The organism is Paraburkholderia sp. CNPSo 3274 (assembly GCF_024206475.1).
In the GTDB taxonomy this organism is placed as follows: domain Bacteria; phylum Pseudomonadota; class Gammaproteobacteria; order Burkholderiales; family Burkholderiaceae; genus Paraburkholderia.
Map to the genome: position 1 here is coordinate 1 of NZ_JAMBPR010000064.1, position 52,116 is coordinate 52,116.

At 66.0% G+C, this 52,116-nt stretch carries 55 protein-coding genes, 1 tRNA gene, 1 pseudogene and 1 riboswitch; of the genes and pseudogenes, 24 read left to right on the top strand and 33 right to left on the bottom strand.

The window, feature by feature from the left end:
• Positions 1-6 precede the first annotated feature (6 nt).
• Together miaA and mutL are read right to left on the bottom strand one after the other, a co-directional pair.
• Complete coding sequence (gene miaA / locus M3I54_RS32870; protein ID WP_254343329.1) at positions 7-996, bottom strand: tRNA (adenosine(37)-N6)-dimethylallyltransferase MiaA; 990 nt, start codon at positions 994-996, stop codon at positions 7-9.
• Entirely contained in the window at positions 993-3,143 is a 2,151-nt protein-coding gene (mutL, locus tag M3I54_RS32875) for a DNA mismatch repair endonuclease MutL (RefSeq protein WP_254343330.1), read from the bottom strand. The genes miaA and mutL overlap by 4 nt, the downstream gene beginning before the upstream one ends.
• Before the next feature lie 224 nt (positions 3,144-3,367).
• Here mutL and M3I54_RS32880 point away from each other — a divergent pair, with 224 nt between their 5' ends.
• Positions 3,368-4,054, top strand: a complete 687-nt coding sequence (locus tag M3I54_RS32880; protein WP_254343331.1) for a DedA family protein — start codon at positions 3,368-3,370, stop codon at positions 4,052-4,054.
• Between the two features lie 93 nt (positions 4,055-4,147).
• Here M3I54_RS32880 and M3I54_RS32885 read toward each other — a convergent pair whose 3' ends face one another.
• Positions 4,148-4,963, bottom strand: coding sequence for a mechanosensitive ion channel family protein (locus M3I54_RS32885; protein ID WP_254343333.1), 816 nt, complete (start codon positions 4,961-4,963; stop codon positions 4,148-4,150).
• Between the two features lie 264 nt (positions 4,964-5,227).
• On the opposite strand from M3I54_RS32885, the pseudogene M3I54_RS32890 reads away from it, so the two are divergent.
• A pseudogene (locus tag M3I54_RS32890) lies at positions 5,228-5,848 on the top strand (ParB-like protein); the annotation flags it as partial.
• A gap of 159 nt (positions 5,849-6,007) precedes the next feature.
• Here M3I54_RS32890 and M3I54_RS32895 read toward each other — a convergent pair.
• Positions 6,008-6,937, bottom strand: coding sequence for a LysR family transcriptional regulator (locus M3I54_RS32895; protein ID WP_254343336.1), 930 nt, complete (start codon positions 6,935-6,937; stop codon positions 6,008-6,010).
• Positions 6,938-7,055: 118 nt separating this feature from the next.
• Between M3I54_RS32895 and M3I54_RS32900 the strand changes: the two genes are divergently transcribed.
• The 3 genes from M3I54_RS32900 (at position 7,056) to M3I54_RS32910 (ending at position 8,913) form a co-directional block, all read left to right on the top strand.
• Positions 7,056-7,619, top strand: coding sequence for a cytochrome b (locus M3I54_RS32900; RefSeq protein ID WP_254343338.1), 564 nt, complete (start codon positions 7,056-7,058; stop codon positions 7,617-7,619).
• A 61-nt stretch (positions 7,620-7,680) separates the two neighbouring features.
• Positions 7,681-8,268, top strand: a complete 588-nt coding sequence (locus tag M3I54_RS32905; RefSeq protein ID WP_254343340.1) for a YceI family protein — start codon at positions 7,681-7,683, stop codon at positions 8,266-8,268.
• A gap of 54 nt (positions 8,269-8,322) precedes the next feature.
• A complete protein-coding gene (locus M3I54_RS32910) occupies positions 8,323-8,913 on the top strand; it encodes a YceI family protein (protein ID WP_254343342.1) in 591 nt (196 codons plus the stop codon).
• 104 nt (positions 8,914-9,017) lie between these two features.
• Here M3I54_RS32910 and M3I54_RS32915 read toward each other — a convergent pair whose 3' ends face one another.
• The 10 genes from M3I54_RS32915 to ydfG form a co-directional block, all read right to left on the bottom strand.
• Positions 9,018-9,464 (bottom strand): BspC domain-containing protein, encoded by a 447-nt coding sequence (locus tag M3I54_RS32915; protein WP_254343343.1) that lies wholly within the window; start codon positions 9,462-9,464, stop codon positions 9,018-9,020.
• 157 nt (positions 9,465-9,621) lie between these two features.
• Positions 9,622-9,697: transfer RNA gene (locus tag M3I54_RS32920), tRNA-Lys, on the bottom strand.
• A gap of 176 nt (positions 9,698-9,873) precedes the next feature.
• Complete coding sequence (ybgF, locus tag M3I54_RS32925; RefSeq protein WP_254343345.1) at positions 9,874-10,623, bottom strand: tol-pal system protein YbgF; 750 nt, start codon at positions 10,621-10,623, stop codon at positions 9,874-9,876.
• A 23-nt stretch (positions 10,624-10,646) separates the two neighbouring features.
• A complete protein-coding gene (gene pal, locus M3I54_RS32930) occupies positions 10,647-11,153 on the bottom strand; it encodes a peptidoglycan-associated lipoprotein Pal (RefSeq protein ID WP_254343347.1) in 507 nt (168 codons plus the stop codon).
• An 18-nt stretch (positions 11,154-11,171) separates the two neighbouring features.
• Positions 11,172-12,464, bottom strand: a complete 1,293-nt coding sequence (gene tolB / locus M3I54_RS32935) for a Tol-Pal system beta propeller repeat protein TolB (protein ID WP_028205327.1) — start codon at positions 12,462-12,464, stop codon at positions 11,172-11,174.
• 136 nt (positions 12,465-12,600) lie between these two features.
• On the bottom strand, positions 12,601-13,599 hold the full coding sequence (gene tolA, locus M3I54_RS32940) for a cell envelope integrity protein TolA (RefSeq protein WP_254343349.1): 999 nt from the start codon (positions 13,597-13,599) through the stop codon (positions 12,601-12,603).
• Entirely contained in the window at positions 13,596-14,042 is a 447-nt protein-coding gene (gene tolR / locus M3I54_RS32945) for a protein TolR (RefSeq protein WP_254343351.1), read from the bottom strand. The genes tolA and tolR overlap by 4 nt, the downstream gene beginning before the upstream one ends.
• A gap of 24 nt (positions 14,043-14,066) precedes the next feature.
• Positions 14,067-14,744 carry a protein TolQ gene (gene tolQ, locus M3I54_RS32950; protein WP_028205324.1) on the bottom strand — a complete coding sequence of 226 codons (678 nt, stop codon included), beginning with the start codon at positions 14,742-14,744 and terminating at the stop codon, positions 14,067-14,069.
• Positions 14,745-14,898: 154 nt separating this feature from the next.
• Positions 14,899-15,393 carry a tol-pal system-associated acyl-CoA thioesterase gene (gene ybgC, locus M3I54_RS32955; protein ID WP_254343353.1) on the bottom strand — a complete coding sequence of 165 codons (495 nt, stop codon included), beginning with the start codon at positions 15,391-15,393 and terminating at the stop codon, positions 14,899-14,901.
• A 68-nt stretch (positions 15,394-15,461) separates the two neighbouring features.
• Entirely contained in the window at positions 15,462-16,208 is a 747-nt protein-coding gene (ydfG, locus tag M3I54_RS32960) for a bifunctional NADP-dependent 3-hydroxy acid dehydrogenase/3-hydroxypropionate dehydrogenase YdfG (protein WP_254343355.1), read from the bottom strand.
• A 197-nt stretch (positions 16,209-16,405) separates the two neighbouring features.
• Positions 16,406-16,543, top strand: a riboswitch (ZMP/ZTP riboswitch).
• 175 nt (positions 16,544-16,718) lie between these two features.
• Here ydfG and glyA point away from each other — a divergent pair.
• The 7 genes from glyA to M3I54_RS32995 all read left to right on the top strand — a co-directional run bounded on the left by glyA (position 16,719) and on the right by M3I54_RS32995 (position 21,362).
• Entirely contained in the window at positions 16,719-17,966 is a 1,248-nt protein-coding gene (glyA, locus tag M3I54_RS32965; protein ID WP_254343357.1) for a serine hydroxymethyltransferase, read from the top strand.
• A gap of 15 nt (positions 17,967-17,981) precedes the next feature.
• Positions 17,982-18,464 (top strand): transcriptional regulator NrdR, encoded by a 483-nt coding sequence (gene nrdR, locus M3I54_RS32970; RefSeq protein WP_158758509.1) that lies wholly within the window; start codon positions 17,982-17,984, stop codon positions 18,462-18,464.
• 157 nt (positions 18,465-18,621) lie between these two features.
• Complete coding sequence (locus tag M3I54_RS32975; protein WP_254343359.1) at positions 18,622-19,158, top strand: GspH/FimT family pseudopilin; 537 nt, start codon at positions 18,622-18,624, stop codon at positions 19,156-19,158.
• A complete protein-coding gene (locus M3I54_RS32980; protein ID WP_254343360.1) occupies positions 19,155-19,583 on the top strand; it encodes a hypothetical protein in 429 nt (142 codons plus the stop codon). Before M3I54_RS32975 ends, M3I54_RS32980 begins: the two co-directional genes overlap by 4 nt.
• Positions 19,580-20,377 (top strand): PilW family protein, encoded by a 798-nt coding sequence (locus tag M3I54_RS32985; protein WP_254343362.1) that lies wholly within the window; start codon positions 19,580-19,582, stop codon positions 20,375-20,377. Before M3I54_RS32980 ends, M3I54_RS32985 begins: the two co-directional genes overlap by 4 nt.
• Complete coding sequence (locus M3I54_RS32990) at positions 20,374-20,910, top strand: hypothetical protein (protein WP_254343364.1); 537 nt, start codon at positions 20,374-20,376, stop codon at positions 20,908-20,910. The genes M3I54_RS32985 and M3I54_RS32990 overlap by 4 nt, the downstream gene beginning before the upstream one ends.
• A 20-nt stretch (positions 20,911-20,930) precedes the next feature.
• Positions 20,931-21,362 carry a type IV pilin protein gene (locus M3I54_RS32995; protein WP_254343366.1) on the top strand — a complete coding sequence of 144 codons (432 nt, stop codon included), beginning with the start codon at positions 20,931-20,933 and terminating at the stop codon, positions 21,360-21,362.
• A gap of 29 nt (positions 21,363-21,391) precedes the next feature.
• Here the strand turns inward: M3I54_RS32995 and M3I54_RS33000 are convergent, their stop codons facing one another.
• From M3I54_RS33000 to M3I54_RS33010, 3 genes are all read right to left on the bottom strand, one after another.
• Positions 21,392-21,865, bottom strand: a complete 474-nt coding sequence (locus M3I54_RS33000; RefSeq protein WP_254343368.1) for a DUF3318 domain-containing protein — start codon at positions 21,863-21,865, stop codon at positions 21,392-21,394.
• Between the two features lie 15 nt (positions 21,866-21,880).
• Entirely contained in the window at positions 21,881-22,267 is a 387-nt protein-coding gene (locus M3I54_RS33005) for a phage holin family protein (protein WP_254343370.1), read from the bottom strand.
• Positions 22,268-22,472: 205 nt separating this feature from the next.
• Positions 22,473-22,775, bottom strand: coding sequence for a YqjD family protein (locus tag M3I54_RS33010; protein ID WP_007584918.1), 303 nt, complete (start codon positions 22,773-22,775; stop codon positions 22,473-22,475).
• A 349-nt stretch (positions 22,776-23,124) separates the two neighbouring features.
• Here M3I54_RS33010 and M3I54_RS33015 point away from each other — a divergent pair, with 349 nt between their 5' ends.
• Complete coding sequence (locus tag M3I54_RS33015; protein ID WP_254343372.1) at positions 23,125-23,763, top strand: peroxiredoxin; 639 nt, start codon at positions 23,125-23,127, stop codon at positions 23,761-23,763.
• Positions 23,764-23,866: 103 nt separating this feature from the next.
• On the opposite strand, the gene M3I54_RS33020 is transcribed toward M3I54_RS33015, so the two are convergent.
• Positions 23,867-25,057, bottom strand: a complete 1,191-nt coding sequence (locus M3I54_RS33020) for an acyl-CoA dehydrogenase (protein WP_254343374.1) — start codon at positions 25,055-25,057, stop codon at positions 23,867-23,869.
• Positions 25,058-25,184: 127 nt separating this feature from the next.
• Between M3I54_RS33020 and M3I54_RS33025 the strand changes: the two genes are divergently transcribed.
• Positions 25,185-25,985: an IclR family transcriptional regulator gene (locus M3I54_RS33025; protein ID WP_254343376.1), complete on the top strand. Its 801-nt coding sequence runs from the start codon at positions 25,185-25,187 to the stop codon at positions 25,983-25,985.
• A 71-nt stretch (positions 25,986-26,056) separates the two neighbouring features.
• Here M3I54_RS33025 and argF read toward each other — a convergent pair whose 3' ends face one another.
• Positions 26,057-26,986: an ornithine carbamoyltransferase gene (gene argF, locus M3I54_RS33030; RefSeq protein WP_254343384.1), complete on the bottom strand. Its 930-nt coding sequence runs from the start codon at positions 26,984-26,986 to the stop codon at positions 26,057-26,059.
• Between the two features lie 636 nt (positions 26,987-27,622).
• On the opposite strand from argF, the gene M3I54_RS33035 reads away from it, so the two are divergent.
• Entirely contained in the window at positions 27,623-27,970 is a 348-nt protein-coding gene (locus M3I54_RS33035; protein ID WP_254343385.1) for a DUF3579 domain-containing protein, read from the top strand.
• A gap of 141 nt (positions 27,971-28,111) precedes the next feature.
• Here the strand turns inward: M3I54_RS33035 and rpsT are convergent, their stop codons facing one another.
• Positions 28,112-28,384: a 30S ribosomal protein S20 gene (gene rpsT / locus M3I54_RS33040; RefSeq protein WP_254343386.1), complete on the bottom strand. Its 273-nt coding sequence runs from the start codon at positions 28,382-28,384 to the stop codon at positions 28,112-28,114.
• A 434-nt stretch (positions 28,385-28,818) separates the two neighbouring features.
• Between rpsT and murJ the strand changes: the two genes are divergently transcribed.
• Complete coding sequence (gene murJ, locus M3I54_RS33045; RefSeq protein ID WP_254343387.1) at positions 28,819-30,369, top strand: murein biosynthesis integral membrane protein MurJ; 1,551 nt, start codon at positions 28,819-28,821, stop codon at positions 30,367-30,369.
• 5 nt (positions 30,370-30,374) lie between these two features.
• Positions 30,375-31,214, top strand: coding sequence for a SirB1 family protein (locus tag M3I54_RS33050; protein WP_254343424.1), 840 nt, complete (start codon positions 30,375-30,377; stop codon positions 31,212-31,214).
• 77 nt (positions 31,215-31,291) lie between these two features.
• On the opposite strand, the gene M3I54_RS33055 is transcribed toward M3I54_RS33050, so the two are convergent.
• From M3I54_RS33055 to lpxK, 5 genes are all read right to left on the bottom strand, one after another.
• A complete protein-coding gene (locus M3I54_RS33055; protein WP_254343388.1) occupies positions 31,292-32,050 on the bottom strand; it encodes a 3-hydroxyacyl-CoA dehydrogenase in 759 nt (252 codons plus the stop codon).
• Positions 32,051-32,247: 197 nt separating this feature from the next.
• Positions 32,248-32,910 (bottom strand): adenylate kinase, encoded by a 663-nt coding sequence (adk, locus tag M3I54_RS33060; protein WP_158758494.1) that lies wholly within the window; start codon positions 32,908-32,910, stop codon positions 32,248-32,250.
• A gap of 300 nt (positions 32,911-33,210) precedes the next feature.
• Entirely contained in the window at positions 33,211-34,014 is an 804-nt protein-coding gene (gene kdsB, locus M3I54_RS33065) for a 3-deoxy-manno-octulosonate cytidylyltransferase (protein ID WP_254343389.1), read from the bottom strand.
• A 199-nt stretch (positions 34,015-34,213) separates the two neighbouring features.
• The gene (locus M3I54_RS33070; protein WP_028205303.1) at positions 34,214-34,417 is read right to left on the bottom strand and encodes a Trm112 family protein; all 204 of its coding nucleotides are present in this window, start codon (positions 34,415-34,417) and stop codon (positions 34,214-34,216) included.
• Positions 34,398-35,477 carry a tetraacyldisaccharide 4'-kinase gene (gene lpxK, locus M3I54_RS33075; protein WP_254343391.1) on the bottom strand — a complete coding sequence of 360 codons (1,080 nt, stop codon included), beginning with the start codon at positions 35,475-35,477 and terminating at the stop codon, positions 34,398-34,400. The genes M3I54_RS33070 and lpxK overlap by 20 nt, the downstream gene beginning before the upstream one ends.
• Positions 35,478-36,031: 554 nt before the next feature.
• Here lpxK and xseA point away from each other — a divergent pair.
• Positions 36,032-37,408 (top strand): exodeoxyribonuclease VII large subunit, encoded by a 1,377-nt coding sequence (gene xseA / locus M3I54_RS33080; RefSeq protein WP_254343396.1) that lies wholly within the window; start codon positions 36,032-36,034, stop codon positions 37,406-37,408.
• A gap of 387 nt (positions 37,409-37,795) precedes the next feature.
• Entirely contained in the window at positions 37,796-38,374 is a 579-nt protein-coding gene (gene sodB, locus M3I54_RS33085; protein ID WP_042266176.1) for a superoxide dismutase [Fe], read from the top strand.
• 93 nt (positions 38,375-38,467) lie between these two features.
• Here sodB and M3I54_RS33090 read toward each other — a convergent pair whose 3' ends face one another.
• The gene (locus M3I54_RS33090; protein WP_254343398.1) at positions 38,468-39,043 is read right to left on the bottom strand and encodes an isochorismatase family protein; all 576 of its coding nucleotides are present in this window, start codon (positions 39,041-39,043) and stop codon (positions 38,468-38,470) included.
• A gap of 63 nt (positions 39,044-39,106) precedes the next feature.
• Between M3I54_RS33090 and M3I54_RS33095 the strand changes: the two genes are divergently transcribed.
• Positions 39,107-39,757, top strand: a complete 651-nt coding sequence (locus M3I54_RS33095) for a TetR/AcrR family transcriptional regulator (protein ID WP_254343400.1) — start codon at positions 39,107-39,109, stop codon at positions 39,755-39,757.
• Between the two features lie 25 nt (positions 39,758-39,782).
• On the opposite strand, the gene clpP is transcribed toward M3I54_RS33095, so the two are convergent.
• Complete coding sequence (clpP, locus tag M3I54_RS33100) at positions 39,783-40,427, bottom strand: ATP-dependent Clp endopeptidase proteolytic subunit ClpP (protein WP_254343402.1); 645 nt, start codon at positions 40,425-40,427, stop codon at positions 39,783-39,785.
• Positions 40,428-40,602: 175 nt separating this feature from the next.
• Here clpP and M3I54_RS33105 point away from each other — a divergent pair, with 175 nt between their 5' ends.
• The gene (locus M3I54_RS33105; protein ID WP_254343404.1) at positions 40,603-41,715 is read left to right on the top strand and encodes a sigma-70 family RNA polymerase sigma factor; all 1,113 of its coding nucleotides are present in this window, start codon (positions 40,603-40,605) and stop codon (positions 41,713-41,715) included.
• A gap of 19 nt (positions 41,716-41,734) precedes the next feature.
• Here the strand turns inward: M3I54_RS33105 and M3I54_RS33110 are convergent, their stop codons facing one another.
• The 3 genes from M3I54_RS33110 to M3I54_RS33120 all read right to left on the bottom strand — a co-directional run bounded on the left by M3I54_RS33110 (position 41,735) and on the right by M3I54_RS33120 (position 46,289).
• Positions 41,735-43,006, bottom strand: a complete 1,272-nt coding sequence (locus tag M3I54_RS33110; RefSeq protein ID WP_254343406.1) for an EAL domain-containing protein — start codon at positions 43,004-43,006, stop codon at positions 41,735-41,737.
• Between the two features lie 263 nt (positions 43,007-43,269).
• Positions 43,270-44,712, bottom strand: coding sequence for a multidrug transporter subunit MdtD (gene mdtD / locus M3I54_RS33115; protein WP_254343408.1), 1,443 nt, complete (start codon positions 44,710-44,712; stop codon positions 43,270-43,272).
• A 119-nt stretch (positions 44,713-44,831) separates the two neighbouring features.
• Complete coding sequence (locus M3I54_RS33120; protein ID WP_254343409.1) at positions 44,832-46,289, bottom strand: PLP-dependent aminotransferase family protein; 1,458 nt, start codon at positions 46,287-46,289, stop codon at positions 44,832-44,834.
• Positions 46,290-46,514: 225 nt separating this feature from the next.
• Between M3I54_RS33120 and M3I54_RS33125 the strand changes: the two genes are divergently transcribed.
• A complete protein-coding gene (locus M3I54_RS33125; RefSeq protein ID WP_254343412.1) occupies positions 46,515-46,895 on the top strand; it encodes a DUF2917 domain-containing protein in 381 nt (126 codons plus the stop codon).
• Positions 46,896-46,909: 14 nt separating this feature from the next.
• On the opposite strand, the gene M3I54_RS33130 is transcribed toward M3I54_RS33125, so the two are convergent.
• Complete coding sequence (locus M3I54_RS33130; RefSeq protein WP_254343414.1) at positions 46,910-48,160, bottom strand: citrate synthase family protein; 1,251 nt, start codon at positions 48,158-48,160, stop codon at positions 46,910-46,912.
• A gap of 144 nt (positions 48,161-48,304) precedes the next feature.
• Here M3I54_RS33130 and M3I54_RS33135 point away from each other — a divergent pair, with 144 nt between their 5' ends.
• Positions 48,305-49,732, top strand: coding sequence for a CoA transferase (locus tag M3I54_RS33135; RefSeq protein WP_254343416.1), 1,428 nt, complete (start codon positions 48,305-48,307; stop codon positions 49,730-49,732).
• Between the two features lie 21 nt (positions 49,733-49,753).
• On the opposite strand, the gene M3I54_RS33140 is transcribed toward M3I54_RS33135, so the two are convergent.
• Positions 49,754-50,500: a GntR family transcriptional regulator gene (locus tag M3I54_RS33140; RefSeq protein ID WP_254343418.1), complete on the bottom strand. Its 747-nt coding sequence runs from the start codon at positions 50,498-50,500 to the stop codon at positions 49,754-49,756.
• A gap of 155 nt (positions 50,501-50,655) precedes the next feature.
• On the opposite strand from M3I54_RS33140, the gene M3I54_RS33145 reads away from it, so the two are divergent.
• On the top strand, positions 50,656-51,501 hold the full coding sequence (locus M3I54_RS33145; protein WP_254343420.1) for an aldo/keto reductase: 846 nt from the start codon (positions 50,656-50,658) through the stop codon (positions 51,499-51,501).
• Between the two features lie 236 nt (positions 51,502-51,737).
• Here M3I54_RS33145 and M3I54_RS33150 read toward each other — a convergent pair.
• Positions 51,738-52,116: hypothetical protein (locus tag M3I54_RS33150; protein ID WP_254343422.1), on the bottom strand; the 379-nt coding region annotated here is incomplete at its 5' end.

Below are 52,116 nucleotides of genomic sequence, written 5' to 3' on the forward strand. Positions count from 1 at the left end.
GCGGGGTCAGCGCCCTCGGCCGCCAATCTGCGCTACCGCTGCGACGGCCTGTGCGGTTGCATCCTGCGCGCAGCAATCCACGACGATGCGCTCCGGCATGGCGCGCAGCCACGTGAGCTGGCGCTTGCAGAGCTGGCGTGTGGCGAACACGCCCTTGTCGCGCATGGTGTCGTAATCGACCTCGCCATCGAGGTATTCCCAAACCTGGCGATAACCCACGCAGCGCATGGATGGCAGGTTGGGGTTCAGGTCGCCGCGCGCGCGCAGCGCCTTCACCTCGTCGATGAGACCGCCCCCGAGCATCGCGTCGAAGCGCGCTTCGATGCGCGCGTGCAGCACGCTGCGATCGGACGGCTCGAGCGCGACGGCCACGAAGCGGTAGCGCGCGGCTTCATCCTCGCGCGTGGACGGCGTGGCGAGCAGCACGGACATCGGCTGCCCGCTCAGCATGAAGATTTCGAGCGCGCGCTGGATGCGCTGCGAGTCGTTCGGGGCCAGGCGTGCAGCCGTGGCCGGATCGACCTGCGCGAGGCGGGCATGCATGGCAGGCCAGCCATCGCGTGCGGCTTGCGCGTCGAGTTGCGCGCGTACGGCGGGATCGGCCGAGGGCAGGTCGTTCAGGCCTTGCGTGAGCGCCTTGTAGTAGAGCATCGTCCCGCCCACGAACAGCGGCACGTTCCCGCGCGCGACGATCTCGCCCGTCACGCGCAGTGCGTCGGCGCGAAAGTCCGCGGCGGAATAGGCATCCAAAGGATCGACGATATCGATCAGATGATGCGCGGCGGCCGCACGCTCTGCTGCGGTCGGTTTCGCCGTGCCGATGTCCATCTCGCGATACACGAGCGCCGAATCGACGCTCACGATCTCGACCGTGCGCCCGCGCGCCGCCGACTGCGCGGCGTACGCGAGCGCGGCCGCCGTCTTGCCCGAGGCCGTGGGGCCGAGCAGGCACGCGACGGGCAGCGCTTCGTCTTCCTGTTTCGTGGACTGCGTCATTGACCGCGCATGAAGAGCCGATCGAGATCGGCGAGCGTGAGCTGGTACCAGGTCGGCCGGCCGTGGTTGCACTGATCGGCGCGCTCGGTGGCTTCCATCTGGCGCAGGAGCGCGTTCATTTCGTCGAGCGTGAGACGCCGGTTCGCGCGCACCGCATGATGGCAGGCGAGCGTGCCGAGCATCTCGTGCTGGCGCTCTGTCAGCACGCGCGAGCCGCCATATTCGTGCAGATCGGCGAGCACGGCGCGCGCGAGCGCCTGGAGATCGGCGTCCTTGAGGAGCGCGGGCACCGCGCGGATCGCGATCGAGGTGGGCGAGAGGACGGCGAGATCGAAGCCCAGCGCTTCGAGCGTGGCCTTTTCTTCCTCGACGGTGCCGGTTTCGACGGGATCGGCCGTCATCGAGATCGGGATCAGCAAGGGCTGCACGGCGAGCGAGCGTTGGGCGAGGGCCTGCTTGAACTGCTCGTACAGGATGCGCTCGTGCGCGGCGTGCATGTCGACGATCACGAGGCCGCGCGCGTTCTGCGCGAGTACGTAGATGCCGTGGACCTGGCCGAGCGCGAAGCCGAGCGGATGGTCCTCGCCGGCTTCGAAGGCGGCGTGCGGCGCGCTGGCGGCGAATGCACCGGCTGCGCCGTCTTGCGCCTGCGGCACGGTCGAACCTTGCGCCGTGCCGGCGCCGACATCTTTGCGGCCGAACAACGCGTCATAAAGCGCGAGCGGCTGCGCCACAGGCAGACTGCCTTGCGTCATGCGCGACTGGCGCAGCCAGGTATTGCCGCTGTTCGCGCTTGCACCGCCGCCGCTTGCCTGGTCGAAACCCGACGCGCGCGAGAGCGCGCCACCTGCGCCGCCGCCGAAGCTGCTCGCCACGCTCGCGGTGCCGAACCTGCCGTCCGCGCCGAAGCCGCCTGCCGCGCCGGGAGCCGCACCTGCGCGCGGGTAGTCGGCTGCGCCGGAAGCCGGCCCGACCGAGGCGCCCAGCACCCCGGCGCCCGGCAAGGCCCGCGGCTCGATGAGCGCGGCGGCATGGCCGCCCGAGGTCGTCTCGGGCGAGGCGCCCGCGTGGCGCGCGAGCGCGCGCTGCACGGCGTGAAACACGAACTGGTGAATCGAGCGCGAATCGCGGAAACGCACTTCGATCTTCGAGGGATGCACGTTCACGTCGACGGCTTCGGGCGGCAGGTCGAGGAACAGCACGTACGACGGATAGCGGTCGCCGTGCAGCACGTCCTCATAAGCCGAGCGCACCGCGTGCGTGAGCAGCTTGTCGCGCACGAAGCGGCCATTCACGAAGAAGTACTGCTGGTCGGCGCGGTTGCGGCTCGCCGTAGGCAGGCCCGCACAACCGTACACGGCGAGCGGCCCGGCGCGCTCGTCGAGCGGCAGATGCGCCGTGGCGAACACTTCGCCGAGGATCTTGGAGACGCGCGTGGCCGGATCGCTCGCGTTCCAGTGCTCGACCGCGCGGCCGTTGTGCAGCACCGAGATCGCGACGTCCGGGCGCGCGAGCGCGCTGCGGCGGATCATCTCGAGGCAATGACCCAGTTCGGTCTGCTCGCTCTTCAGGAACTTGCGGCGCGCGGGCGTGTTGAAATACAGCTCGCGCACTTCGATCGTCGTACCCTGGCCGCCCGCGGCCGGCGAGATCGCACCTGTGTGCCCCTCGATCTTCACGGCGTGCGCCGCGTCGGCGCTGCGGCTCGTGATCGACATCTCGGCCACCGAGGCGATCGACGCCAGCGCTTCGCCCCGGAACCCGAGCGTCGCGACGCTCTCCAGTTCGGCGAGCGAGCGGATCTTGCTCGTGGCGTGGCGCATGAGCGCGAGCGGGAGTTCGGCTTCGGGAATGCCGCAGCCGTCGTCGGCGATGGAGATGCGCTTGACGCCGCCCTCGTCGAGCAGGATGCGCAGCGTGCTCGCGCCCGCGTCGAGTGCGTTTTCGAGCAGTTCCTTGACGACGGAGGCGGGCCGCTCGACCACTTCACCCGCGGCGATCTGGCTGATGAGCTGATCGGGCAGCGCCTGGATCGCGCGCGCGGGCTGCGCGGCGCGCGACGCGACTGCGGCGCTGGTCGTGCTGGCGGTGTCGGCGGCGTTGGCGGAATCCGGCACGGCGCCGGTGGGTTCGGAATTCGAAGACATGCGCGCAATTATAGCGAGTCGGCGCTACCCGACCCGACGCGCTTTAGCGCCCCGCGAAACCCTGATGTAGCAGCGCTTTGTGCGCAAATTCACCGAAATTGACGGGATTCTTTCGTGACGCCCGGGCACTTTCGGTATCATGGCGCGGTCAATTTGGCTTCTCGCGCAACACAGGGCAAACGCGCTTTTTCAGGCGCGCGGCCCACGATCAATAAGGGACACTTTTGGATACGCTCCTGCAGTTCGTCAATCTTGTCTTGCACATCGACAAGTTTCTCGGTGTCTTCATCCAGCAATACGGCGGCTGGGTCTACGCGGTGCTGTTCCTGATCGTGTTCTGCGAAACCGGACTCGTGGTGCTGCCGTTCCTGCCCGGCGACTCGCTGCTCTTCATCGGCGGCGCGTTTGCCGCTACGCATGAAATGAATCTCGGCCTGCTGATCGTTCTGCTGCTCGTGGCGGCGGTCCTCGGCAATACGGTCAATTATCTGATTGGGCGCGCCATCGGGCCGAAGGTGTTCAATACGCACATTCCCGTGCTCGAACGCTTCCTCGACCGCGCCGCGCTGCAGAAAACGCACGAATTCTACGAGCGCCACGGCGGCAAGACCATCGTGCTCGCGCGGTTCATTCCTGTCGTGCGCACGTTTGCACCGTTCGTGGCGGGCGTCTCGCAAATGAGTATGCGACGCTTTCAGCTCTTCACGATCACAGGCGCGCTGTTCTGGGTGTTGCTGCTCGTGCTGCTCGGCTACTTCTTCGGCAACATTCCGTTCATTCGCCAGTACCTCAACGTGATCGTGCTCGTCGGCATCGGCGCTGCGATCGTGCCGATCCTGCTTGGCGGCGTGTGGAAGATGCTGCGCAAGGACTCGCGCGGCGGCGCTGTGCGCAAGCCCAACGGCGGTTGAGCGCCCGGCACCGCCAGGCCGCAACGCAATGAAAAACGGCATCGCCTGCGAAGGCGATGCCGTTTTGTTTTGGCGAGCGCGTCGAACGCGGTGCTAGGAGCCCACGCGGCGAATGATCGAGGGCGTTTCGGGCGTCGGGTAGCCCGCGTCCTTGAAGGTCTCGACAATCGCGCGGTTGGTGTCAAAGTACACCTGCCAGTAGCTGTCGTTGTTGGTGTAGGGCCGCACGGCCAGTAGCGGGCCTTCGGGCGTGAACGAGAGAATTTCGACGTCGGGCGGCGGCTCCTGCGAAACGTTCGGAATTTTCGCGATGGCCGCGCGCAGGCGGTTGGCGGCATCGACGGGATCGACGCCGTTGGCGATCTTAGCGGTCAGCTCCACGCGGCGCACGGGCGTCGCGCTGTAGTTCGAGATGGTGTCCGAGAAGATCTTGTTGTTGCCGATGATGTTGACCACGTTGTCCGGCGAGATGATGGTCGTGCCGAAGATGCCGAGTTCCTTCACGGTGCCCGTCACGCCCCCGGCCGTCACGAAGTCGCCCACCTTGAACGGGCGCAGCACCTGCATGAACACGCCCGCCGCGAAATGCGCGAGCAGGCCGCCCCACGCCGTACCGATGGCGAGGCCAAGACCGGCGAGAAGCGCCGCGAACGAAGTGGTCTGCACGCCGAACACCTGCAGGATCGCGAGGACCAGCAGCAGGTTCAACACGGCGGCGAGGATCGAACTGAGGTAATGCGCGAGCGTGGGATCGACGCGCTCGTTGCGCGCGAGCACCTTGCGCAGCAAACCGGCGACGAGGCTGATGGCCCAGCGTCCGATGACCCACAGGACGATCGCCGCCAGGACCTTGGTCCCGAAGTCGATGCCCCGGGTCATGATGAATACGCGGATGGTTTCGAGATCCAAAATGCCCTCGCTTGTGTCGTTGGTTGAGCCTGGAAGACGTGCAACTGACATTGGCGGGAGCATGACGGGCGCCGTGGTTCGCGCCGTCTGTCCCTTAGCGCATTTATAGGCGAAGCGGCGAAAGCGTGCATCCAACGTGCCCGGCGGTCTCAGGGTTGACCCGGCGCACGCTTCGCCAGCGATCGATGCGGCATGCATGGCCGTTCGGCTGTATCGTTGCGCGATCGACCCTGACACTAACCGGCACTAAACAGGACGCCCGCCATGAATTTTCAGAACACCGATCTCCATCTCATCACCGTGAAGCTCGACGAGCTGCGCCCTACGCAGATCACGGTGGGCTTTCGGGAGGTGAACGCCAAGCGCGCGCACTGGCAATCGCTCGACAAGAAAGGGCGCGCGGCGGCCATCGACTCGCACTGGTTTCCCGCCGTGCTCGGGCCGAAGTCGCGCTACTACGTGGTCGATCATCACCACCTTGGCCGCGCGTGGCTGGAAGAATCGGTGGAGAGCGTGCGGGTGACCGTGCTCAAGGATCTCTCGTGGCTCGAGCCCACCATCTTCTGGCGCATGATGGAGCACAACCAGTGGGTGCATCCGTTCGATGCCGCAGGCGAGCGCTGCGAATTCGACCGGTTGCCGAAGCAGCTCCTCGGTCTTGCCGACGATCCGTATCGCAGCCTCGCGGGCGAGTTGCGCACCTCTGGAGGCTACGCGAAGGACACGACGCCGTTCAGCGAATTCCTGTGGGCCGACTATCTGCGTCGTAAGGTATCCGAAATGCGCTTGCGCAAGGACTTCGACACGGCGCTCGCCGACGCGCTATCGCACGCACACGATCCCGAGGCGCGTTATCTGCCGGGCTGGTCGGGCGTGGTGCCTGCCGCGGCGCCAGCGCCCGCGGCGGCGCCTGGCAAGGCCGACAAGCCTGCCAAGGCCAGCAAGGGCTGAAGAGGGCGGCGCGCCTTACATCGGTAGGGCGAGAGTCAGGTGTGCGCGGGGTTGCGTCCGTACAACGCGCAGGCACATCGCTCACGCGCTATGTCAGCGGGCGTCGGGCAACGGCGCTTGCGGCGGCGTGCCTTGCGTGAGGTAGTGGCAGAGCCACTCGCTGGCGGGGCCGCGTGCCGCGTCGGTGCGATGGATCAGCGAGATGTTGTAGCTCACCGAGCGCCGGTCCGCGAGCGCGACGCGCACGAGCCGTCCGGCTTCGAGATCGGCATCCACGAGGTGCTTCGGCATCGACCCCCAGCCGAGGCCCGCGAGCAGCAGCCGGTGCTTGGCGCCGAGGTCGCCGAGCTTCCACGCGCGATTGCTGTACACGCCGAAGTTCTGGCCTTCGGTGAGGCGGCTGCGGTCGGTGAGCACCAACTGCGTGTGCTCGCGCGCATCCGAAATGCGCACAGGGTGCTCCGCCTTGGCGAGCGGATGGCAGGGGGCGGCCACGAGCACGAGTTCCACGGTGCCGATGGACTGGGCCTCGATCACGTGCGGCCAGTTGTGGTTCGGCCCGCTGATACCCACCGCGCAGTCGCCGTCGAGCACGAGCTTGAGCACGCCGCCGAGCGCTTCCATGGTGAGATTCAGGGCCACGGTGGGAAACGTGAACGCGAACGCCTGCAGGGCCTCGACGAGCCGCTGCGATGGAAACATCACGTCCACGGCCAGCGAAACTTCGCCCTCCAGCCCCCTCTGCAGGCCGGCCGCCTTGGCGTTAAGCTGACCCATGAGCAGATCGAGGCGGCGCGCGTCGGCGAGGATCGCGCGGCCCGCGGCCGTGAGTTCCGGCTTGCGCTTGCCGCGCTCGAACAGCGCGACGCCCAGCAGCGCCTCGAGATTGGCGATCGTATAGCTGACCACCGACTGCGCGCGGTCAAGCTGGCGCGCCGCCGCCGAGAAGCTGCCGGTCTCGGCGACGGCGATCAGTGCGCGCAGCTGTTCGAGGCTAGGGGAGCGGTCCGAGGTGCGGTCCACGACGTACGGTCCTTTTCGATCTATCGAAAAAGTGGATGATAACCATCCATTCTAGACGATTGTTTGAATAGGTTTGGCCGGGTAAAGTGCACACCTCGAATATTGGAGTCGTATGCCGATGAACCCTACCGTCAAGCCCGCCGGCCGCTATAACGGCGTTGCCATGCTGCTGCACTGGCTGATCGCCGCGCTGATCGTCTGGGGCTTTGCGCTCGGCTGGGTCATGACCGACATTCCCGGCATCACGCCCACCAAACTGCGCTACTTCTCGTGGCACAAGTGGATTGGCGTGACCGTGCTCGCGCTCGTGCTCGTGCGTATTCTCTGGCGCGTCACGCACACCGCGCCCGCGCTGCCTGGCTCCATGCATGGCTGCGAGCGGCTCGCCGCGCACCTGGGCCACACCGCGCTTTACGTGCTGATGGTCGCGATTCCGGTGACAGGCTATCTCTATAGCTCGGCGGCCGGCATTCAGGTCGTGTACCTCGGCATCTGGCCGCTGCCCGTGCTGATCGGCCCGGACACCGCACTCAAGGGCATGCTGCGCATCGTGCATATCTCGCTGAACTACACCCTGCTCACCGTGGTCGTGCTGCACGTGCTCGCCGTCCTCAAGCACCAGTTGATCGACCGCCAGAACATCCTCTCGCGCATGCTGCCGTTCGGCACGCCGCGCGACTGACTTTGCGGCGCGCATACGCCTTATCCATTTCCCGATGCCTCCCACCTTGGACCGACTGCCCATGATCCAGCGTCTTGCCCATACCGCTTCCGTCGTCGCGCTCGGCGCGGCGCTCGCCGCCGGCGCGGCTGTTGCCACGACCTTCGCCACGAACGCCAACGCCGCGGCCGAAGCCGCGAAGAACTCCGTGAGCGCCGTGTTCAAGCAGATGAACGTGCCAGTCGAAGGCCGCTTCAATCACTTCACCGCCGACGTGCGCTTCGATCCGGCGAACGTCGCGGCATCGAGCGCGAAGCTCGACGTCGAGGTGGCGAGCTTCGACCTCGGCGCGCCGGAATACAACAAGGAAGTCGCCGGCGACGAGTGGTTCGACGCCACGCATTTCCCGCACGCGACCTTCGTCTCCACGCAAATCAAGCCCGGCGCGAACGGCGCGTTCAGCGTGGCCGGCAAGCTGACCATCAAGGGCAAGACGACCGACGTCGTCGTGCCGGTGCAGTACCGCAAGGACGGCGCCAACCAGGTGTTCGACGGCACGCTGCCCATCAAGCGCCTCGCGTACGGCATCGGCTCGGGCGAGTGGAAGGACACCTCGATCGTCGCCGACGATGTGCAGATCAAGTTTCACATCGTGTCCGCCGCGCACTGACGCGCGTACGGCATCGCTTTTTCACCCAGTTTCTCTCGCACCAGGAATCGATTCATGAAGACCACGATTTTCGCCGCGGCCGTTGCCGCCTCACTCGCAGCTTTCGTCGCCACGCCCGCGCTCGCAGCCGCCACGACCTACAACCTCGACCCGATGCACACGTATCCGAGCTTCGAAGCCGATCACTTCGGTGGCGTCTCGGTGTGGCGCGGCAAGTTCACGAAGAGCTCGGGCACGGTCACGCTCGACCGCGCGGCGAAGACGGGCACGGTGGACGTGACGATCGACGCATCGTCGATCGATACGGGCAACTCGCAGCTCGACAAACATGTGAGCTCGACCGAATTCCTCGACACCGCGAAGTACCCGACGGCCACTTACAAGGGCACGTCGATTCGCTTCGACGGCGACAAGCCCGTGGAAGTGATCGGCTCGTTCACGCTGCATGGCGTGACGAAGCCGCTGAACCTGAAGATCGACTCGTTCAAGTGCTTCCAGAACCCGATGCTCAAGCGTGAAGTGTGCGGCGCGGAAGCATCGGCGCAATTCGACCGCGCGGACTACGGCGTGAACTGGGGCCAGTCGTATGGCTTCAAGACGGCTACGACGCTGCAGATCCAGGTGGAAGGCGTCAAGGCAGACTGAGTTTGCGCGCGGCATGGGCCGCGTGCCGCTCGATACGAAGCCCGTGCGCTGTGTGGCGCACGGGTTTTTTTGTTGCTGGCATCGATAAGGATGACGAAGTGTCGTCAGTGGATTGGCGACGTTGCGTGCGTGCCGCGCGGCGACAGCGCGACATCGACGACGTGCGAATGCCAGACACCGCAGGTGGCCTTCACGGGAACCCAGGCGTACTTGCCGCGGACCTTGGCGAAAGCGTGCAAGTGGATCAACGTGTCGATGGACGTGACAGGCGTGAGCGCATCGCTTGCGGCGGGCATGGGCGTGGCATTGACTGGCGCGGGCTGCTCGATCTTGGCCGAGAGTGCGCGCCGATCGGGCACGAGCAGAGAATCGTAGCGCTGCGCCTTGTGCACCCACTGATCGAGCGCGGCAACGCAATTGACGACGGCGTCCGGCACGCGAATGCGGCGCAGGTATTCGTAGTCTTCGGGTTGCGGTTGGATTTGCGCCTGAACGCGCAGACTGAACCAGAAAAGCGCGAGCAACGCGCAGGCAAGGGTCGTGAACTTCATGATGACGTGGCCTGTGCAGCGGGGATGAGACGGCGGGGGAGGAGTATACATGCTGGGCGCATGCTCGCGTGCCGAGCCTCTCAAGCCGCTTGAGCCCGCGCCTTACGCTACAAAGCAAAAAGCCCAGTCAGAAGACTGGGCTTTTCGTTTGATGCTTTGGTAGGCCGTACGGGATTCGAACCTGTGACCAACGGATTAAAAGTCCGCTGCTCTACCAGCTGAGCTAACGACCCAAAAGAGAAGCGGGATTATAGCGGCGTCTGGCCAGAGCGTCAACCTTTGCCGTCATAAAGCCGATGGAAGAGCCCGGAGCACGCCGTGCCCCGGGCCTTCCCTGTATGCGAGAGGCGCATTTCGCGGCATTGGCAATACGCCAGCGCCACGTCACGCCAAAACCAGCCAGCAGCGCTTATTTGAGCTGTGAAAGCTTGCTCTGCGCCGTCTGGGCGACATCCGAGTTGCCGTATTGCGAAACAACCTGCTCGAGCGTGCGCTTGGCCGCAGCCTTTTGCCCCTGCTCGATCTGATTGTTTGCAATGGCCAGCAGCGCCTCGGGGGCGCGCGGATGTTGCGGGTATTTGTTGACGACGTTCTGCCACGTCGCGGTCGACCCCTTGTAGTCCTTCAGCGCATAGAGCGCGTTGCCGAGCCAGTACTGCGCGGTCGGCTGGTAAGGACTCTGCGGGAACTTCGCGATGAAGCTACGGAACGATGTAGCCGCGTTCTTGAAGTCGCCGTTGCGGAACTGCTGCGAAGCGGCGTTGAACGCGTCCATCTCACCCGGCTGAACCGTGCCTTGCATGCCGTCCACGGTCTCCTGCTGCGGCTCGAACTTCTTGAGTCGCGTGTCGAGATCCGTGTAGTAGTCCTTCTGTTGCTTCTGCAGGGTCGCCAACTGGTTCGCCATGTCCTCGTTCTGTCCGCGCAACGTGGCGACCTGCTGGTTGAGCTGGTCGAGGTGGTTGGACTGGTCGAGGATCGTGCGTTGAGCGGCGGACAGCTGGCTAGACAGGCTGTCCGTTTTCGCGCGCAGGTCGAGAATCGCCTGGCGCGCCTGATCGTCATCGAACATACCCGCGTGGGCCGGCAGCGCCGCAAAGGCGACGCTAGCCACGCAGGCGGCTGCGGCTGCGCGCAGCGGGGAGAAACGGTGCGACATACGCCCCTTCATCCAATACTCAATTACTGTTGATACACGAGGTCAGCACGGCGGTTCTGCGCCCACGATGCTTCGTCGTGGCCCGTTGCGACCGGCTTTTCCTTACCGAGGCTGACGGCTTCCATTTGCGAATCAGGCACGCCCATCAGCGAGAGAGCGCGACGGACCGCTTCAGCACGCTTTTGGCCCAGCGCCAGGTTGTATTCGCTCGTGCCGCGCTCGTCGGTGTTGCCCTGGATCAGGACGTGACGTTCCGGGTGCGTCTTGAGGTACTGTGCGTGAGCTTGCAGCAGCGACTGGTAGTCGTCCTTGACGGCGTAGCTGTCGAAATCGAAGTACACGCTGCGCTTGGCGAGCGGGCTGTTCGGGTTGTTCAGCTCATCGACGTTCACCTGAGCGACCGCGTTCGGGTTCGGCTGGGTGTTCATCGCGCCTTCGTTCGGGGTCGTTTCCTTGACACCCGACTTACACGCTGCCAGTGCACCGATCATCAAAACGGCCAAGGCCAGGCGTACTTTCTTCGACATCATTTTTACTCTCCTGAAGTGTTATTGCATGAAAGGGCCCCAGGACGGCTCGCGTACGCTGCCGCCCTGAACGGACAGGATTTGCCGCGTACGACCGTCGGTCGATACAGCAGCCAGCACGCCACGGCCGTTCACCTGTGTGGCGTAAAGAATGTACTGACCGTTCGCCGCGAAGCTGGGCGATTCGTCATGTGTCGTGTCAGTGAGCGCCGTGGCGACACCGGACTGCAGATCTTGAATGTACAGCTTAAATCCGCCGCCCGTGCGTGAGATGTACGCCAGTTGCTTGCCGTCCGGGCTGACCTTCGGGCTCGTATTGTAGTTGCCGGTGAACGTCACACGCTGTGCCGCTCCGGCGCTTTCGCCCTGGGCCGACATCTTGTAAATCTGAGGCTGGCCGCCGCGGTCGCTCGTGAAATAAATCGTGCGTCCGTCAGGAGAGTAGTTGGGTTCGGTGTCGATCGTCGTGCCTTGCGTGAGGCGATGCAGGCCGGAGCCGTCGGCATTGACGGCGAAGATCTGCGTGTTGCCCGTGCGCGACAGTGCTACCGCGAGCGTGCGGCCATCGGGAGACCAGGCCGGCGCCGAATTGTTGCCCTTCTGGTCCGAAATGACCACGCGACGACCCGTAGGCAGGTCGTGCACGTAGACGATCGGCTTCTTCTTTTCGAAAGATACGTAAGCGACCTTGGTGCCGTCGGGCGACCAGGCCGGCGAGATGATCGGCTCGGGACTCGAGAGCGCGATGTGCGCGTCTTGTCCATCGGAGTCCGAAACCTGCAACTGGAAGCGGCCGCCCGTCTTGATCACGTACGACAGGCGCGTGGCGAACACGCCGCGATCGCCGAGCAGCTTCTGATAGATGTAGTCCGCAACCTTGTGCGCGCTCATGCGCAGGCCGCTTGCCGGGCTCGTGAGCACGAGGCCGCCGAGGCTTTCGCCCTTCACGGTGTCGTAGAGCTTGAAGCGCACTTCGTACTGGCCGTTGGCGAGCTTGTTCACGCTGCCCGCAACGAACGCATTAGCGCCCTTGGCCTTCCAGCTGCCGAGGTCGACGGAGTCGTTTTCCGAGATCGGTGCGCTGCCGGCGTCGATATTGGTGAATTTCCCGCTGCGTTGCAGATCGGCGCGCACGATGGCCGCGACCTGCTCGGGCGAATTCGCTTCACCGGCAAAGTTAGCCGTGGCGATGGGGAACTGGGTGGAGCCCACGCCGGTGACGAGGACGTTGAGTTGTGCGTTCGCCGCGCCGCCCGCCGTGATCAGGCAGGACGCGACGAGGGTTCGCAGGCCAAGCTTCGTCATCAATGTCATGCTGTGATATTTCCTGAAAAAAGCAATTTTGTCATAACGCGCAACAGCAGACTGACCCGAAATTGTTCGAATCGTTCCTTGTCGGCCACTGTCGCGCGCCGGCTTTCCTCAACCTTTCTGCGCCTTGCGCGCGCCATTAACCCGCCGGACGCAAGGTGATCTTGAAGCTCGGAGGCGTCTTGCCGTCGGTATCGACCGGCATCGGATCCGAGCGCTGGACCGCCCGCAACGCAGCGTCGTCCCACGACGCGTTGCCGCTGGGCCGCGAGATCGTCGCCGAAAGCAGCGTGCCTGTCGGCGAGCAGCGCACCGCGATCTCCGTTTCGAGACCTGACGTTTCGCCCGACCACACGATGTTCGGACGCACGCGGCGGCGCACCTTGTCCGCATAGCCCGGCGACGTTGCGTTGCCGCCCGAGCCGCTGCCCGTGCCGCTCTTCGCAAGACCGTTGCCGCTCGTGCCTTCGCCGCCGCCCATCGAGCCTTGCATCTGTGCGATGCGGGCGCGGCGTTCCGCGTCGAGCTTCTTCGCCTGGGCGTCGGTTTGAGCTTTCGCCTTGGCGGCCTTCTCGGCGTCGGCCTTCTTCTGCGCGTCGAGCTTCGCCTGCTTCTGCTGCTCTTCTTCCTGCTGCTGCTTTTTGAGCACGTCCTGCTGCTGCTGCTGCTTTTGCTTCTCTGCCGCGGCTTGCTGCTGTTCCTGCTGCTGCTTGAGCTTTGCTGCCTTCTGCTGAGCGGCGAGCTGCGCAGCCTGCTGGGCCGCGAGCTGCTGCTGACGTTTCGCGTCGGCTTCCTGCTGTGCTTTCAGACGCTGCTGCTCGGCCAGTTGCGCCTCGCGCTGCGCTTCCTGCTGCTTACGCTTTTGCTGTTGCAGCGCGATGTCGGCGTCCTCGGTTTGCGGCGGCGGCGGGGCAGGGGCGACCGGCGCGGGCGGCGGCAGCGGCTTCGGCGTCGACAGGTCCGGAACTTCGGTCCACAGTTCCGCCTCTTCACCCGCCGGCGTGCTGTTCTGCCAGTGGATGCCGTGATAGAGGAACAGACCGAGCAGCACGTGCATGAGCACCGCGAGGGTGATAGCACGTCCCGTGCCACGCTCTCGCGGAGGCTGCAGTGGATACGAATCGTTCTTCCGGGTCATTGCGATTTGACGAGCAGTCCGACACGTTTGACGCCATGCGACTTCAGGTCGGACATCACGTTCATCACCGTCTCGTATTTGACGGACTTGTCGGCGGCGATCACGACGGGCTGGTCGGGATGGCTCTGCTCGCGATCCGCGACGAAGCCGTTGAGATCGGCGCGCGTCATGGTTTCCTGCTGCGTGGCGCCGGAGTCATCCTTGTAGCGTACGCTCAGATTGCCGTCGGGGCGAATATTGACCACGACGGGCGGCACCTGCTGCTGCTGCGACGCGCCGCCGACGGTCGGCAGATTGACGATGGACGGCGCCACGAGCGGCGCGGTCACCATGAAGATTACGAGCAACACCAGCATCACGTCGATGTACGGCACGACGTTGATGTCGGCCATCGCACGGCGCGAGCGGCTGCCTCGCATGCTCGAACGGTTTGAGCCTCCCATCTTCGACTCCTTGCTTCGTGAAGATTAGTGGGCCTGACGCTGCAGGATGTTCGAAAACTCTTCGATGAAGGTTTCGAAGCGGATCGCCAGACGGTCGATGTCGTGCGCGTAGCTGTTGTACGCGACCACCGCCGGAATGGCGGCGAACAGACCGATAGCGGTTGCCGTCAGCGCTTCGGCGATGCCGGGCGCGACGTTCGCGAGCGTGGCCTGTTGCACGTTCGCGAGACCGCGGAACGCGTTCATGATCCCCCAGACCGTGCCGAAAAGACCGATGTACGGACTCACCGAGCCGACCGAAGCGAGGAACGAGAGGTTTGCCTCGAGCGCATCCATTTCGCGCTGGAAGGCGGCGCGCATCGCGCGGCGGGCGCCGTCGAGCACGAGGCTCGGATCGTTCAGGCGCTTCTCTTTCGCCTTCAGGAATTCGCGCATGCCCGACTCAAAGATACGCTCGAGCGCGCCGATCGTGTGACGGTTGTTGGCTGCGCTCTGGTAGAGCGCCTGCAGGTCGCCGCCTGACCAGAAGTCGCGCTCGAAGCGCTCTGTCTGGGACCGCGCCCGGCGGATCGCAAACCACTTGCGGAAGATGAAAGTCCAGGAAATCAGCGACATGAGCAGAAGAAGCCCCATCACCGCCTGTGCCAGTATGCTCGCATTAAGTACGAGAGAAATGATCGACAGATCTTGTGTAGTGTTCATATAGGTTCGTTGTGACGTCCCGATAGGGGCGAGCGGCTGCAAGACAACGCAAGGCTTCCCGTAGGCGGTTGGGAAGCTTTCGCGCCGTCGCGGCCGAACCCTGCTTGGTCCTGCATTGACCGGCGCGAGTTCACTGGCGTCGTATCAACGGTAATTACTGCAGTGCCGTTGACACGGCGTACAGGTCTTTCTGTGGTCCACGCTGCAAGGCTTCATGAACGGGGGCCGGAATGGGTGCGGGGCGCATGGCTGTGCTGTCGACGCAGGCGACACGAATGGTGCCCGTGGCGAGCAGCGTGTTCTCGCGCCACGCTTCCTGCATGAAGTCGACCGAGGCGCGGCCAAGCTTCTCGACGCGGCTTACGGTGGTGACGACGTCGTCGAGGCGCGCGGGCGAACGGTAGTCGAGCGCAGTGCTGCGCACGACGAAGAGGACGCCCGTTTCCTCGGCGAGCCGACGCTGATCGACGCCGCATGCGCGCAGCCATTCGGTGCGCGCGCGTTCGAAGAACTTCAGGTAATTCGCGTAAAACACGATGCCACCGGCGTCGGTGTCCTCGTAGTAGACGCGTACCGGCCACGTAAAACCGCGCCCGGCCGGTGACGACGCCGCGTCCGGCTTGCTGGTGGAATTTTCCATGCCGCGCATTCTACCGGAACGCGCGGCCCCAACGTCTTTCGTACGACTGACGTAAGTATAAAATTTGTAAGGCAATTTTAGCCGCGATGGATGCTGGTGCCGGCGAATGTCTGGGCAACGGGCATCAGTTCGATCGTGTTGATGTTGACGTGCGCGGGGCGCGTGGCGATCCAGTAGATCGAATCGGCGACATCCTCGGCTGTGAGCGGCTGCACGTCCTTGTAGACGTTGGCCGCCTTGGTGTCGTCGCCGCGAAAGCGCACGTTCGAGAACTCGGTGCCCCCGCACAGGCCCGGCTCGATGTCGGTCACGCGCAGTGCCGTGCCCGCGAGGTCTGCGCGCAGGTTCAGGCTGAACTGACGCACGAACGCCTTGGTCGCGCCATAGACGTTGCCGCCCGCATACGGCCAGCGGCCCGCCACCGAACCGAGGTTGAAAACGTGGCCGCGGTTGCGCGCGACCATGCCGGGCAGAAACGCGTGAGTCACCTGCACGAGGCCCGTGCAGTTGGTCTCTATCATGGTTTCCCACTCGTCGAGGTCGGCCTTCTGTGCCGGCTCCACGCCGAGCGCGAGGCCGGCGTTGTTGACCAGCACGTCGACGCCGGCGAACTCGGGCGGCAGCGCGCCGGGCGCAGCTTCGACCGCCGCGCGGTCGCGCACGTCGAGCTCGATGGGCAGGAGGGCGTCGCCGAGTTCGGCGGCGAGGGTGTCGAGGCGGTCCTTGCGGCGGGCCGTGGCGACGACGCGATGTCCGCCCTTCACGAAGGCCCGGGCGATGGCGGCGCCGAATCCTGCGGACGCGCCGGTGACGAAAACGATCATGGTGGCTCTCTGGTCGGTAGAAGGCGAGGAAAGGCGAGAGCCTACTTCCAATGCCGCATTGCGGCAAGAAAGGGACGGAACGCGCGCGGCCCGCATGGCCGGGGTGGCCGCCCTCCGCGCCGCAGTCCGCGGGGCGCCCGTGCGCACTGGGAGCGGGCGGTTGCCTATTCCCTGCCGTTCCAATAAACTAACGCGCTCAATCCCTGCGTGACTGGCGATAGGGTTCCGAAATAGCGGCATTAGGGGTAGCAATGCGTTCGTTATTGGGGACTCAAGGTGGAACGACCCACCGTGAAGCGCGGGGTGCCGTTTTGCCGTTCGCCTGGGCAGCCTGATTTCGCGCGCTTTCGTTAGTGCTGCGGGGCCTATCCCGGCCGTGGCTGTCCTGCCTCGCGTGTGCGGCACCTCCTTCCGCCACGTCAAGGCTGGCCTCTTCGCCAGCAGCGCCGCGTACCCGCTACGCGTTCCGCGCGAGACCCGGTCAACCTGAACACACTTAACGGAATCCGTATGTTTGACAGAGCCGAAAGCACCATCGCCAACGTCGATCCCGAACTCTTCAAGGCGATCGAACTCGAGAACCGCCGCCAGGAAGAGCACATCGAGCTCATCGCGTCGGAAAACTACACCTCGCCCGCGGTCATGGCCGCGCAAGGTTCGCAGCTCACCAACAAGTACGCCGAAGGCTACCCCGGTAAGCGCTATTACGGCGGCTGCGAAAACGTGGATATCGTCGAGCAGCTCGCGATCGACCGCGTGAAGCAGCTGTTCGGCGCCGAAGCCGCGAACGTTCAGCCGAACTCGGGCTCGCAGGCCAACCAGGGTGTGTTCTTCGCCGTGCTCAAGCCGGGCGACACCATCATGGGCATGAGCCTCGCCGAAGGCGGTCACCTCACGCACGGCATGGCGCTGAACATGAGCGGCAAGTGGTTCAACGTCGTGAGCTACGGCCTGGACGCGAAGGAAGACATCGACTACGACGCGCTCGAAAAGCGCGCGCACGAAACGAAGCCGAAGCTGATCATCGCGGGCGCGTCGGCGTTCGCGCTGCGTATCGACTTCGAGCGTATCGCCAAGGTTGCCAAGGCGGTTGGCGCGTACTTCATGGTCGACATGGCGCACTACGCGGGTCTGATCGCCGCGGGCGTCTACCCGAACCCGGTTCCGCATGCCGACTTCGTCACCACGACCACGCACAAGAGCCTGCGCGGCCCGCGCGGCGGCGTGATCCTGATGAAGGCGGAGTTCGAGAAGCAGATCAACTCGGCCATCTTCCCGGGCATTCAGGGCGGTCCGCTCATGCACGTCATTGCCGGTAAGGCCGTGGCGTTCAAGGAAGCGCTCTCGCCGGAATTCAAGACCTACCAGCAGCACGTGGTCGAGAACGCGCGCGTGCTGGCGGAAACGCTGGTCAAGCGCGGTCTGCGTATCGTTTCGGGCCGCACGGAAAGCCACGTGATGCTGGTGGACTTGCGCGCGAAGAACATCACCGGCAAGGCGGCTGAAGCCGTGCTTGGCGCCGCGCACATCACGGTCAACAAGAACGCGATCCCGAACGACCCGGAAAAGCCGTTCGTGACGAGCGGTATCCGTCTCGGTTCGCCGGCCATGACGACGCGCGGCTTTGGCGTGAAGGAAGCCGAGCAGGTGGGCAACCTGATTGCCGACGTGCTCGACAATCCGGAAGACGCCGCGACGATCGAGCGCGTCAAGGCGCAAGTCGCCGAGCTGACGAAGCGTTTCCCGGTTTACCGCTAAGCCACGCGAAAACCCATGCGCTGCCCCTTTTGCCGGCACGAAGACACGCAGGTCGTCGACTCGCGCGTGTCCGAAGACGGCGCCGCGATCCGGCGCCGCCGCCGCTGCCCGGCCTGCGACAAGCGTTTCACGACGTACGAGCGGGTCGAGCTGGCGATGCCGGCGATCGTCAAGAAGGATGGCAGCCGCACGGAATTCGACCGCCGCAAGATCGTGGCGAGCATGCAACTGGCGCTGCGCAAGCGCCCGGTTGCGGCCGATGCAATCGACGCGGCGGTTGCCCGTATCGAGTATCAATTGCTCGGCAGCGGCGAGCGCGAAGTGCGCAGCGAGCGCCTTGGCGAGCTCGTAATGGGCGAATTGCGCGAACTCGACAAGGTCGCGTTCGTACGGTTTGCTTCGGTGTACCGACGCTTCGAGGACGTCTCCGAATTCGAAGACGTGATCGAGGAATTCCGCCGCGCGGGTGCTGCCAACAACCCCACGAAAAAGCGCTGAGCGCATTCGCATTTTCCTTCCCTCCTGCCAGGCCGTTGTCGTAACGCTCGCATTCTCGCGAGCCGACGCTGCGCGCGCCAGCTAGCCGTTCGGCTAATTGTTTCGTTTCGCTTTCGTCCGTAGATTGATGGCAATCCGCACAAACTAAGGATTGCTGATGAAGTACGGAGGATTCACGCTCATTGAGACGATGGTCGTCATCGTCTTGCTGGCGATCTGCGCAACGATTTCCACGCCCGTATTCACCGCGTGGCGCGTGCGCGATCAGGTCGACGCCCGCGCCAACGCAATGCTCGTCACACTCGCCTACGCACGCAACGAGGCAATACGGCGCAAGTCGCGCATTGCCGTTTGCCGCGTCGACGCCGCGCACAATTGCCTTGCGGCGGCCAAAGCGTGTCCGTCCGGTATTGCCGACTGGTCCTGCGGCTGGGCCGTCATGATCGAGCGTGCCGGAGCGTCGATCCCGTTGCGCATCCAGCCGGCGCTCGACGCGATTTCCGTGGCGTCGGGGCTCACTGCCATCACGTTTTCGCCACCGGCGGGGCAGACCATCGGCAGCTTGCGCAACTTCGAGATTGCCCCGCGGGCCACCTCGGCTGCACCACGCGGCGCGGGCTGGCGTCGCTGCATACGCATCGCGGCGGGGGGCCGCGCACGCATCAGCGACGGCGCATGCACGGGGGCGTCATGAGCCGGGTGAGCGAGCGCGGCCTGCGCGGGTCGACGCTGCTTGAAGTCGCCATTGCGCTTGGCGTCATGGCGATGTGCGGGCTCGGCCTGTTGAGCACGCAGCTCGGGCTGGCCCGGCACGCGCAACTGGCAGCGGCGCGCGAGCGCGCGGCGTTTGCCGCTGACGCCATTGCCGAAGCTGCACGCGTGACAGGTGCAACGTTCGCCACGTCTGATCGATGGAAGGCGCTGACGGCGAGCGTCGTGCCCGAAGGGCGGCTGACCACCTCGAGCGCGGGAGGCGACGCATCGATCGCGTCCGTGAGTTGGGCGGCTACACCGTTGCGCGCAGCGTCGGGATCGACGGCGGTTTCGCAGGTTGCGCCGTGTATCGATGCCACGGGGTCCGCTGGGCGCGCCTGCGTCGCCCTGGCGTTTCTGCGATGACCAGGCGTTTCGCCCACGTGCGCCAGCAGGCCGGCCACACCCTGCTCGAACTGACGATCGCCGTGGCGCTGGGCCTCGTGGTGACGCTTGGCGCGCTCTCGGCTTATCGTACGCAGCGCCAGGCCTATGCGCAGGCGAGCGACGCCGCGCGCGTCCACGAGGCCGGCATGAATGCGTTGATGCTGATCGGCGAGCAGATCCAGATGGCCGGCTTTGTTGCCGCGGACGCACGCTCGCCGCTCGCCGGCCCCGCGATCTTCGGCTGCGCGGCCGGGCGCCCGACCGGTGCCAACGCGGCGCTTGCCTGCGAGTCGCTGTCGAGCCGCTCCGATGGGTTGGCCGTGCGCTATCAAGGCGACAGTGCATCGACGTGGCCCGCTGCAAACGGCCAGGTTACCGACTGCCTTGGACAGGCGGTTGGCGTGGCCGGCGTGGAGATCGTGAACCGCTATCACGCCAGGGTGAGCGGGTCGACCGGCGAGAGCGAGCTTTACTGCGAGGGCTCCGGCAAGGTCGGCACGGCGCAGCCGCTCGTCGAGGGCGTCGAGCGTTTGCGCCTGCGCTACTGGACGGCGGGCGCGGCGCAGGCGGCCGAGGCTTCGGCGCTCGCGCGCGATCGGTGGGCGTCGGTCGTGGCGGTCGATCTGTGTGTGCTGGTGCGCGGCGCGGCCTTCGCACGGCGTACGCGCTACACCGATTGCGATGGTGTGCAGGCGGTCGGCGCGGATGGGCGCGCGCGACAAGCGTTCTGGCGGCACATCGTGCTGCGTAACGTTCTGCCGGCAGCGTCATGAGAACGAGCCTTCGCGGGAAGCGTCGCACACGCGCCGCGCGTCACGGCGTGGCGCTCCCAGTCGTGCTGCTTGTCGTCGCGATGATGCTCGTGACGTCGGCGGCGTGGTTCGAGGCAGCGCTGCTGACGCGGCGCAACGCAGATGCCGTCACCGATCATTTGCAGTCCTTCCATGCCGCCGACGCCGCGCTCGTGTTGTGCTCGCGTGCGCTGACGAATGGCTCGATGGCCGAGTCTGCGGTTGCCACGCAATCAGGCGAGCCGCAAGCCTGGCGTAGGCAGGACAGCTTCGAGCGGCAGGCGGTCGCGCCCGTTGCCGCGTGGCGGGGGTCCGGGCGCGCGCCGCAATGCTTCGTCGAGGCCTGGCGCATGGAGAGCCGTCCGCTGGCTCGCGCGTATCTCGTGACGGCGCGAGGCTTCGGCGCATCGGAAGACACGCAAAGCTGGCTTCAGGACCAGTTGGTCATCGAAGCCGCGGGTGACGCGACACGCGTCGAGCATCACTGGCGTCACGTCGTCGCGAGGCCGTTTTGACGCGGCGAACGGGAGGAAAGATGAAGCGCAACCGGTACAACGCGTTCACACTGCTCGAACTGGTCATCGCGCTGGCGGTGGCCGCAATCGTCGCGGCCTTCGCGTTGCCGGGGTGGAGCGCGCAGATCGCGCGGGGACATCGCGTCGACGCCGTGGCCGCGCTCCATCGCGCAGCGCAACTCGTCGATATGCAGAGCGCGTCGATGGCGTCTTTGCCCACGGGATTCGACCAGGCTCCGCCGACGGGAACGCCCATCTACCGCTTGCGCCTGATGCCCGCCGACGCGTCCAACGGCGGCTACGCCATCGTGGCCGAGCCTGTGGAAGCCGGCCCGATGCGTGGCGATGCGTGCGGCGCCTTCGTACTCGACGCAACCGGCGCGCGTAGCAATCACGTTGCAGGCGGTGGCGTTGTCGCGGCGGGTACGCAGATGTGCTGGAGGGACCGGTGAGCGCGTTGGAGCCGCGCAGCGGGCGGCGATCAGCCGGTGAGGTCGTCTTCGTCCGAACTGGCGCGGGCAGGCGGGTTCGCAGTGGCGCCGCGCTGGCGCCGCACCTGCTGCCACACGCGATACGCCTCCCACGCCGTAAAGGCGAGGCCGCCCCACTTGATGATGGGGCGCGCAGCCGAAACGATGCTCGCACGCAGCGGCTTCGCCACGATGAGCGAGACGAGCGAACTGATTAGCGGATATTCCTTGAGCAGGCTGCCGAGGCCGGAAGCCACGCCGCCGCCAGCGCCGGGGCGTCCGAATCCGGGCACCACGAAGCGCAGCCAGCTGAAGTTCGTGACCGTCGCTCGGATGTCCACGAGCGCTTCAGCCATTTCGGCGCGCTCGACGCTCGCTCGCACCAGCAGCAGTTCCTTGCGCAGCGCGCGCAGCTGAGGCGTCGACAGGTCGTGCGAGCGGCCGCGGCGGGGGCGAAAAGCGGTGTCCGGTCGTGATTGGTTCATGGCGTCGGCTGGCGGCTAGGGGTTGCGCAGGACATCTCGGTCTTTCTCGAATTCCTCGAGCGTCGCCTGGAATACGAGTGGCGCAGTGTGCAGCCCGCGGCGCGCCTTCAGGCCGCAGAAAATCGCCGCGATCGCATAAACGATCGTGAGACCGGCGAGCGCCTCCCAGCGGTACGTGTCCCAGAAGGCGATGGCAATGAGCGCCGTGAGCGCGATCAGGGCAAGCATCGCGAACATCATCCCCGCGAGGCCAAGGAACAGCACGCCGATGAGGCGGTCCTTCTCCTCGGCGAGTTCGATGCCGATCAGTTCTAGCCGCGTCTGTAGCATCGCGGACGCGGAGCCGAGCAGTCGGCGCAACGGCCCGTGTTCGTGTCGCTGCGAGTGGGTGTCTGTCGTCATGGCGATGGCGGGTGGCGCAGGCAGATGCCCGAGCAATGCGCAAGAAAGAACGCAAGAAAAAACAGCGAACTGGATCGCCCGACGAAACCAGGCGATGCGGCGGGCCACGCCGGCGAAGAGCCGTCAGGCAAGCGCTGCCAGCGACTGGTCGAGCGCACCGCGCGAGCGGCCCTGAGACCGCCCGCGTGGCGCGGCGAGCGCCGATTTATTTGCGGTTGATCAGCAAACCGACCAGCACGCCCACACCGGCGGCGATCCCGATCGACGCCCACGGATGCTCGTGGACATAGTCGTCGGTCGCGCGTGCCGCTTTCTTGCCTTTCTCGACCACGACCACCTGGACGTCGGCGGCCTTCTCTTTTGCCTGCTTCAGACGCGAGAGTGCCGTTTCTCGCAACTCCGAAGCGCGCTCGCCCGTAGCGCTCGCAGCCTGCTTGAGCAGGTCCTCTGCATCTGCGAGGACGGTTTTGATATCGGACATCAGCCTCTCCTTGTTGACCTCTGACATTGACTGGCTCCCATCGTGTCACATCACGCGTGAATCGTAACAAAGATACGGGCGCTGGCAAGCGTGACGCGCCGCCACGACCTGCGAATTCGCACGATCCGTTCCCGCGAACGTGCGTGGACGGGGTTTTGGATCCCGCTCACCAAAGAAGCGCGGTGAGAGTCATAGATTTGGTCCGGCACCTAAAGTTTCCTCCAACCGGTTCAAAATTACAAAAACTCATACCGGTGTGAGGCGATGTTCGTTCGCGGGGCGCAACCAGGGCCTGTATGCTTGAGCGTTGTAAACGTCCGCTGGATCAACGGATTTTTCGATCAAACCCGTTCACCTCGTTCAAAGGAACCGCACCATGAGTCTACGTCTTGGCGATATCGCACCCGACTTCGAGCAGGATTCGAGCATTGGCCACATCAAGTTTCACGAGTGGCTCGGCAATAGCTGGGGCGTGCTGTTTTCACACCCGGCCGACTTCACACCGGTCTGCACGACCGAGCTTGGCCTGACCGCCAAGCTCAAGAACGAATTCGAGAAGCGTAACGTGAAGACGATTGCGCTTTCGGTGGATACCGCACAGTCGCACAACGAGTGGATCAAGGACATCAACGAGACGCAGGCAGCGAGCGTCGGCTTCCCGATTCTCGCGGACGGCGACCGCAAGGTGTCCGCGCTGTACGACATGATCCATCCGAACGCGAACGAGACGCTCACCGTGCGCTCGCTGTTCGTGATCGACCCGAACAAGAAGGTGCGCCTCATCATCACCTATCCGGCGAGTACAGGCCGCAACTTCGACGAAGTGCTGCGCGTGATCGACTCGCTGCAGCTCACCGACAACTACCAGGTCGCGACGCCCGGCAACTGGAAGCAGGGCGACGACGTCGTGATCGTTCCGTCGCTGAAGGACGAAGAAGTCCTCAAGCAGAAGTTCCCGAAGGGCTACAAGGCCCTGCGTCCGTATCTGCGCATGACGCCGCAGCCGAACAAGTAAGCCGTTCGGGCAACGTCCGCGCTGCACGGGCGCCAAAAAAACGCCGCACGAGACAAGTCGTGCGGCGTTTTTTATGAGCCGGCGACGCCGGACAGGGCGGCGATCAGAAGAACGCCTGAATGCCCGTTTGTGCGCGGCCGAGGATCAGCGCGTGGATGTCGTGCGTGCCCTCGTACGTGTTCACCACTTCGAGGTTCACGAGGTGACGGGCCACGCCGAACTCGTCGGAAATACCGTTGCCGCCCAACATGTCGCGGGCGAGACGCGCGATGTCGAGTGACTTGCCGCACGAGTTGCGCTTCATGATCGACGTGATCTCGACGGCCGCCGTGCCTTCGTCCTTCATGCGGCCAAGACGCAGGCAACCCTGCAGGCCGAGCGTGATTTCCGTTTGCATGTCGGCGAGCTTCTTCTGGATCAGCTGGTTCGCGGCAAGCGGGCGGCCAAACTGCTTGCGGTCGAGCACGTACTGGCGCGCGGTGTGCCAGCACGATTCCGCGGCGCCGAGCGCGCCCCAGGCGATGCCGTAGCGCGCCGAGTTCAGGCAGGTGAACGGGCCGCGCAGGCCCTTTACGTCCGGCATGAGGTTCTCTTCCGGCACGAACACTTCGTCGAGCACGATTTCGCCCGTGATCGAGGCGCGCAGGCCCACCTTGCCGTGGATCGCGGGCGCCGAGAGACCCTTCCACCCTTTCTCGAGAATGAAGCCGCGAATGTCGTCCTTGCCGTCTTCCTCGAGCTTCGCCCAGACGACGAAGACGTCGGCGATCGGCGAGTTCGTGATCCACATCTTCGCGCCCGAGAGCGAGTAGCCGCCGTTCACCTTCTTCGCACGCGTGACCATGCTGCCCGGGTCCGAGCCGTGGTTCGGCTCCGTGAGGCCGAAGCAGCCGATCCACTCGCCGCTGGCGAGCTTGGGCAGGTACTTCTGCTTTTGCGCTTCCGAGCCGAATTCGAAGATCGGCACCATCACGAGCGACGACTGCACCGACATCATCGAGCGATAGCCCGAGTCGACGCGCTCCACTTCGCGCGCGATCAGGCCGTAGGCCACGTAATTGAGACCGGGGCCGCCGTATTGCTCAGGAATCGTCGGGCCGAGCAGGCCGACTTCGCCCATCTCGCGGAAGATCGAGGCGTCCGTCTTCTCGTGGCGGAACGCTTCCAGCACGCGCGGCGCGAGCTTGCCCTGGGCGTACGCGGCGGCGGCGTCGCGCACCATGCGCTCCTCTTCGGTGAGCTGCTGGTCGAGCAGAAGCGGGTCTTCCCAATGGAACTGGGCGTGTGCGGCCATGGTGTCTCTCCTTTCCTCAAATCCTTGAAATGGGCGAATTTGCGCTTGACGCGAGTTCCGCTATGCGGAACAATGTTTTGCATATCGACTTTAGTGTAGCACCAGGGCGCCCATGTCTGCATCCGGAATGACTACGACTTCATCTTTTTCTGCTTCGCTGGCCGAGGGGCCGATCGACGAGCGCAAGTTCGTCGTGGCGCTCGCCCGCGGGCTCGACCTGCTGCGAGCGTTCCGTCCCGGCGAGACGCTGCTGGGCAACCGCGATTTCGTGGCGCGCACGGGCTTGCCGAAGGCGACCGTGAACCGGCTCGCGTACACGCTCACCGTGCTTGGCTATCTGCGCTTTGACGAATCGCTCGGCAAATATGCGCTCGACGCCGGGGTGCTGTCACTCGGCTTTGCGCTGCTCTCGGGCACCGACACGCTCGAACTCGCGCGCCCGCACATGCGCGTCTTCGCACGCGAGGTGGGTGCGGCTGTGTCGCTCGGGTGCCGCGACGGTCTCGACGTGATCTATCTGGACACGATTCGCAGCGAAACGGCGCTTACGCTCGGCCTCGCCTCGGGTTCGCGCCTCTCCATGCTGACGAGTTCGATGGGCCGCGCTTACCTGGCGGTGCAGCCCATCGACGTGCGCATGGCGTTGTTTGCGGAGCTGGAGAAGGCGGCGGGAACCGAAGGGCCGGCGTTGGTGGAGGCCGCGAAACGCGAGATCGAGGTGTTCGGCAAGGAAGGGTGCTGCTATTCGTTTCGCGACTGGCATGAAGACGTCAACGCCGTGGCGGTGCCGTTTCGCGAGCCGCGCGAGCGTCGCTGGCTCGTGCTCAGCTGCAGTGGGCCGGCTTCGTCAATGGGCCCCGAGGTGTTTCGCGAGCGCGTGGCGCCGCTCTTGAAGTCGCTGGCGCGTCGTCTTGGCGAAACGGTCTGACTTGCGAGCCGCAGCGGGCACAAAAAAGCCGACCTTCGAGTCGGCTTTTTTCATGATGGCGTACGCCAGGTTCAGTGGTTCAAGCGGCCGAGCAGCAGGAACTCCATGAGCGCCTTCTGCACATGCAGGCGGTTTTCCGCCTCGTCCCAAACCACGCTCTGCGGGCCGTCGATCACCTCGGCGCTCACTTCCTCGCCGCGGTGCGCGGGCAGGCAATGCATGAAAAGCACATCGGCGTTGGCGCGGGCCATCATCGGCGCGTCCACGCACCAGTCTTCGAAGGCTTGCTTGCGTGCTTCGTTTTCGGCCTCGAAGCCCATGCTGGTCCAGACGTCGGTCGTTACGAGGTCAGCGCCGTCGCAGGCATCGTGCGGGTCCTCGAACACTTCGTAGAACGGCTTGCTTTCCGGCGCGACCAACGCCGGATCGAGCGGATAACCGGGCGGCGTGGAGATGCGCAGCTTGAAGCCGAGGATCTGCGCGGCTTCGATCCACGTGTAGAGCATGTTGTTGGCGTCGCCGACCCACGCCACGGTCTTGCCGCGGATCGGGCCGCGGTGCTCGTAGTACGTGAAGATGTCGGCCAGCACCTGGCAGGGGTGGTACTCGTTCGTGAGACCGTTGATGACCGGCACGCGCGAGCTTTCGGCAAAGCGCTGCAGGATGTCCTGGCCGAACGTGCGGATCATGATGATGTCGACCATGCGCGAGATGACCTGCGCCGAATCTTCGATCGGTTCGCCGCGACCGAGCTGCGTGTCGCGCGTGTTCATGAACACGGCGTGGCCGCCCAGCTGGAAAATACCCGCTTCGAACGAGAGGCGCGTGCGCGTGGAGCTCTTCTCGAAGATCATCGCCAGCGTGCGGTCGTGCAGCGGGTGATAGGTCTCGTAGTTTTTGAACTTGCGCTTCAGGATGCGTGCGCGCTCCAGCACATATTCATATTCGTCAAGGGAGAAATCCTTGAACTGCAGGTAATGGCGTATGGTCCGGGAGGTCATGAAACAAAAACGGCGCCCGATCCGGCCTCGAACTGCAGGATTGGGCCGGCGACGCCGCTGCGGTTGGTGGTAAGTCAAAGCAGCATAAAGGATTTTGCGCATTTTGACGAGTTGCCCAACATTTAGGCAGGGTGCTTTGGCGCACGGTGGACGGCGTTTTCGTGACGGCTTTCGTGACTATTTCGCGGGCATCGTGAAGGCCCGGATCCAGCCTTTCAAGTGCCTTGTGTGCACTGCGTCAAAGCGGTCAGTGCGCTATAATCCCAGAGATTTCTTAGGCACGACAAACGGGCCCTGGACGTGTGTAATGGCAGGGTGGCGACACCTCGCGGCCACGCCAGGCAAGCCCGCGGGAGCGGCCTGTGCGCTGACTGGCAGTGCGCCGCGAAATCGTCCTGTCGATCCCGTTGCGAGACCTGCTTGTGACATGCGGCGGCGGCGATTTTCGAGACTTCACGCCAGGCGGGGTGCGCGGCAGCCGTTCCCTATCCATCGGACTGTCCATGCGCGTGGCGGCGGGCGATCCCCGCGGCCGGCGTTCCGCGGTACCAGCGCGGAACGCGCGCGGGCGCAGCGCTCGTGTCGCCGTTACATGCTGCAAACGCACCCAGCAGCTACACACACAGGTACTCCTGCATGGCCGACGAAGCTCCAACCGAATACTTCATTCAAGGCATCACCAGCGCGGGGAAGAAGTTTCGTCCGAGCGACTGGTCGGAGCGCCTCGCAGGGGTGATGTCGAGCTTCGGTCCTAAAGCGTCGGCCAATGCTCGCGGCCCGAACGCGTATCTGCGCTACTCGCTCTATGTGCGCCCGACGATGATCGGCGACCTCAAGGTCGTGGTGCTGGACTCGCGCCTGAAGGACGTCGAGCCGATGGCGTTCAATTTCGTGATGAGCTTCGCGAAGGACAACGACCTCCTCGTGACCGAGGCGTGCGAACTGCCTCACGATCACGCCACGCAGCAAGCCACCGTGCGCTAGCGGCGCGGCCACGGCAACGGACGGACCCGCTTCGGCGGGTTTTTTTGTGCCCGGCAGAAACAAAAAAACCCGCCGAAGCGGGTTTCTTGTGGTGCAGCGCAAAGAGGGGGTTGCCAGCCGTGGCTGGCAGTCCGAGTCTCTTTACTGCGCGGCTTGCATTGCCTTGACGGCAGCAGCCAGGCGGCTCTTATGGCGAGCGGCCTTGTTCTTGTGAACCATCTTTTTGTCGGCGATGATGTCGAGCGTCTTGCCCGATGCCTTCAGAACTTCAGCAGCCTTTGCCTGGTCGCCGGCGTCGATTGCCTTGCGAACAGCCTTGATGGCGGTGCGGAACTTCGAGCGCAGTGCCGAGTTGTGCGAGTTTGCCTTCGCGGCCTGACGGGCGCGCTTGCGTGCTTGTGCGGAGTTTGCCATTGCGATTCCTTGTGATTGCGGAGCGTGGTCCTACCGACGCTCTTTGCCTGGATTTGAACGACCGGCAGCGATGCCAGAGAAGTTCAAAACGGTATTTGCCGGTTGATTTTGCTTAACCAGCCGCGCCTTTTGTGCCAGAGCGGGTTTCTGCCTCGGGTTGCTGCCCCTTCCTGCCCCCTTTCCAAGACGCGTTTCGAGCCCCATTGAGAGAACTCGAATCGACGATTATAGCAACAGAATCATAAGGGTGGCAATCGCGGCGCTTCAGCGAAAACAAGCGCCGCCGGACGTGAACGCCTTTCACGCGACACGGTCACAATCAGCGCGTTTTGTCTTTGGCTCCCGTCCGCCTGCGCCGTCGCGTGGGGTTTTGCGCCGGCCTTTGCGCTGCGCATCCGCGATGGAGCGGACGACGCCCGTATAATTACCGCCCCATGAATCTATTCCGAGCCCTGCTGACGGTCAGCGGCTTCACGCTGCTCTCTCGCGTGACCGGTCTGGCCCGAGAAACGCTGATTGCGCGCGCATTTGGCGCGAGCCAGTACACCGACGCTTTCTACGTCGCGTTTCGCATTCCCAACCTGCTGCGCCGCATCTCGGCGGAGGGCGCCTTTTCGCAGGCGTTCGTGCCGATTCTCGCGGAGTTCAAGAACCAGAAGGGACACGACGCCACGCGCGCCCTCGTCGACGCCACGTCGACCGTGCTCGCCTGGGTGCTCGCGATCCTCTCGCTGCTCGGCATTTTCGGCGCGTCCTTCGTCGTGATCGTGGTCGCTTCGGGCTTGAAGAGCGACGGGCAAGCGTTTCCGCTCGCCGTCACGATGACGCGCATCATGTTCCCCTATATCGTGTTCATCTCGCTGACGTCGCTCGCGTCCGGCGTGCTCAACACGTACAAGCAGTTCTCGCTGCCCGCGTTCGCGCCGGTGCTGCTCAACGTCTCGTTCATCACGGCGGCCGTGGCCTTCGCGCCGCACATGAAGCAGCCCGTCTACGCGCTCGCGTGGGCCGTGATCGTGGGTGGCGTGCTGCAGTTCATCGTGCAATTGCCGGGCTTGAAGCGCATCGACATGATGCCGCGCATCGGCCTGAACCCGCTCAAGGCGCTCGCGCACCGAGGCGTGAAACGCGTGCTCGCGAAGATGGTGCCTGCCATGTTCGCCGTCTCGGTCGCGCAGATCAGCCTCATCATCAACACCAATATCGCCTCGCGCCTCGGGCCCGGTGCGGTGTCGTGGATCAACTACGCCGACCGCCTGATGGAGTTCCCGACGGCGCTGCTCGGCGTCGCGCTCGGCACGATCCTGCTGCCCAGCCTCTCGAAGGCGCACGTCGATGCCGATCCGCACGAGTACTCGGCGTTGCTTGACTGGGGTCTGCGCGTGACGTTCCTGCTTGCCGCGCCTTCGGCCGTCGCGCTCTTTTTCTTCGCCGAGCCGCTCACGGCCACGCTCTTTCACTACGGCAAGTTCGACGCCACGTCCGTCATCATGACGGCCCGCGCGCTCGCGGCGTACGGAGTGGGGCTCGTCGGCCTCATCCTCATCAAGATCCTCGCGCCCGGCTTCTACGCGCGCCAGGACATCAAAACGCCGGTCAAGATCGGAGTGGGCGTGCTCATCGCCACGCAGATCAGCAACTATATCTTCGTGCCGATCTTCTCGCACGCGGGCTTGACGCTCTCGGTCGGCCTGGGCGCCTGCATGAACGCGCTACTGCTGTTCATCGGGCTGCGCCGCCGCGGCATCTATATGCCGTCCTCCGGTTGGACGACGTTCTTCGTGCAGTTGCTCGGGGCATGTCTCGTGCTGGCCGGGACGATGCACTGGTGCGCCATCAGCTACGACTGGATCGCGCTGCGTCATGAACCGCTCGCGCGCATCGCCTTGCTCGGTGCGTGCCTCGTCCTGTTCGCGGCGCTATATTTCGGTATGCTTTGGCTGATGGGCTTCAAATACGCGTACTTCAAGAGGCGGGCGAAGTGACCACGATGACTACGCGGGTTCTGGATTATTTCAGCGCGCTCGTCGCCGACGACGAGAGCCTGCCGCTCACCGAGGCGGCGCTGGCGATCGCGCAGGACGCGTATCCCGATCTCGATCTGCAAGGCACGCTTGCCGAGATCGACGAACTCGCGCTGCGCGTGCGCCGCCGTATGCCCGAAGGGGCGAACGTGCGCCAGCAGGTTGCCGTGCTCAACCGCTGTTTCTTTCGCGAGATGGGGTTCGCTGCCAACCTCAACGACTTTCTCGACCCCGAAAACAGCCACCTGAACGTCGTGCTCAAGCGCCGGCGCGGCATCCCCATTTCGCTCGCGGTGCTGTATCTGGAAATGGCGACCCAGCTCGGTTTGCCGGTGAAAGGCGTGTCGTTTCCGGGACATTTCCTGCTGCGCGTTGCGTTGCCCGAAGGCGACGAGATGCTCGATCCCACCACGGGCCGCACGCTCACCGAGTCCGACATGGTGGAGATGCTCGAACCGTTCGTGGCCAACGCCGGCGACTCCGTGGCGCGTGCGCTGCGCATGCTGCTCGAGCCGGCCACACGCCGCGAGATCGTCGCGCGCATGCTGCGCAACCTGAAGTCGGTCTATCTGCAGACCGAGCGTTGGCAGCGCCTGCTGGCCATCCAGCAGCGGCTCGTGATCCTGCTGCCGGAGAACATCGAGGAAGTGCGCGACCGCGGGTTCGCTTATGCGCGGCTCGACTATCTGCGCCCGGCGCTCGAAGACCTCGAACACTATCTCGAGGAGCGCCCCGACTCGGAAGACGCGACCGTCGTCGAGTCGCAGTTGCATGAGCTGCGCCAGCGCGCGCTCGATAACGACTGAAGCCCGCGGCGAGGCCGCAGATAAAGGCCCGCGATTTTCGTCGCGGGCTTTTTTATCGCGCGGGAGAGGGCGCGCCGTTACTTCGGCTGCATGCGGATCGCGCCGTCCAGACGGATCACCTCGCCGTTGAGCATCGGATTCTCGACGATCTGCTTGACCAGCATCGCGTACTCATCCGGCTTGCCGAGGCGCGGCGGGAACGGGACCATCGCGCCGAGCGCATCCTGCACCTCTTTGGGCATGCCGAGCAGCATCGGCGTTTCGAAGATGCCGGGCGCGATCGTCATCACGCGGATGCCGCTGCGCGAAAGGTCGCGCGCGATAGGCAGCGTCATCGCGACGACGCCGCCCTTCGACGCGGCGTAGGCCGCCTGGCCGATCTGGCCGTCGTACGCGGCCACCGACGCCGTGTTGACGATCACGCCGCGCTCGCCGCCCTCGCCGGGTGCGGTCTGGGCGATGGCGGCCGCCGTGAGGCGGATCATGTTGAAGGTGCCGATCAGATTGACCGAAATGGTCTTCGAGAACGTATCGAGCGGGTGCGGGCCGTCCTTGCCCACGGTCTTCACGGCGGGCGCGATGCCCGCGCAGTTCACGAGGCCGCGCAGCGTGCCGAGCGCGGTTGCCGCGGCCACGGCGCGTGTGCCGTCGTCCTCGTTCGCCACGTTGCACTTCACGAACGCGCCGCCCAGTTCCTTCGCGAGCGCGTTGCCCGCGTCCTCGTTGAGGTCGGCGATGACGACCTTGCCGCCTTCGGCCGCGATCAGACGCGCGCAGGCCGCGCCGAGCCCCGACGCGCCGCCGGTAATGAGAAATACGTTGCCGCGGATCTGCATCTTTCGTCTCCTGTCGTTGTGGCTATGCTGTCTCGCGCAGAGGGGAAATCCGGGCGAGACTCACCAAAAACAAAACGGGCCGGCTGGCGTCGCGTCCCGAAACATCTCGGGAGTGCGGCGCCAGCCGGCCCGCAGGCAAACCAGCATGGAAGCCGAAGCCGGCTTCGAATCGTGTTTTTTACCGGGCTTCGAATCGCTTACTTGAGCGCTTCGAACGCGCGCTCGCGAATTTCGTCGACGCTGCCGAGGCCCGAGATCGCGCGATACTGCGGCGCCTTCAGGCCGTTTTCCTCACCGCGCTTCGCCCAGTCGCTGTAGTAGGCGATGAGCGGCTTGGTCTGGGCGACGTACACATCCAGACGCTTGCGCACCGTCTCTTCCTTGTCGTCGTCGCGCTGGACCAGCGGTTCGCCCGTCACGTCGTCCGTCATTGCCACTTTCGGCGGATTGAACTTGACGTGATACGTGCGGCCCGAAGCCGGGTGCATGCGGCGCCCGCTCATGCGCGTGATGATCTCGTCGAACGGCACGTCGATCTCGAGCACGTAATCGATCGCGACGCCCGCCTGCTTCATCGCTTCGGCTTGCGGCAGCGTGCGCGGGAAGCCGTCGAACAGGTAGCCGTTCTTGCAGTCGGGCTCCTGAAGGCGCTCCTTCACCAGATTGATGATCAGCTCGTCGGTCACGAGCTCGCCGGCGTCCATGAATCGCTTCGCTTCGAGGCCAAGCGGCGTACCGGCCTTGACGGCCGCGCGCAGCATGTCGCCCGTCGAGATTTGCGGAATGCCGAACTTTTCCTTGATGAAGCTTGCCTGGGTTCCCTTGCCCGCGCCCGGGGCGCCCAACAGGATCAAACGCATGTGAACAATCTCCGATCTGTGTGAATTCTTGCGGCGCGGCGGCTGCCCCGCACGCGCGGTGGGGCGGCATCGGCAGCGTCGTGCGTCTCCTCGCCCGTTCGCCCACGGCCGTCGAGGCAGTGCTGGCGGGGGCGGCGGCCCGTCCCACGCAGCTTGCGCCCGGTGTCAATGACTTGCACAAGACACGGGACGGCGCTGCAAGACGGTGCCGAAAAGCGGGGAAACCCCGACGCACAAAGGCTTTAGACGGCTCGCGCAAACAATTGATTATGCCATGGGATTTTTGCCCCACGGACGGAATTAAGGCCGGTATAAGGCCTGCACACGGGCGAGGTCGGCGGGGGTGTCGACGCCCGGGGCGGGTGCCTGCGCCGTGACGAGCACCGCGATGCGCTGCCCGTGCCACATCGCGCGAAGCTGCTCCAGCGCCTCGACCTGCTCGATCGGCGAATGCTGGAGCGAGGGGTAGCTGCGCAGGAATTTCGCGCGGTACGCGTACAGGCCGATGTGGCGATAAACGGTCGCGGGAGCCGGCGGGGCGGCCATTGCGCCGAGATCGAGGCGCGCTGGCGACCAGTGCGGCTGCCATGCGTCGCGGGCCCAGGGAATGGGCGCGCGCGAGAAGTAGAGCGCCACGCCGCTTGCGTCGAGCACGACCTTCACGACGTTCGGGCTGAAGATTTCCTCGGGCGCCGTGATGGGGTGCGCGGCGGTCGCGATCGCGCATTCGGGGTGCGCGGCGAGGTGCGACGCAACGTCGCACACGAGCGCGGGATCGATCAGCGGTTCGTCGCCCTGCACATTGACCACGATCGTCTCGTCGCTCCAGCCGTAGTGCTCAGCGACCTCGGCGAGGCGGTCGGTGCCCGACGGGTGATCGGCGCGCGTGAGCACGGCCTCGAAACCGTGGGCGCGGGCGGCGTCGAGCACGCTCTGGGCGTCCGAAGCGATCAGCACCTTCTGCGCGCCCGAATCGCGTGCGCGCTCGGCCACGCGCACCACCATGGGCTTGCCACCGATGTCGGCGAGCGGTTTGTTGGGCAGCCGCGTGGACGCGAGACGCGCCGGGACGACGGCGATGAAAGGTTGCACGGGAGCGGTCATGGCCAGTTGGAGCAAGGACAGGTAAGGGGATTGGGGAAACCGGTTCGGGAGACCGCCTTTGGAGACGACAGCGCGCCAGGGGCGGCGCGCGTGACCCGGCTTCCAGCCGCGAGGCCGAGATGCGCGGGGAGCGCCGTGAGCGGGGCGAGTGAGCGCGATCGCGGCCACCAGGCGGCGCGCGATGCGCCGCCCGCGCGCCTTACGCGGCGCCCGGTCCGTGCGGATCGACCGGCGTGCCTTCCACGGTTTGACGCGCTTCGTCGACGAGCATGACCGGAATGCCGTCGCGGATCGGGTAGGCGAGCTTGTCGGCGTTGCAGATCAGCTCCTGCGCGGCACGGTCATAGCTGAGCGGGCCCTTGCAAATCGGGCAGACCAGGATTTCAAGCAGACGAGCGTCCACGGAGTTTCTCCACAACCAGGGTAATGAGGCGATGATCGAGCGCGGCTTCAACGGGGACGACCCAGATACGCGCGTCGTTCCAGGACCCTAATTTTACTGCATCCTTTTCGGTGACCAGGATCGCGTCGGCGGCAACGTCGGCGAACGGGCTGGTTGCGTAGGCGTAGTGGTCGGGCAGCGGCAGGGTTTGCGGCGCGAGGCCGGCCGCGCGCAGCGTCGCGAAAAAGCGCTCCGGCGAACCGATGCCGGCCGCCGCCACGATGCGCAGCGCGGCCTGCGATTCTTGCGTGCCTGCGCCTTGCGCCGGTGTCGCCGCGCCCGCGGCAAACTGCGCAAGCGGACGGCGCAGCGCCGGATTGGCGAGATGCCAGGCGTCGCCGGGTTCGAGCTTGAGCGCGAACGTATTGGGCCAGGCCGGCAGCGTGCGCTCGAACGGATTGTTGACAAGCGTGGCGTCGCGCCGGCGCGAGAGCGGCTCGCGCAGCGGGCCCGCCGGCAGCAGAAAGCCATTGCCGCCCAGGCGATGGTCGAACACCACGATCTCGACGTCGCGCACGAGGCGATAGTGCTGCAGGCCGTCGTCGCTCACGATCACGTCGACGTCGCTGTGGGCGCCGCACAGCGCCGTCGCCGCCGCCACGCGGTCGGGCGAGACCCAGACGGGCACACCCGTGCGGCGGGCGATCAACAAGGGTTCGTCACCGCAAAGGCGCGCGGGCGTATCCGCCGTGACGGGCGTGGGGCGGGCGATTTTCGCGCCGTACCCGCGCGAGACCACGCCCGGCGAGAAGCCCGCCGCGCGCAGCGCCTCGACGAGCGCGATCACCGTGGGCGTCTTGCCCGTGCCGCCCACGGTCACGTTGCCGACCACCACCACGGGCACGCCCACGCGCACGCTCTTGAGCCAGCCCGCTGCAAAGGCGGTGCGGCGCGCACCGCTCACGGCGGCAAACACGGCGGCGAGCGGCGTGAGCGCCCAGGCGAGCGCGCCGCGGCGTTGCCACTCGTGCGCAAACTGCCCTTCGAGGCGTTCCTTGAGACTGGAGACGGGGCCGCTCATCGGCGATTTGCGCGCGAAGCGCCGCACGCGGCATGCGGGAAGCAGACAGGCAGGGCGGGCATCGGTTCGGTTCTCCGGTTCGAGGTGAGCGACAAACAAGACGGCAGGCGAATGACCTGCACATGCGAGCGCTCGGCGCTTCGCGTGGTGCGGCACAGGCGCTCGTGAACCCGGCACTCTAGCGCGGGTAGGCGTGACGCGGCAAGTTGCCGGACCGTATGCAACTGTCGGCTGCCTGCAAGGCGCGCGAAATGCCTGAAAAATCGACGCCTGTGGATAACTTTGTGGAGAAGTCGGTGTCGTGAAGGCTGAAAGGCCCATTCTTCGGCCTCTCCATCGGCCTGTAAGGATGTTATAGAGATAAAAATTGTATAAAAATCAATGGGATGGGAAATTTTTTCAGCATTTGCGGGCTGGGTGCGGGCATCATGCCGCATGACAGCGCCGGTGTGGACACTTCGCGGGGCTTGCGGGCCGGTTCTCAATCGTGCTGGACTGCCGCCCCCCGAACGGTCTATCGTCTGTCCGGCTGACGTTTCTCCACATCCTTTCGCATGCTATCCGACCGCTTCTCCGCTTCTTCCGCGCCTTCGGGCGACGTCGTCGTGCCGGTTTCGGCGCTCAACCGGGCGATCGCCTCGATGCTCGAGCGCACGTTCCCGCTTGCATGGATTTCCGGCGAAGTTTCCAACTTTACGCGCGCCGCGAGCGGCCACTGGTACTTCTCGATCAAGGACGCCCAGGCGCAGATTCGCTGCGTGATGTTTCGCGGCCGCGCGCAGTACGCCGAATTCACGCCGCGCGAAGGCGACCGCATCGAAGTGCGCGCGCTCGTCACGATGTACGAGCCGCGCGGCGAACTCCAGCTGAACGTCGAGGCCGTGCGGCGCACCGGCCAGGGCCGGCTTTATGAGGCCTTCCTGCGACTGAAGGCGCAGCTCGAGGCTGAAGGGCTCTTCGACCCCGAGCGCAAACGTGCGCTGCCCTCGCATCCGCGCGCCATCGGCGTGATTACGTCGATGCAGGCCGCCGCGCTGCGCGACGTGCTGACCACGCTGTGCCGCCGCGCGCCGCACGTGCCGGTGATCGTCTACCCCGCGCCGGTGCAGGGCGCGGGCTCGGCAGAAAAGCTCACGGCGATGCTGGAAAGCGCGAACGCGCGTAACGAAGTGGACGTGCTCGTGCTGTGCCGCGGCGGCGGCTCCATCGAGGACCTGTGGTCGTTCAACGACGAGGCGCTTGCGCGCGCGATCGCGGCCAGTGCCATTCCCGTGGTGAGCGGCGTTGGGCACGAAACCGATTTTACGATCGCCGATTTCGCCGCCGACGTGCGCGCGCCAACGCCCACTGGCGCGGCTGAACTCGTCAGTCCGCAGCGCACGCTGCTGCTGCGCGACCTCGACCAGCGCCATGCCGCGCTCGCGCGCGATTTCGGCCGTCTGCTCGAGCGGCGCGCGCAGCAGCTCGACTGGCTGGCGCGCCGGCTCGTTTCGCCGGTCGAGCGGCTTGCGCAGCAGCGCACGCACCTGCGCCAATTGACGATACGGCTCGCGTCGGCGGGCTCGCGTGCCAGCGCCGAGGCGCGTGCACGCCTGAACGTCATGCAGATGCGCTGGCAGCGCGCGCGGCCCGACGCCGCCGCGCAGCACGTCCAGCTCGAGTCCCTTGGCCGGCGTCTGGACGGCGCCTTCGCGCGCCAGCGCGAGCGCGAAGCGGCGCGTGTTTCGGAACTCAAGGCGCGGCTCGAAGTGCTGAGCCCGCAGCGCACGTTCGAGCGCGGCTATGCGGCGCTGCTCGACGCGCAAAGCGGCGCGGCCGTACGCTCGCCTGCCACGCTCAAGCCTGGCAAGCGCCTCACGGTGCATCTCGCCCAGGGCAGCGCCGACGTCGCGCTCGCCGATGTCCAGCCGCGCCTCGCCGACGGTTTCTGAAACAGGCCCACAGTCAGCCTGTCAGGCCCGTCGTTTGCTGCGCAAGGAAAAACTGGCGCAATCGCACGATCGTTTCCGCCACGACGAAAAATCTCGGCGGGAGCGATTGTTGCAGTCTCATTGCAGGAAGTTTGCACGCCGGTTGCGCGGAGATTGCAACGCGATTGCAGCCATCTTGCCTGCGCGCGAAACCGGCATGGAAAGCGTTGCTCGAGCGTCGTTGCATCGGCGAAAAACCGCATAGCGGTTCATCCGCAAAAGCCCTGCGCAAACGATATCCGGCATAAAGGCCGCTCGTTTGCGGGGTTATTCCAACTCGCCTACAATCGAGTGCTCCATGCCGGTTATCACGCAGAACTCCCCATAACACGACGAAGGAACCGCATCATGTCATTTACGCTCCCGCCGCTGCCGTTCGCGAAGAACGCCCTCGCTCCGCACATGTCGGAAGAGACGCTCGAGTTCCACTACGGCAAGCACCACCAGGCTTACGTCACGAATCTGAACAACCTGATTCCGGGCACCGAGTTCGAAAAGCTCTCGCTCGAAGAGATCGTCAAGAAGTCGTCGGGTGGCGTGTTCAACAACTCGGCGCAGATCTGGAATCACACGTTCTTCTGGAACAGCCTCTCGCCGCAAGGCGGCGGCGCACCGTCGGGCGCGCTCGGCGACGCGATCAACGCGAAGTGGGGCTCCTACGACGCGTTCAAGGAAGCCTTCACGAAGGCTGCCGTGGGCAACTTCGGTTCGGGCTGGACGTGGCTCGTGAAGAAGGCAGACGGCTCGCTCGACATCGTGTCGACCAGCAACGCCGCCACGCCGCTCACGACCGACGCCAAGGCGCTCCTCACGATCGACGTGTGGGAACACGCTTACTACATCGACTACCGCAACGCGCGTCCGAAGTTCGTCGAAGCGTTCTGGAACATCGTGAACTGGAACTTCGCAGCACAGAACTTCGCGTAATACGAAGCCCTGTTTAATGTGCCGCAATTGCTGCGGTACATGCAAAAAGCCCTCGATGCGAATCGAGGGCTTTTTTGTTTTGCGCGAAGTGCTTTACGCAAAAGCCGCGATGGTTTCCTGCGTCGAGCGCACGTGGCCCATGTGGCGAAACAGCTTCTCGAACGAGAAGTGATGCATCTCCTCGTTCAGGCCCGACGTGGCGTCTTCGACGAACACGAGCTTGAAACCGAAGTCGAACGCCGCGCGCGCGGTGGACTCGACGCCGAAGTTCGTGGCGATGCCGCCGATTACGATGGTGTCGATGCCGCGGCGGCGCAACTGCTGCTCGAGGTTAGTGCCGTAGAACGCGCCCCATTGGCGCTTCGCGATGATCACGTCCTCGGGTTGCGCGCCGATCTCGGGCACGAGTTCGGAGGCCTCGGCCGGTGCGGGCGGCGTGTCGGGCGTGCGGCCGGGTGCGTCGGCGGGCAGCGCGAGCAGCTCGTTCAGGAGCACGTGTACCCAGACGACGGTGCCGCCCTTGGCGCGCAGTGCGTCGGCGAGCGGCCTGGCGTTGGCCACGACCTGCGCGCCGCTATAGGGCGCAACCTGGCGGCCGACGATGCCGTGCTGAAGGTCGATCATCACGAGCGCCGTGGTGCGCGCGTTCAGTGAAAGTGCTTGCGTCATGGTTCACCTATATGTGAGGATGGCTTCACATAATCATACACGAATATGAAGGAGGCTTCAGATATGGCGGCAGACCCGCTCGCGCGCAAGGAGGCGCAAAAGGAAGATGCACGCGAAAACGCGCGGCGCGTGCCGCGCCAGGAACGCGCGGCGCGCACGCTCGACGCGCTGCTCGAAGCCGCCGGCGAAGCCTTCGCCGAGCGCGGCTTCGAAGCGGCGACGATGACGCAGATCGCGCAGCAGGCGGGCGTTTCGGTGGGCGCGGCGTACCAGTACTTTCCGAACAAGGAGGCACTGGCCCTCGCACTGCGCAAGCGCTACGGTGACGAAATGGACGCGCGCTGGAGCGCGCTCATCGCCGCGCACGACGATGCAGGCAAGCTGCCGCTCGCGCAACTGGTCGAGCGTCTGTTCGACCTGATGGTCGCTCTGATGCACGACTATCCCGCGTATTTGCCCCTGCTTTCCGTGCCGCTCGGCTTCAAGCGCGATGCGGCCGTGCGCAATCTGCTGCGCCAGCGGTTCACGGCGCTCTTCCTGCGTTATCAGCCGGCGCTTTCGTCCGATGAGGCCTATCGCGTGGCCGAAGTCATGCTGCAGGTCATCAAGAGTCTCAGCCCACTATACGCCGCGGCGAAGCCGAAGGAGCGCAAGCTGCTGGTCGCCGAGTACAAGGGCGTGCTGGCGACGTGGCTCGCCGTGCGGCTCGCGTGAGCCCGCGAGCCGCAGACACCGCGCCTTAGCGCAGTAACGGGTCGTCGCGCGACTCGAGCACGCGGTCGATCAAGCCATACTCGGCGGCCGCCTCGGCCGACATGAAGTTGTCGCGGTCGCTGTCGTGCGCGATCTGCTCGATACTGCGTCCGGTACGCGCGGCGAGCATCGTGTTCAGCCGCTCGCGCAGGTACAGGATCTCGCGCGCCTGCAGCTCGACATCGGCGGCGGTGCCCTGGCCGCCACCCGAAGGCTGATGGATCATGATGCGCGCGTTTGGTAGTGCGAAGCGTTTTCCATGCGCGCCCGCGGCGAGCAAAAACGAACCCATGCTGGCGGCGAAACCTGTGCACAGTGTCGAGACATCGGGCTTGATGAATTGCATCGTGTCGTAAATGGCGAGTCCGTCGTAGACCGAACCGCCCGGCGAGTTGATATAGAAGCTGATGTCCTTGTCCGCGTTTTCCGCTTCGAGAAAGAGCAGTTGCGCGACCACGAGGCTGGCGCTTTGCTCGGTCACCGGCCCGACGAGGAACACGATGCGCTCGCGCAGGAGGCGCGAGTAGATGTCGTAGGCGCGCTCGCCGCGCCCCGATGTTTCGATCACGGTCGGGACGAGATTGAGCGCGCTCGGCGGCAATGCTGCATGATTCGGTGAAAAGGATGACATGAGTGGCCTCGCGTTTTTTCCGTTGACGGCGCGATTGCGCCGCTGTTGCCATGACGCCCGGCGCGGCTGCCGCGTGACGAAAATATTTTTGTGCAGGGCTGTCACGCCGGCCTCGTGCCGGACGTCATGTGGGAAACGGGCGGGAGCGAGCACGCATGGCGAAGGAGCGAAGCGAATGACGCAGGCGATCGACACAATCGAAGCAACGAGGCTGGATGGCGACGGGCGCAATGAGGCCGCGACCCCAGTGAGCGGCGAAGCCGGGCCGGAGGAGGCAGCGTGGACCGACGCGCGCCGCGCCGCCGCCTTCGGCGAGGCGCGCGGGCGGCTCATTGCGCTGGCCGCACGCGTGCTGGGCAGCCGCGCGGAGGCCGAGGACGTCGTGCAGGACGCGTGGTTCCGCTGGCGAGACGCCGACACACAGGCCTTGCGCGCACCGCAGGCGTGGCTCGCCACGGTCACCGTGCGCCTCGCGATCGACCGGCTGCGGCGCTTGCGTCGTGAGCATGCGGGCGAACACGAGGCCGCGTGGCTCGACGACGCGGCGCCCTCTGCGGAAGAGGCGGGCTTGCGCGCGCGACGGTTCTCGGACGCTCTGCTGCTGCTGCTCGAAAGGCTGGGGCCGCTCGAGCAGGCGGTGTTCGTGCTGCGCGAGGCCTTCGACTGCGACTACGCGCAGATCGGCGCGCTCACCGGCTGCACGAACGAGCATTGCCGGCAGATCGTGAGGCGTGCCCGTGTTCGGCTCGCCCGCGAGGCTGCGCCGCAAGCGGCTCCAGCCGACAAAGCGCAGCACGCGCGCACGGTCGAGCGCTTGCGTGACGTGCTGCATGCACAGGATCGCGTGGGATTGATGGATCTGCTGGGGGTGACGGCAAACGCGCTGGTCGCGGCGAGCGTCGCCGAAGTAGTTCACAGCGCGGCCCCGCAAGAAGCGCCCGCTGCGTGCGCTCTGCGCGCCGAAGCGCTTGCGCTGGACGGCGAGCCGGGCGTGGCGCTGGTCGCGCGGGACGGCGCGCTCGCAGCCTGGCTGCATGTGCGCGACGACCGCTATGGTCTGCCCGAGCCGGTCGTTTGTGTGGCGGCAATGGAAGAGGGGAGCGCGGGGCCAGTCAACCGGCTCCAGGCGGCCAACCGGGCTTTCGGCGGCGAGGCGGTGCGCAAGATGCTGGCCCGGCTCGCATCGAGCGACGGCGCGGCGTGCGTCTCCACGGTCTCCGTCAACGCTTGCGCGTCCACCACACACGGCTGTGCCACGCTGCTCACGCAGCCGCTCGTCCTCGCGTGAGCCTCAGCCTGAACGAACGCTAGCCGCGCAAGGCGGCGTCCCAGTTGATATCGACGCACAGCACCTGCACGCCGTGCTCGGTTTGCACGGCGACCGAGGCCGTGACGCACAGGTGCGCCTCGTTGATCGAAAGATAGGGCCGCGTGAACTGCACGCGGCCCGGCGCCTTCATTGCACCGATGAAGTAAAGCCGCCGTTCCCAGCTTGCGCCCTCTGAATGCAGCAGCGGCCGGAAGCGCTTGGCGCGCTGCGACGTGCGGCCGTCGGGCAGCACGTTGTCGCCGATCTGGCGGCCCGACGCGTCGAGCAGGAAGCAGCGCGCCGTGTCGTCGAGGCCGAGCAGCGGCAGCGTGGCGTCGCTCATGGTTACGCCCTCGGCAAGCTGCTTCGCCGCCGCTTCGATGGCGCTCACGTAAGGCGCCAGACGAGCCGACTGCGACCGCTCGCGGGCGGCCACGCGCTCGCGCAGGCGCGCCGAAAGATCGTCCATGAGCTGCGCGGCCTTGGCCGGCGGCACCGGCTCGACGTCGGGCCGCGCGAAATACGCGCCCTGCACGAAGTCGGCATTGCTCTCCAGCGCGATCAGCGCGTCGCGCTCGGTCGAAAGGCCCCCCACGAGCACGAGCTGACCCGACTCGTGCAGCATCGAGACGAGCCCGGGCAGCACGCGCTCGATATGCGCGTGGCGGCTCGCCTGGGCGAGCAGGCTGCGGTCGAGCGTGACGATGTCGGGCCGCACCTGCCACACGCGGTCGATGTTCGAGTGCTTGGCGCCAAAGCCGTCCAGCGCGATCACGAAGCCCGCCTTGCGCAATCCGTCGATGATTTCCGCGAAACGCGAATTCTCGCCGCCCGCCTGTTCCGACACTTCCAGCACCACGCGCTGCGGCTGCAGACCGAGCGCCTTGAGGCCGGCGAGCAGGGCGTCGCCGTAGCTCGTGTCCATGAGCGCGGCTGGGTGGAGGCTCAGAAAGAGCCATTCGTCATGCGAATCGAACGCGTTGAAATTGCCCAGATGCAGCGATTCCGCGAGGCGCCCTAGTTCTAGCAGGTCGCCGCGGCGCGCCGCCTGCGAGAACACCTCCTGCGACGGCGCCTGCTGGCCCTGCTCGTCGTGCGCGCGCAGCGACGCGTGATAGCCGATCGCGCGCCGGTGCGCGACCGAAAACACGGGCTGGAACACGCTGAAGACGGTGTAGCCGCCGTACAGCACGGTGCGGCGGGCGCCTTCTTCGCCGGCGATGGGGCGAGACTGGAAGCCGGGGGGATCGATGTCGATCATGCTGGTCATTTTCGTTTCGATGGCGCGCGGGACGGACGTGAGGGGCGGGACGCGTGAGCGTCAAGTTTACAGGATAGGACAGCAAAAAGTATGCGAGTCCCCAGTCCCGTGGCCATTGGCCCCGTGCTTTGGCGCACGCTATTTCAGGATGGTGTGCGCGTTGGTGCGCGAACCCGGCGCGAACCCAGTCGACGCACGGCCACGAGGCGCGCCGCACCTTTGCGGTGCGCGCACCCCGGCGGCGAGGATGCCCCGGCTTATCAGGTCCGCTCTCAGGTCCGCTCGGATGGATCGGTCTTCTTCGCGGTGCGGCGCAGGTCCGACGAGAGCTGCGCGAAGATCCACGACGAACCCGCCGTGATGATGCCTACGCAAATGAAGGTCGCGTGGAACGCCGGAATCACGCTCTCGCCCGTTTTGTGGCCCATGATGCCCGTGAAGGTGGTGAGCAGCGCGCCCGCGACGGTCACCCCAAGGCTCATCGAGAGCATCTGGACGAGCGAGAAAAGGCTGTTGCCGCTGCTCGCGCCGCCCGTGCCGAGGTCCTTGAGCGTGAGCGTGTTCATCGCCGTGAACTGCATCGAGTTCACGGCGCCGAATATCGCCAGTTGCGCGATGCGCATCCACAGCGGTTCGCCCGGCGTGGAAAGCGCGAAGCTCGCCATCATGAGGCCCACGAGCACCGTGTTCGAGACCAGCACGCTGCGGTAGCCGTAGCGCATGATGAGATACGTCACGAGGCGCTTGGAGAACATGCCCGCGGCGGCCGTTGGCAGCATCATGAGACCGGCCTGGAAGGCCGTGTAGCCGAGCGCTACCTGAAGCAGCAGCGGAATCAGATACGGCATCGCGCCGCTGCCGATGCGCGCGAACAGGTTGCCGAGCAGGCCCACGCTGAAGGTGTGGATCTTGAAGAGGTCGAGCGAAAAGATCGGCCGTGGCGTGCGCACCGCGTGCAGACCGTAGGCCACGAACGCGGCGAGCGAAAGGATGAAGAGCACGAGCACAGTGGCGTGCTGGATGCCGAACTCGCTGCGCCCGTCGAGCGCGAACGAAATCGCGAGCATGCCGATGACGAGCAGCAGGTAGCCCGGCAGGTCGAAGCGCGGCGTCTCGGGGTTGCGGCTGTCGGGCATGAAGATGAAGGTGGCGACGCAGCCCACCACGCCCACCGGCACGTTGATGAGAAAGATCCAGTGCCACGAGGCGATCTGCACGAGCCAGCCGCCGAGCGTCGGGCCGATGAGCGGGCCGATCAGCCCCGGAATGGCCACGAACGAGAGCGCGGGCAGATAGCGTTCGGCAGGAAAGGTGCGCAGCACGGCAAGACGGCCGACCGGCAGCAGCATCGCGCCGCCCACGCCCTGCGCGATGCGCGAGGCAACGAGCTGGTTCAGCGTATGCGCGCTCGCGCACAGGAGCGAGCCGGCCGCGAACACGAAAATCGCGCCGAGGAATACGCGCCGTGTGCCGAGCTTGTCCGCGAGCCAGCCCGATACGGGGATCATCACCGCCATCGTGAGCGAATACGCGATCACGACTGATTGCATGCGCAACGGTAGTTCGCCAAGACTCTTCGCCATCGCCGGCAACGCCGTGTTGACGATGGTCGAATCGAGGGTCTGCATGAAGAAGCCAGTGGCGACGAGCCACAGCATCACGGACAACGAGCGGGGCGACGGGGTGGTGCTGGACGCAGCGGTGGATTCGGACATGGGCGAGGAGAGGGGCGCGCAGGCAAGCGCCATTGTAGGGAAAACGGCGTGCACGCGCAGATGGCCGGGCCCGCTGCGGCGTAGGCGGCGTGTGCGCCGTGCGTCCGGCGCCTGCGCGTTTATCCGCCGAGGCGCGCCGCCGCCGCGAAGAATGCCTGGGCGCGCGGGTCGAGCGTGAGCGCCACGTTGATGCGGATCCACGGGCTCGGCTCGCCTTGCGGGCGGAAGTGGCTGCCCGGCGAGACGGCCACGCCGAGCGGCTCGCCGCAGGCTGCGAGGCGTGTGGAATCCTCCACGTGTGGCACGCGCGCCCAGACGAACTTGCCGCCCGTTTGCGCATAGCCGCGCGCCGCGGGCGCCGCTGTGGTCGATGACGCCGACGCAGCGCCGCCGAACAGCTCCCAGCCATGCGCTTCGAGCGTGCGCGTGGCCGACCCTTGCGCTTCGGCGATGCGCCGGCGCAGCCGTTCGAGGTATTTGCGGTACGCGCCGCGCTCGAGCAGCGTGGCGGCCACGGCCTGCGTGAAGCGTGAGCCGCTGATGCTGGTGAGCGCCTTGATGGCCGCGAGATCGCGCACGATCGCCGGGTTGGCCACCACGTAGCCGACGCGCAGCGCCGAGGAGAGCGTTTTCGAGAGCCCGCCCACGTACACGACGTGCTCGAACTGGTCGAGCGCCGCGAGGCGGTCAGTGGGATCGGCCTGGAAGTCGGCGTAGATGTCGTCCTCGACGATCGTGAAGCGGTGCTCGCGGGCAAGCTGCAGCAAGCGGAATGCGACAGGCGGCGAGATCGTCGAGCCGGTCGGATTGTGGAACACGGTGTTGACGAAGAACGCGCGCGGATGGTGCTCGGCGAGCATCGCGTGCAAATGGTCGAGATCGGGCCCGTTTGCCGTGCGGCGGATGCCCACGAGGCGCACGCCGTGCAGTTTGAGCAAACCGTACAGGTTGTAGTAGCCGGGGTCCTCGACGAATACCGTGTCGCCGGGCTTGAGCATGTAGCGCATGAGCAGGTCGAGGCCTTCGCTCGCGCCTTCGGTAATGAGGATCTGCTGCGTCTCGGCGACGATGCCAAGCGGCGCGAGCCGGTTGCGCAGATGCTCGCGCAGCGTGGCGTCGCCAGTCGGCGTGCCGTAGTCGACGAGGCTCGCGGGGTCGCTGCGCGACACATGGCGGATCGCCTGGCCGAGCGCGTCGATGTCGCGCCACGCCTGCGGGATCGAGCCGCTATCGAGCTGTAGCAGCTCGCCCGCGCGTTCGAGCTGGCTGAGCAGGTGGCCCGATTCGTCGGCGGCGTTCGAGAGGTCGCAGGTGCCCATGCCGGAGAGTCCCGAGCGCGCGTGCTCGCTCACGTAAAAGCCGGAGCCGTGGCGCGAGTCGAGATAGCCGAGCGAGACCAGCCGGTCATAGGCCTCGATCACGGGAAAGCGGCTGATGGCGTAGTCGGCGGCGAACTGGCGGATGGACGGCAGTCGGGAGCCTGGGTGCGCGGCGCGCGAGCGGATCCACGTCTGCACGCCGGTGACGATCTGGTCGGTAAGCGGCACGTCGCTCGCGCGGTCGAGTTCGAGTTTCATCGGGGTCTCGCTGGGTATGCCGCTTCAGGCAGCGGCTTGAAACTGCAGTGACTGTTCGGTTTTTTGGCTGCACAGTTCCAGATGAACTGTTCGGAACTGTACATGGGATCGTGCGTCACTGATCGCAATAATGCTCCTACCGGGAAGGCGCTTCAAGTCCTTGTCAGTCAGCCTTCCGGTGGTCGTCCGAGGGTGCTCGGCGGTCAGTCTGCAAGGAGCACGGCAATGCGCGAAATCCGAATCTTCGAACTGGAACACGGCGAGCCCGTCGAAACCTGGCGGCTTGCCCAGGCAATGCAATTGCATGTGAGCGAAGGCGAACTCTGGCTCACGATCGCGGGCGATGCCGGCGACTACTGGCTGCGCGCCGGCGAGTCGATCGGACTGGCCGCGGGTGTGCGCGTCCACGTGAGCGCGGGCCGCGAGGGTGCGCGTTTCGTGCTGGCGCTGGGTGGCGCAACTGCCGATGCGCCAGCGTGGACGGTGGCGCCAGTCGACGTGGAGCGCGTACGCGCGGCGGGTGCGAGCGGCGTTGCGGCGCGCATCGGCGAGGCGTTGCGCGGCTGGGTGCAGCGCGGGCAATGGGGTGTCAGGGCGGCGGGTTGAGCTTGTCGTTCGTGTTAAGCGATGTGCCTCACGGCATGCCTCATATCCCCGGCCGTTTCCCCCACATAGCGTGCGCGCGGGCGAATCAGCCGGCCGTCGGCGGTCTGTTCGAGCGCATGCGCGATCCAGCCCGTCACGCGGCCCGCGGCGAACAGCGTGAACGCCGCGCCGCGCGGCAGCCCCAGCACGCGCTCGATGGCCGCGAGCGCGTAGTCGAGCGTCGGCCGCGCGCCGCTCGTCCCGGCTACGGCCTGGGCGAGCGCGTCGACTTCGTCCATCGGCGAGCGCGCCGGCGCGCGTTGTGCGAGCAGGTCCAGCAACAGGCGCGCGCGCGGGTCGCCATCGGGATAGAGCGGGTGGCCGAAGCCGGAGAGCGGCACAGCCGCGCCGAGTTCGTCGGGCGCGAGACGGTCGGCGAGATAGCGATGCAGGTCGTCGGCGCGCGCGGCTTCGTCGAAGAGCGCGGCCACGCGCGTGGTCTCGCCGCCGTGGCGCGGCCCGGCCAGCGCGGCAAGCCCGCCCGTCGCCGCGCCGAACAGATGCGTGCCGGTCGAAGTGATGCAGCGCACCGTGAACGTCGAGGCGTTCAGCTCGTGGTCTGCGCACAGCACGAGCGCCGCGCGCAGCAGGTCGGTTTGCGCGCGCGAGCGCACGCCCCACGCCTCGCCTAGCTGGCGGTGCAGCGGCTCGTTCGACGGCCCGGCGGAAACGAGCGCCGCCGCGAGCAGGCGCATGAGCATCGCACCGGTGTCGATTTGCGCGTCGCGGCCCTGGGCCCAGATGCGCGGCATTTGCGCGGCGGCGGCGGGCAACAGCACGAGCGCGCGTTCGAGCGGCGTGTGCCCACTCCAGATCTTCAGCCATGCCGACCATTGCGCGGCCGCAATGGGTGCCTCGGGCGCCTGCAGCACGCGGCGCGGCGCGCATTGCCAGAGCAGCGCCGCGACCTCTTCGAGCGAGGCCTGACGCGCGAGCGCGATGGCGTCCTCGCCGCGATAGAAGAGCTTGCCATCGGCGATCAGCGTGATCGACGATTCGAGCACGGGCACGCCCCAGTCGAGCACCTTCTGCGCGACTTTGCCCGCGCGCTTGCCGTCGGCCTTGCGGCGCGCGAGACGGCGCACCTCGGCGGCGTCGTAGCGGTTGTGGCGGCCATTGGGTGAGGGCGCCGAGGCAATGAGTCCGCGGCTCACATAGGCGTAAAGCGTGGCCCGGCTGACGCCGAGTTCGGCGGCGGCTTCTTGCGCGGTCATATAGCTGGACATGGTGGCTTGCCTCCTGGAACCGGAGAAATCAATCTATGTTGATCATGATAATCAAGATTGATCCGGGATTCGAGCGGCGCGACGATTCGTGACATCACTTCGGCTCGTTTTCTCTGCGCTTCCCTCGTAAAAGGACTGCACGCCATGACGCCGCGCGACGCGCTCGAACACCTCTGGATGCTGGCAGGCTGCGACCCCTCCGCGCTCGACTGGCTCGACGTAGACGGCGGCGATCCCGGCCTGCCCTCGATCTTTCGCGTGGGCACGCTCGCGGCGGCGAGCATTGGCGCGGCGGGGCTCGCGGCAGCGCAACTGCACGCGTTACGCACGGGCCAGACGCAGCGCGTGGCGATCGATGTGCGCCGCTCGCTCGGCGCGTTTCGCAGCGAGCGCTATTTGAGCGTGGACGGCAAGCCGCCCACGGAACTGCGTCATCCGGTGACGGGCCATTTTCCGACCGGCGACGGCCGCTGGGTCCAGCTACACGCTAACTTCCCGCATCACCTTGCGGGCATCCTGCGCGTGCTCCAATGCGCGGACGACCGCGATGCCGTGGCGCGCGCGATCCTCGGCTGGGAAGGCGCGGCGCTCGACGACGCGCTCGCGCAAGCGGGCCTGTGCGCCGCGTTCGTGCGCGCGCCGCGCGAATGGGCCGCGCACGAGCAGGCGAAGGCAGTGGCGAGCCTGCCGCTCTTCGAGATCGAGCGCATTGGCGACGCGCCCGCCGAGGCGCCGCGAGCGGGCGCCGGCGCGCGCCCTCTGGAAGGCGTGCGCGTGCTCGACCTCACGCGCATCATCGCGGGGCCGGTGGCGGGGCGCACGCTCGGTCAACACGGCGCGGACGTGCTACTCATCAACGGCCCGCATCTACCGAACATCGCGCCGCTTGTGATCGACAATGGCCGCAGCAAGCGCTCGGCCACGCTCGACCTGCGTGACGCAGCCGCGTGCGAGCAGTTACTTGCGCTCGCGCGCGATGCCGATGTGTTCGTTCAAGGCTACCGGCCAGGCGCGCTCGCCGCGCGTGGATTCGCGCCCGAAGCGCTCGCGCAGGTGCGGCCCGGAATCGTGTGCGTGTCGATCAGCGCGTATGGGCATCGTGGGCCGTGGCGCGAGCGGCGCGGCTTCGACAGCCTTGTGCAGTCGGCGAGCGGCATTGTGTGGGCCGAGAGCGTCGCCGCAGCAAAACATGGCAACGGCGCAGCAAACGCGCAGCCATTCACCACGGCCCGCCCGCTGCCGTGCCAGGCGCTCGATCACGCAACGGGCTATCTCGCCGCGTTCGGCGCAATGGTCGCGCTCGCGCGGCGCATGCGCGAAGGCGGCAGTTGGCACGTGCGCCTTTCGCTCGCGCAAACGGGCCGCTGGCTGCAGACGATGGGCACGCTCGAACACGGCCAGCAGGCACCCGAGGTGGGCGCCGCCGATCTCGCCGATTGTCTGGAGGAAATGGATTCGCCGTTCGGGCGCGTGCGCGCGGTGGCGCCCGCCGAGCGGCTCGAACTCACGCCTGCGTTTCATGCGCGGCCGCCGGTGCCGGTCGGCCGCGATGCGCCGTCATGGAACGACTAGACGCTGCCGCGTTTTCCCGAGCTACTTGCGCAATTCCGCGACGAAGTCGTAATAGTCGTTGCGGCAGTAGGTATCGGTGAGTTCGATGGCGCGCTGATCGGCGGTATAGCCCACCCGCGTGATGAGCAGCAGCGCCTCGTTGGGCGCGATGCTCATCTGCCGCGCGATTTCGTCGCTCGCGTTCACCGCGCGAAAGTGTTGCAGCGCGCGCACGATCGAAAGCCCGCGCTGTTCGAGAAAGCTGTAGAGCGAGTCGCCGATCGCGTTCGGGTCGGGAATCAGCGCGGCGGGGAAGGTGGAGTTCTCGACGGCCATGACGATGCCGTCGGCGAGACGCAGGCGCTTCAGGCGCGTGACGGCCGCCGCCGGCGAGAGCCCGAGCTGGATCACTTCGTCGCGGCTTGCGGGCTGGATTTCGCGCGAGAGCCAGCGCGAGCTTGGCGTGAAGCCGCGCTGGCGCAGCATCTCGCTGAAGCTCGTGAGGCGCGAGAGCGGGTCTTCGATGCGCGGCGTGATGAAGCTGCCCGCGCCTTGCGTGCGGCGAATCAGGCCCTGCTCGACGAGCAGCGCGATCGCCTTGCGCGCCGTGATGCGCGAAACGCCGAGCGACTCCGCGAGTACGCGCTCCGAAGGCAGGGCTTCGCCCGCGTTCCAGCGATTGTCGTGAATCGCGACGCTCAGCTTGCGCGCGAGTTGCAAATAGAGCGGCGTGTCGTTGTCCGGGTCCGGGCGCAGGTCGCGCCAGCGGTCTTCCGTGGGTGCGTTCATGGGAGGCAGGCATGAAAGGCGAACGGCAATTTTATGTCATCGGCGTGCAATCACGGAAATGAACGGCTTGCGAGAGTGCGTATGACCGCATTGCGCGCGAGGCGATACACTGGTTCTTTGCCAGTCGGCGCCGTTGCAGCGCGCAAAGGGAGATCATGACGACCGATATCGCAAGCCTCGCATTGCCGAACGGCGAACGCATTCCGAAGCTCGGGCAGGGCACGTGGGAAATGGGCGAACGTAGCGCGCATCGCGCGGCGGAAATCGCCGCGCTGCGTGAAGGCGTGGCGCTCGGCATGACGCTCATCGACACCGCCGAGATGTACGGCGACGGCGCGACCGAGCGCCTGGTCGGCGAGGCCTTGCAGGGTCTGCGCGACGAGGTGTTTCTCGTGAGCAAGGTGTATCCGCACAACGCGAGCCGCAGCGGCGTCGCGCGCGCATGCGAGGCGAGCTTGAAACGCCTCGGCACCGACCGGCTCGATCTCTATCTGCTGCACTGGCGCGGTGGGGTGCCGCTCGAAGAGACCGTCGACGGGTTCGAAGCGCTCGTGCGCGCGGGCAAGATCCGTCACTGGGGCGTGAGCAACTTCGATACCGACGACATGGAGGAGCTGTTCGCCGCAACGGGCGGCGACGCGTGCGCGATCAACCAGATTCTCTACAACGTCGCGCGGCGCGGCGCGGAATTCGACCTGCTGCCGTGGAGCGCCGCGCATCGCATGCCGGTGATGGCGTATAGCCCCGTCGATCACGCGCGCTTGCCCAGACGCTCGCCGCTCGACGACATCGCTCACGCACACGGGGTGTCGGTCTATCGCGTGGCGATGGCATGGGTGCTGGGTCAAAGCGGGGTCTGCGCGATTCCGAAGGCCGCTCGCGTGGAGCACGTGCGCGACAACCGCGCGGCGCTCGATCTCGTGCTCGGCGCGCAAGAGCACGCGGCGCTCGGCGCGTATTTCAAGCCGCCGCGCAGCAAGCGTCCGCTGGAGATGCTGTAGGGCGCGAGTGGGAACGCGCTTGCGCGCGCGGTCATGGCCGGCGTCGGCGTATTGCGAGCAGACAGCCGGTGTGGCCGCCCGGGAACGCCACGCGTATCGCGCATCCCCCGGCCGGCCCACGGCGGCGGTGCCCGGCCGGGGGACCGGGACGCCGCCGCCGACGCCAGGACTGGCGCGCCTGGCCGTCGCGCCAGATCGGAGTGGCTGCGGCGGTCTGCCTGCACCGCCGTACAGGTTCAATGACCGCTGCCATGGCCGCCACCGTGTCCGCCGCCGTACCCGCCGCCCGGGCCGCCCGACGGTCCACCTTTGCCGAATCCGCCTCCGAAGCCACCACCGAATCCGCCAAACCCCCCGCCGAATCCGCCCGCGGGGCCGCCCGAAGGGCCGCTTGCCGACCCGCCGTGGCTGCCGCAACCACAGCCGCCTGAACTGCCGCCGCCGTTGTTGCCGCCGCTGTTGCTTCCGCCGCCGCTGTTACTACCACCGCTGTTACTACCACCGCTGTTACTACCGCCGCTGTTACTACCGCCGCTGTTACTACCGCCGCTGTTACTACCACCGCTGTTGCCACCACCGCTGTTGCCACCACCGCTGTTCCCACCACCCTTGTTC

Coding starts and splice junctions, on each gene's coding strand:
- adk (WP_158758494.1), bottom strand. CDS start 32,910: ATGCGTTTGATCCTGTTGGGCGCCCCGGGCGCGGGCAAGGGAACCCAG.
- M3I54_RS33005 (WP_254343370.1), bottom strand. CDS start 22,267: ATGACGACAGACACCCACTCGCAGCGACACGAACACGGGCCGTTGCGC.
- M3I54_RS33020 (WP_254343374.1), bottom strand. CDS start 25,057: ATGGCCGCACACGCCCAGTTCCATTGGGAAGACCCGCTTCTGCTCGAC.
- tolA (WP_254343349.1), bottom strand. CDS start 13,599: ATGACCCGGAAGAACGATTCGTATCCACTGCAGCCTCCGCGAGAGCGT.
- M3I54_RS33125 (WP_254343412.1), top strand. CDS start 46,515: ATGCGCGAAATCCGAATCTTCGAACTGGAACACGGCGAGCCCGTCGAA.
- M3I54_RS33130 (WP_254343414.1), bottom strand. CDS start 48,160: ATGTCCAGCTATATGACCGCGCAAGAAGCCGCCGCCGAACTCGGCGTC.
- ybgC (WP_254343353.1), bottom strand. CDS start 15,393: ATGCGCGGCATGGAAAATTCCACCAGCAAGCCGGACGCGGCGTCGTCA.
- murJ (WP_254343387.1), top strand. CDS start 28,819: ATGAATCTATTCCGAGCCCTGCTGACGGTCAGCGGCTTCACGCTGCTC.
- mutL (WP_254343330.1), bottom strand. CDS start 3,143: ATGTCTTCGAATTCCGAACCCACCGGCGCCGTGCCGGATTCCGCCAAC.
- M3I54_RS33145 (WP_254343420.1), top strand. CDS start 50,656: ATGACGACCGATATCGCAAGCCTCGCATTGCCGAACGGCGAACGCATT.
- M3I54_RS33120 (WP_254343409.1), bottom strand. CDS start 46,289: ATGAAACTCGAACTCGACCGCGCGAGCGACGTGCCGCTTACCGACCAG.
- M3I54_RS33095 (WP_254343400.1), top strand. CDS start 39,107: ATGGCGGCAGACCCGCTCGCGCGCAAGGAGGCGCAAAAGGAAGATGCA.
- M3I54_RS32990 (WP_254343364.1), top strand. CDS start 20,374: ATGAGAACGAGCCTTCGCGGGAAGCGTCGCACACGCGCCGCGCGTCAC.
- M3I54_RS32905 (WP_254343340.1), top strand. CDS start 7,681: ATGATCCAGCGTCTTGCCCATACCGCTTCCGTCGTCGCGCTCGGCGCG.
- nrdR (WP_158758509.1), top strand. CDS start 17,982: ATGCGCTGCCCCTTTTGCCGGCACGAAGACACGCAGGTCGTCGACTCG.
- M3I54_RS32975 (WP_254343359.1), top strand. CDS start 18,622: ATGAAGTACGGAGGATTCACGCTCATTGAGACGATGGTCGTCATCGTC.
- kdsB (WP_254343389.1), bottom strand. CDS start 34,014: ATGACCGCTCCCGTGCAACCTTTCATCGCCGTCGTCCCGGCGCGTCTC.
- tolR (WP_254343351.1), bottom strand. CDS start 14,042: ATGGGAGGCTCAAACCGTTCGAGCATGCGAGGCAGCCGCTCGCGCCGT.
- M3I54_RS33035 (WP_254343385.1), top strand. CDS start 27,623: ATGGCCGACGAAGCTCCAACCGAATACTTCATTCAAGGCATCACCAGC.
- M3I54_RS32995 (WP_254343366.1), top strand. CDS start 20,931: ATGAAGCGCAACCGGTACAACGCGTTCACACTGCTCGAACTGGTCATC.
- M3I54_RS32980 (WP_254343360.1), top strand. CDS start 19,155: ATGAGCCGGGTGAGCGAGCGCGGCCTGCGCGGGTCGACGCTGCTTGAA.
- M3I54_RS33135 (WP_254343416.1), top strand. CDS start 48,305: ATGACGCCGCGCGACGCGCTCGAACACCTCTGGATGCTGGCAGGCTGC.
- M3I54_RS33050 (WP_254343424.1), top strand. CDS start 30,375: ATGACTACGCGGGTTCTGGATTATTTCAGCGCGCTCGTCGCCGACGAC.
- miaA (WP_254343329.1), bottom strand. CDS start 996: ATGACGCAGTCCACGAAACAGGAAGACGAAGCGCTGCCCGTCGCGTGC.
- rpsT (WP_254343386.1), bottom strand. CDS start 28,384: ATGGCAAACTCCGCACAAGCACGCAAGCGCGCCCGTCAGGCCGCGAAG.
- ybgF (WP_254343345.1), bottom strand. CDS start 10,623: ATGTCGCACCGTTTCTCCCCGCTGCGCGCAGCCGCAGCCGCCTGCGTG.
- M3I54_RS32915 (WP_254343343.1), bottom strand. CDS start 9,464: ATGAAGTTCACGACCCTTGCCTGCGCGTTGCTCGCGCTTTTCTGGTTC.
- argF (WP_254343384.1), bottom strand. CDS start 26,986: ATGACCTCCCGGACCATACGCCATTACCTGCAGTTCAAGGATTTCTCC.
- tolB (WP_028205327.1), bottom strand. CDS start 12,464: ATGACATTGATGACGAAGCTTGGCCTGCGAACCCTCGTCGCGTCCTGC.
- M3I54_RS33140 (WP_254343418.1), bottom strand. CDS start 50,500: ATGAACGCACCCACGGAAGACCGCTGGCGCGACCTGCGCCCGGACCCG.
- tolQ (WP_028205324.1), bottom strand. CDS start 14,744: ATGAACACTACACAAGATCTGTCGATCATTTCTCTCGTACTTAATGCG.
- ydfG (WP_254343355.1), bottom strand. CDS start 16,208: ATGATCGTTTTCGTCACCGGCGCGTCCGCAGGATTCGGCGCCGCCATC.
- M3I54_RS33015 (WP_254343372.1), top strand. CDS start 23,125: ATGAGTCTACGTCTTGGCGATATCGCACCCGACTTCGAGCAGGATTCG.
- M3I54_RS33055 (WP_254343388.1), bottom strand. CDS start 32,050: ATGCAGATCCGCGGCAACGTATTTCTCATTACCGGCGGCGCGTCGGGG.
- lpxK (WP_254343391.1), bottom strand. CDS start 35,477: ATGAGCGGCCCCGTCTCCAGTCTCAAGGAACGCCTCGAAGGGCAGTTT.
- M3I54_RS32900 (WP_254343338.1), top strand. CDS start 7,056: ATGAACCCTACCGTCAAGCCCGCCGGCCGCTATAACGGCGTTGCCATG.
- M3I54_RS33000 (WP_254343368.1), bottom strand. CDS start 21,865: ATGAACCAATCACGACCGGACACCGCTTTTCGCCCCCGCCGCGGCCGC.
- clpP (WP_254343402.1), bottom strand. CDS start 40,427: ATGTCATCCTTTTCACCGAATCATGCAGCATTGCCGCCGAGCGCGCTC.
- M3I54_RS33025 (WP_254343376.1), top strand. CDS start 25,185: ATGACTACGACTTCATCTTTTTCTGCTTCGCTGGCCGAGGGGCCGATC.
- M3I54_RS33090 (WP_254343398.1), bottom strand. CDS start 39,043: ATGACGCAAGCACTTTCACTGAACGCGCGCACCACGGCGCTCGTGATG.
- mdtD (WP_254343408.1), bottom strand. CDS start 44,712: ATGTCCGAATCCACCGCTGCGTCCAGCACCACCCCGTCGCCCCGCTCG.
- M3I54_RS33105 (WP_254343404.1), top strand. CDS start 40,603: ATGACGCAGGCGATCGACACAATCGAAGCAACGAGGCTGGATGGCGAC.
- M3I54_RS32910 (WP_254343342.1), top strand. CDS start 8,323: ATGAAGACCACGATTTTCGCCGCGGCCGTTGCCGCCTCACTCGCAGCT.
- M3I54_RS32985 (WP_254343362.1), top strand. CDS start 19,580: ATGACCAGGCGTTTCGCCCACGTGCGCCAGCAGGCCGGCCACACCCTG.
- M3I54_RS33110 (WP_254343406.1), bottom strand. CDS start 43,006: ATGACCAGCATGATCGACATCGATCCCCCCGGCTTCCAGTCTCGCCCC.
- xseA (WP_254343396.1), top strand. CDS start 36,032: ATGCTATCCGACCGCTTCTCCGCTTCTTCCGCGCCTTCGGGCGACGTC.
- sodB (WP_042266176.1), top strand. CDS start 37,796: ATGTCATTTACGCTCCCGCCGCTGCCGTTCGCGAAGAACGCCCTCGCT.
- M3I54_RS33010 (WP_007584918.1), bottom strand. CDS start 22,775: ATGTCAGAGGTCAACAAGGAGAGGCTGATGTCCGATATCAAAACCGTC.
- glyA (WP_254343357.1), top strand. CDS start 16,719: ATGTTTGACAGAGCCGAAAGCACCATCGCCAACGTCGATCCCGAACTC.
- pal (WP_254343347.1), bottom strand. CDS start 11,153: ATGATGTCGAAGAAAGTACGCCTGGCCTTGGCCGTTTTGATGATCGGT.